The sequence below is a fragment of the Mycobacterium sp. IDUB_9 genome, assembly GCF_055419505.1.
Map to the genome: position 1 here is coordinate 57,672 of NZ_JBVAXU010000009.1, position 57,310 is coordinate 114,981.

A 57,310-nucleotide genomic window follows, 5' to 3' on the forward strand; every position below is an offset into this window, starting at 1 on the left:
ACACATCCGGCTTGGGCAGGTTGGCGACGGGTCCGTCCTCGTCGGGGTAGCCGAGGATGAACTCTCCGGGCTCAAGCGGGGCGCCGGAACCCGGGGTCGGTTCCTCCCCGGATCCCTTCATCACCGGCTGGGACAGCCGGTCCCGGTATCCGAAGTGATCATGGGCGAAGTTGAACGGCGGGGTCGCGTTCAGGTCCAGGTACGACAGGCTGCGCACGCCGGGGGTTCGGTCGAGCAGCTTGTCGTGCTCGGCGATGGAGCGACGGTACTGTTCGTCGGTGCGCGAGAACAGGATCGCTATCGCATGCAGATCCTCACCGGCCAGGCCGCCGGACCAATGCTCGGGTGCGGCCTCGCCGGTGTCACCCAGGATCGAGGCGCGCTGCGCCATGCCTTCCCGGAACGCCGCGGGGAAGGTCGCCAGCGACTCCTCGTCGACACCGAGTGCCCGCAGTCCGTTCCAGGTGAACGCCAACGTGACCCAGCGGTCGGACTCGTCCATGGTGGCCGTCGCGTCCGTGGCCGAGGACACCTTGTCCAGCAGGTCGGTCAACCAGGCGCGGCCGCCCTCGCGGGTGTCGAACGTCAGGAACTCGTAGCGCCCGGTGATGGCCGGGGTACGGGTCAGCAGGATGTGCTGGATCTCGTCGAACTCGAGCACAGTCGGCTACTGCATCTGATCGAGCATGTTGGAGAAGGCGGCCTTGAGTCGCAGCGCTTTCTTGATTTCGTCGGCGGTGACGTAGGGGTACTCGCCGTATTCCAGGAAGCTCGGCACCTGGTGCGCCCGGACGAACTCGATGAATGCCTGAGGGTTCTCCTTCCAGTCCTCCGGGAACCCCTCCAGATTGGTGAATACCGTGGTGATGCCGGTGGCGCTGAACAATTGCACCGCGTCCTCGGTGTACTTGTCGAAGTCGGTGTCGAAGATGCCCTGGTATTGGAAATGCAGACCCGAGCCAACGTCGAACAATTGCCAACGCAAATAGTGCAGCCGCAGGGGCGCAAGCACTTCGGGGCTGGCGGCCACGGCGGCCTCGATCTGCTTGCCGTAGGCGCGTACTGTCTCCTCGCGGCCTTCCTTCACCTTTGCGATGATGGAAAAGCCATGGCACGCAGGTGTTCTCGGGTAGGTAGGGCCGTATCGACCCTCCTTGAGTTCGAAATAGCCTTCCGGTGGGATGGCCATCGCGGCGGGCTTGGTCCAGTCAGGGTCGTTGGTAGTCATACGGAACCCCCAGGGTCGTCAGATAATGCCGAACGCTAGCACCGTGCTGCCGTGCGAAATGCGGATTCCATTGACGCACCGTTAAATTTGCCGAGGTATTTGGTGGAAAACCCGGAAAACGCCCGTGATCGGCGTAGTGTCCGATGTGTCGGGGCCGTTGAGGGGTTGGCCAAGGCAATCACTACTTCTCGGCGCCATCCAGAACTGCAGTGCGAGCGAAGGCACGAACCCGGTCCTTGGCGACCTTGCCGTTACCGGTCAGCGGTAGTGCCTCGGTGAACAACACAACCCGTGGTCGTTTGAAACCTGCGATCGTGCCACGCACGTGGCTGATCAACTCATCAGCGGTCGGCCGGCGCCCCGGCGACGGGACGACCACCGCGCAGACCGCCTCGCCCCAGTAGTCATCGGGAACCGCGACCACAGCGACCTGGTCCACGCCGGGATGACCGGACAGGGCGTCCTCGACCTCGCGGGAGGACACGTTCTCACCGCCGGTGACGATGATGTCCTTGAGCCGGTCGACGATGAACAGACGTCCATCGGTGTCGCTGCGGCCCATGTCACCCGTGCGTAGCCAACCGTCCTCGGTGCTGGCCTCGTCGGGCCAGTAGCCGGGCGTCACCTGTGCACCGCGTACCACGATCTCGCCCACCTGCCCGGGCTGCAGCAATGCGCCGTCTGTGTCGGTGATGCCGATCTCGACGCCCGGGTGCGGATAGCCGGCACTGGTGAGCAACTCGGGATGGCCCGCGGCGCCGGCGCGGTGGTCGTCGGGGCCGAGAAACGTGATGTTTCCGCCGGTTTCGGTCATCCCGTAGCCCTGGTGGAAGTCGACGCCGAGAGTGTCGATGGCCCGACGCAGCAGATCCAGTGGCATCGCGGCGGATCCGTAGGCGATCGCGTCGAGCGTGGGCAGATCGGTCCCGGTGCGCTCGAGATGGCCGAGAAGCGAGTGCAACATGGTGGGCGCCAGCGAACACGACGTCACCTCGTGGGTACGTACCAGGTGCGCGAAACCTTCGGGGCGGAACTGGGCGCACAGGACGACCGTCGCGGCGACCGCATGCTGCACCAGCATGTTGTAACCGGCGATGTGGCACATGGGAAACGGCAACAGGTACACCCCGCCGGGCTGCACCGAGCGGCCCGCCACCGAGCCCCATACTGCGGTGAGGATCGAACGGTGGCTGTGCACAACAGCTTTCGGGACGCCGGTGGACCCGCTGGTGAACAGCAGCCAGGCGGGATCATCGGGCTCGGGGTCGGCTTCGATGGGGAGTTCGGCCGCGGGTGCTGCCCGCCACTGGTCGGATTCGAATGCGACGGCGGGCGCTCCGGTGTGTGCGAGAGCCGACAGATACCGCTCGTCGCCGAGCAACAGGGTGGGCCCGGCGGTGGCCAACTGCGCGGCCTGTTCCGCCGGGCTGAGACGCTGATTGATCAGCGTCAGGACGCGCCCGCTTCGCGGCACCCCGTAATACAGCTGGGCATAGGCGACGCTGTTGTCGGCGACCACGGCCACTCGGTCACCCGGTGCGGTCCGGGCCGCCACCCACCCTGCGACGCCATGGATCTGGCGGTCGAACTCGGAAAAGGTCGAGGTGGTGCCGTCGTCGGTCACCACGGCCGGGCGCTGCGGCGCGCCGGCGGCAGACGCCGAAACCAGTTCGTGCAGAAGGCTCATGTCGGATCCCCCTGGGGCAGCTCGAATCGGTCCAGATAGCGCCGCACGAAATCCTGGGCCTCGGCGTGCCCACGGCTTATGCCGAGCCCCCGCTCGAGCACCAGGATCCGGGCCAGGCTCGCCACGATCATCGACATGACCACGGGCGGGAACTCGTCGGTGTCGACCCCGTGCGCCCGTAGCGCCGAGCACATCGCGGCCTCCTCGAGGTCGCGGAACCGGTCGGCATAGCCGGCGATCTCGCTGCGGATGGCCTTGCGGTGGTTGGCCAAAGCCATGAACTCCATCCACAGTGCCGCGCCCTGGGTGTTGTTGAGGTCCCACAGCGCGTGTAGAGGGGAGTCCTCGGCGAAGGCCTCCTGCTGGGTGCTCAGGTTGGTGTCGGCGCCGGCGGCCAGGACCGCGATGAACAGATCGTCCATGCTCGGGAAGTAGTAGTGCACGAGGGCGGGTTTGACGCCGGCCCGCGCGGCCACCCGCCGCGAGGTCGCCGCGGCGTAACCCTCCTCGAGCATGACCTGGGCGGTGGCCCGGATCAGGGCTCGGCGGGTGGTGCTCGGCGGGCTCACCGCACCCTTGACCACGCGCGGCGACGGCTGCTAAACATGGCCTGAGTGTAATTATTGGGCGATCGCCCAATGTTGGCGGAGGGTGGGGAATGACCGGACGGGTCGACGGCAGGGTCGCACTGATCACCGGAGCGGCCCGGGGGCAGGGCCGCAGCCACGCGGTGCGGTTGGCGGCCGAGGGTGCCGACATCATCGGGTTGGACATCTGCGCAACGTTCGATCGGTCACCGGCATCGGGAGCGACGGCAGAGGACCTGGCCGAAACGGCCGATCTGGTGAAGAGCCTCGGCCGGCGAATCGTCACAGCCGAGGTCGACGTACGTGATTTCGGCGCGCTCAAGACGGCCGTCGACAGCGGCGTCGAGCAACTGGGCCGGCTGGACATCATTGCCGCCAACGCCGGCATCGGCACCACCGGGGTGAAGCTGGACCGGATGGACGAGGACCTCTGGCAAGAGATGATCGACGTCAACCTCAGCGGTGTCTGGAAGACGGTGAAAGCCGGTGTGCCCCATATCCTCGCCGGTGGGCGGGGCGGGTCGATCATTCTGACCAGCTCGGTGGCGGGGTCGAAGGCCTACCCGTTCACCGGGCACTACGTAGCAGCCAAGCACGGTGTGGTCGGTTTGATGCGCAGTTTTGCCGTTGAACTGGGCCAACATTCGATCCGGGTGAACTCGGTGCACCCCACCCACGTGAACAGTCCGATGCTGATGAATGACACGACTTACCGGATGTTCCGGCCCGACCTGGAGAATCCGGGTCCCGACGACCTGGCTCCGATCTGCCAGACGTTCCACATGCTCCCGATCCCGTGGGTCACTCCCGAGGACATCAGCAATGCGGTCCTGTTCCTGGCATCGGACGAAGCCCGCTACATCACCGGGGTCACCCTTCCCGTCGACGCCGGCAGCTGCCTGAAATGACCGTCTACTACGACCCCTATGACGTCGGAATCGTCGCCGACCCGTATCCGGTGTACGCCCGCCTGCGCGATGAGGCGCCGATCTACCGCAACGAGCGCTACGACTTCTGGGCACTGTCCCGGCACGTCGATGTCGAAAGAGCTTTGTCGGACTGGGAAACGTTCTCCAACAGCCGAAGTGACATCCTCGAATTGGTCAAGTCCGATTTCGACATGCCGCCGGGCGTGATGATGTTCGAGGACCCGCCCATGCACACCCTGTTGCGCGGGCTGATGTCGCGGGTGTTCACCCCGCGGCGGATGGCCGAGATCGAGGATCAGATCCGCCAGTTCTGTGTGCGGTGCCTGGACCCGCTGGTCGGCTCGGGCGGATTCGACATCATCGCCGAACTCGCCTCGATGATGCCGATGCGGGTGATCGGAATGCTGCTCGGCATACCGGAATCGGAGCAGATCGGGGTTCGTGACGCCAACGACGCCAACCTGCGCACCAAACCGGGTGTGCCGATGAAGGTGGTGCGGGCCGACCGCATCGCCGACGGCCGGATTTACGCCGACTATGTCGAGTGGCGGGCCAACAACCCTTCCGACGATCTGATGACGGCACTGCTCAATGTTGAGTTCACCGACGAGTTCGGTGTCACCCGCAAGCTTGAGCGCAAGGAAGTGCTGCACTACACCCAGGTGGTGGCGGGCGCCGGAAACGAGACCACCGGCCGGCTCATCGGCTGGCTGGCGAAAGTGCTCGCCGAGCATCCAGACCAGCGTCGCGAAGTGGAACGGGACCGCTCACTGCTGACCCGCGCCGTCGACGAGACGCTTCGGTTCGAACCCACCGGCCCACACGTGGCACGTTGGGTGGCAAGAGATTTCGAGTACGACGGCACCACGGTGCCTGCCGGCAGTGCGATGCTGCTGCTGTTCGGGGCGGCCAACCGTGATCCGCGCCGCTACCGCAACCCCGACACCTTCGACATCCACCGCGACAACATCAGCCACCTGACCTTCGGCAAAGGTCTGCACTACTGCCTGGGTGCCAATCTGGCCCGGCTCGAAGGCCGGGTGGCCCTCGACGAACTGCTCAACCGTTTCCCCGAATGGGAGATCGACTACGACAGTGCGCAACTGGCACCGACCTCCACGGTGCGCGGCTGGGAGAAACTGCATCTCGTGGTTGGTTGACTGTGGTGAACTTGCTGCCGTGAGCATCTGGATCGGGCAGGCTCGGCGCACTGTCAGCGGTGAGGTGCCCGCACCACCGGAACAGGTGCGGGCGGTCTACGTCGACCTGGACCACATCTCGCAGGTACATCCACTGGTGCAGTGGGTGCGCAGCACCTCCCGGATGGAACTGGCCGACGGATACCGGCAGGACTATCAGGTGCGCGACCGAATCCCATTGGGGCCGCTGAATCTTCCGATCACCTACCGGGCCCGGCTGATCGTCCCCAGCGCCGGCGTGGTGACCGCACAGGCCAGACAGTTCCCACAGGTGCGGCTGGACAGCCGGGTGGACTTCGCTGCGACCGCGGCCGGAACCCGGATCACCGAAGAGCTGACCATCTCCGCGCCCAGGCCGTTGTTGGCGATCACCGTGGAGCAGGCGGTCGCCGCCCACGCCACGATGCTCGCCGAGATCGCTCGGGCTATGAGGCGCTGACAGCCTCGGCTTGTTCGGTCGCCACCGACTTGGCCCACCGGTAGTCGGCTTTACCGGCGGGGGAGCGCACGATCTGCGGTGACCGGACGAACGCCTTGGGGATCTTGTAACGCGCGATCGAGCTCTCGCACACCTTCACGAGTTCCTCGTCGGTGGCCGAAGCGCCCTCGGCGAACTGCACCACCGCGACGACCTCACTGCCCCAACGTTCCGAGGGACGGCCGACCACCACCACGTCGTAGACAGCCGGGTGGGCGGCGATGGCCCGCTCGACTTCCTCGACGAAGATCTTCTCGCCGCCGGAGTTGATGGTGACCGAGTCACGGCCCAGCAGCTGAATCCGTCCGTCTTCCAAGACGTTTGCGCGGTCGCCCGGAACCGACCAGCGCACCCCGTCGATGGTCGGGAAGGTACGTGCGGTCTTGGCTTCGTCGCCCAGGTAACCCAGCGGGATCAGGTCCCGCCGCGCCAGCCAACCGCCACCCTCACCGGGTCCGAGGACCCGGGACAGATCCTCGGCGACCACGCCGGTATCGGACTGGGCGTTGAACGTCGCGGCCTCGGATTCACTGCCCGCGGTGGAGAAGGTGCTCATCTGGGCGCCCGACTCCGATGCGCCGACAGCGTCGAGCAGAGTCAGATGCGGTAGTGCGGTCAGGATTCGCTCGCGCACGGTCGGCGACAGTGGCGCACCGCCGTTGGTGATCGTGAACAGGCCCGACAGGTCGTAGTCGCCCTTCTCGATCTCGTCGACCAGTGGCCGGGCGATCGCATCGCCGACCACCGGGATGCTCAGTACCCGTTCACGTGCGGCGAGCTGCAGCACGTTGTCGGGACGCATGCGCACCACATCGTCGGGAATGACGAGCTTGCCGCCCATGGTCACGGCGTTGTAGGCGGCCCACTGTGCGGCGCCGTGCATGAACGGCGGGATCATCAGCAGCGACAACCCGCCGCCGGCGTTGGCAGCCCGCTCGGCGAGTTCCTCGTACGAACCGATGAAGGTGTCGCTGCCGAACGGTCGGCCACCCATCGAGGACAGGAAGATGTCGTGCTGGCGCCACAGCACGCCTTTCGGCATGCCGGTGGTGCCACCGGTGTAGAGGATGTACAGGTCATCGCCGGACGGCGTCGGCATTCCCGCCTGCGGCGCAGGCGTTTTCAGGATGGTCTCGTAGTCCACGGCGCCCGGGAGAAGCTCGTTGCCGGACTCGTCGGCGACCTGGATAAGGACCTGGAGGTTCGGCAACTGGTCGCGGATCGCGGCCACCCTGGGCGCGAACTCGGCGTTGTAGATCACCGCGCGGGCGTTCGAATCGGTCAGCAGGTAGAGGAGTTCGTCTTCCACGTAGCGGTAGCTGACGTTGAACGGTGCCACCCGTGCGCGGTAGCTGCCGATCATCGACTCGAGGTACTCGTTGCCGTTGCGCAGGTAGATGCCGAGGTGGTCCTGACCCGATTCGTGCCCGGCCAGCGCGTCGCGCTCGGTGTGGGTGCCGAGGCCGGCCGAGACGAGGTAGTGGGCGAAGCCGTCGACGCGGGCGTCGAACTCGCTGTAGGTCAACCGGCGGTCGCGCCACACCAGGAAGGTCTGGTCGCCGATGGCTTTCGCCACCGTCGAGAACACTGTGGACAGGTCGAACTTCACGTCAGCGCTCATGGCACTCCTGGTGTGCACGGATTCGGGGCCCCACGACCATACACGGAGCATTCAGCTGTATGGCCGTCGGTGGGTGACCCGCGCCTCAGACCGGGAAGAACCCGTCTCCGGTCAATATGCCCGCCTGCCAGCCCTGCTCGCCGAGGCACAGCATCGGCCGGCCGTCGGGGGACTGCGCAGCCTCCTGCGGCCCGGGGCACGGCGAGCCGATCTCCTGCACACCGTTCAACGGATACGCGTAGGTCCAGAAGCCGGTGTAGACCGGCGGCCACTGGTTGGGAATCCACTTGCACTGCATCGCGGTGCCGCCCGGACCCCGTCCGAACACATTGCGCTCCCAGCTGAAGCACGGTGCGCCGTTCGAAGCCTCGTAGCTCATCCCGGGGACATCGGTGGGGTAGTGCCCGGGATTGTCCGGATACATGTTGCTGTTGTCGTCGGCGAGAGCACCCGGCGCGGCGGAAATCGCTGTCGCCAGTGCCGCCGCGGCGACCGCCGTCGTGGCGAAGAGTTCACGAATCATGTCCCACCCTCAGCATTGCCGGCCGCCGGTCGAATCAGGCCGGGCAGTTCGTTGACTTTGGGCCAGAATCCTAGCCGGTCCCGAAGGTCGACAGACGACATTCGGGCTGTTGTTACTCGCCGGTATCCGCGTCGAGCACGCCGACGGCGATGCCGTAGGGCAGGAACCGGACCCGGCGGCCGGGATCGGTATTGCCGGCATTGGCCCGCAAGGCCTCGAGCTCACTGGGATACACCTGCTCGATATGGGCGCCACCCGCCTCGTCGACGGAGTAGATGGCCCACACGCCATCGCCCTTCTCGCCAGTGGTTTCCGGCTCGGTCCTGGGCTGGGAGAAGCGGGCGAACTCATCGAGCAGCCCCGCCCAACCGCCGGCCTGGCCGGGCCTCGCGATGAACTTGCTCAACCCGTCGAGGGCGTCGCGCAACCCTTCGCCGGCCTCACGGGCGACGCGGTCGAAGTCCTCAGGGTCGAATCCGAACGGTCCACTGCCACTCATGGCGCTCTCCTCGGTGGATGTGGGCAATCTCAACGTGTCAAACACCAGTGTGCGCGCACGCGGCGGCGGGCGGGATGGTAAACGAACCATATGGCCTTCACACGGGACGACCTGCTAGCCACCGTCGAATTGTCACCGCAGGCAGCGGGTGCGCACGACCGTCGAGGATGGGTGGGACTGTTCGCTGCGGGCGGACAGGTCGAGGACCCGGTCGGCTCCCGGCCGCACCGCGGGCCCGCCGAGATAGAGCGGTTCTACGACACCTTCATCGCCCCGCGCGACATCACCTTCCACCGCGACGTCGACCTCGTCGCCGGCTCCACGGTGATCCGCGATCTCGAGCTCGAGGTCGTCATGAGCCCATCGGTCACCATGCGGATTCCGGCCTACCTGCGCTATGTCGTCACCGCCGGCCCGGCCGGCCCGAGGGTCGACCAACTCCAGGCGTACTGGGAGTTGCCCGCGATGATCGGACAGTTCGCCCGGGCCGGGCTCGGCGCTGTACCGGTCGGGCTGCGCCTGACCGGCGCGTTGCTGCGCAACCAGGGACCTACGGGCGCGGTGGGCTTCGCCAAGGGAATGGCCGGTGCCCGGCGGGCGGGCCGGCGGCTGGTCTCCGGGTTGCTCGACGACCTCTGCGCCGGCGACACGGTGGCGGTGCAACGGCGGTTGAACACCGAAACCGACGTCTACTCCGGCGACGACACCCCGCTGAGCACCTCCGGGTTGGTGGAACGCACCTCGGGTGCCTCCTGGCGCAAACTGATCGTGTCCGGGCACAGCCTGGTGGCCGGGCTGGACCGCGACGGTCGCCGGGCCGTACTGATCGCCGATCTCACCAGTGGGCCGCTCGCCGTCGCCCGGTTGCGATACTTCGCCGACGGGGCTTGAACGACGCGACGTGAACGCGCATTACGGCCCGGCTGCACCATCGCCACACACCGTCGTGAGACCGTAGACGGATCATGGCTGATCACGCTTTCATCACCTACGAGGAATTCGGACGCCGGTTCTTCGAAGTGGCGGTATCCGAAGACCGGGTCGGCGACGCCATCGGCTCGATCGCCGGCGACGCGTTCGAGATGGGGCCGATCGGCCAGGGGCCGGGCAAGATCGCCAAGGTCACCGCGCGGGTCAAGATCCAAAAGCCCCGGGTGAGCCGCATTGTGGGCGAAACCATCACGTTCTCCATCCGGATCCCGCTGGAGATCGACATGGTGATCGACCTACGCATCGACCGGCCCAAGTTCATGGTGTTCGGTGAGATCGCCCTGCGGGCCTCGGCGTTGGCGGCCGAGCCGCTCTTGTTGATCCTCGATGTGAAGAAACCGCGGCCGTCCGACATCTCGATCCACGTCACCTCCACGTCGCTGCGCGCCGAGCTGCTGCGCATCCTGGCGGGCGTCGACGCGGAGATCAAACGGTTCATCGCAGCGCACGTGGCCGGTGAGATCGACAGCCCGGCGTCGGAGCAGGCCAAGGTGATCGATGTCGCCAAGGAGCTCGACTCCGCGTGGGGCGGGGTCTGATCCTGGGCTTGAGTCAGGCGCTCAGACACATCAGGGCCGGCCGTCGGGCTGAGCGGCCCGAGCCGCCCGACCGGCCGCGAAGGTGACGCCACAGCCACGGCATCAGCATGTTCTGCGTCCACAGCACTTGTGAATAGGCGCGGGACCGAAACGACTGGATCCGGTCCGGGCCAGTTGTCAGGGCCCAATCATGGTTGCTGTCAGGCAGTCCGAGCGCTTCGGCGGCTGCTGCGGCGAACAGGCGGTGCCCCTGCGCCGACCCGTGGACCCGGTCGGGGCTCCAGGTCTCCGGTTCGCGCATCGACGGGGCCGAGTACAGATCGACGAGGTGGAACCCGTACCGATCGGCGGCATCGTTGATCGCGTCGTTGATCCGGACCACCCGCTTCCCGAGCAACCGGCCCACCGGCAGGATCTGGGTGATGTCAGGGAACGTGGTGGTGACGACGGTGGCCCCCGTTGCCGCGAGCCTGGCGTAGACGGTGTCGAGGTCGCCCAGAGCGCGGGCGAACGAGCGACCGGGCCGGGTCACGTCGTTCATGCCGATGCAGACGGTGACCAGGTCGGGTCGCATCGACAACGCGGTGGGGAGTTGGGTGTTCAGCACGTCGCCGATGCGATGACCGCGAACGGCGAGATTGGCATAACCCAACCCCGGATAGAGGCCGTCGAGGCGGACCGCGAGACGGTCCGCGAAGCCCATCAGGCCGATGCTGTCATCGCCATCCCACAGCCCTTCGGTCTGGCTGTCGCCGATGGCGACAAATCGGGTGAAACGTCGCACGTTGGCGACTCTAGCGGGGCCCGGCCCAGCCGCTTCGCGGGGACACCAAGGAGGGGCGCCCGAAAAGGGCGCCCCTCCTTGATGTTTCGCGATGTTTGGGCTTACTTCACATCTACGTAAACTGTCTTGTTGAGCACGGTCGTCTGCAAATCGCCGCCCGGGCTACTGGAATCCGTCCGGCTGTAGGTCTGTCCCGGTCGTACCGCAACCACGGTAGCCCGGTCCAACGGGGTGGAACCGACGTGGTTGACGATCACCTTGTAGCCCTGAGACTGCAATTGACTGATGGTCTGCTGGGCGTTGCCCGGGCCGGTCGGTGCCGCCTGGGCCGGTGCCGCCAGGCCGATCACCGCTGCGGCAGCTGCGCCTGCAAGTGCCGTGGCGAGTCCGATCCTCATCATCTTTGGTGCCTTCTTTCGCTCTTCTGTTGTTTCGCGCGTGATACCGACGTCGGCGGCCCGCCCCAGCGCCGACGTCAGTTCCGTTTGAGTGTTACTCAACAGTTAACCGGCAGTTCACAATTAAAATTCCGGCTGGCCGTAAATGTTGACGAGTCGTGCGTCACACTTGGGAACTCCGCGGCCGCGTAGCGTGCACGGAGTGGCCAAGCTGAGCGCAGGTGTCCTGTTGTACCGTCTCGCCGGGGCGGAGGTGGAGGTTCTGATCGCCCACCCGGGCGGGCCGTTCTGGGCGCGCAAGGATGCCGGGGCATGGTCGGTGCCCAAGGGGGAGTACGTCGCCGGCGAGGACCCATGGTCGGCGGCGCAACGCGAGTTCACCGAGGAACTCGGCTCGCCCCCGCCTGCGGGCCCGCGCATCGACCTGGCCCCGGTGCGGCAGGCGGGAGGCAAGGTGGTCACCGCGTTCGCGGTGCGCGGTGACTTCGATCCCGCGGCAGCGGTGAGCAACACGTTCAGCGTCGAGCTGCCGAAAGGGTCGGGGCGGCTCGTCGAGTTCCCCGAAATCGACCGCGTGGCTTGGGTTTCGGTGGCGACAGCCCGCATAAAGCTGCTCGACGGACAGCGTCCCCTGCTGGACCAGCTGATGGCTTCACCCGAGCTCGCCGGCTACGGCGAAGGTGCCTCGCAGGGCGGCTAGCGACTCAGAGGTCGAGCGTCAGCCGGTGTCCGGCCTCAGCCCGCGACACACAGGTCAGCAGATACCCCGCGTCGCGCTCCGGGTCCGTCAACAACGTATCGCGATGTTGCACAGTCCCGTCCGTTCCCGGCAGGGTCCGAATTCGGCAGGTGCCGCAGAAGCCCTGCTGACATGAGTACGGGGCATTCACCCCGGCCCGGCCCAGCGCGGCGAGCAGGGTCTCGTCGGCTCCCACCGTCACCGTGGCGCCCGTAGAGGCGACGGTCACCGAAAACTCCGCACCGTCGACAACCGGTGGCGCCGCGAACCTTTCGAAATGCAACTCCACGTCGTCGCGGCCGGCGAGCGCCGCCCGGATCCCGGTCAGCATCGGAGCCGGACCGCAGGCGTACACCGTGGTGCCGTCGGGGCAGTCGCCGAGTAGGTCGTCGGCTCCGGGCAGTCCGTCGACGTCGTCGGTGCGGATCTCGATGCGGTCGCCGAACCGGGCGAGCTCGTCCAGGAACGGCAGGGTGTCGCGACTACGTCCGGCGTACACCATCGACCAGTCGACACCCAATCGCGCCGCCAACCCGAGCATCGGCAGGATCGGGGTGATGCCGATTCCGCCCGCGATGAAGCGGAACCGCTGGGTGGGCGACCCGTAGCCGGGCACCGTCAAGGCGAACGCATTACGCGGGCCATGGGTGCTCACCTGGCTGCCGACCTGCAGGCTGTCATGTACCTCGACGGAACCACCGCCGCCATCAGGTATGCGCCGCACCGCAATTCGATAGTTGTCGCGGACGGCGGGATCACCGCACAGTGAGTACTGCCGGACCCGCCCGCTGGCCAGATGCACGTCGATGTGCGCACCCGGATACCACAGCGGAAGCGTGCCGCCGTCAGCCGCGGCCAAGGTGAGCGCGATGACATCCTGGTCATGGGCCACCACTTCCCGCCCGGTCACCGTCAACGTGATCGTGCGGTCCAGTTCGGGCGGCGGCGCCGACCGCCGTACGAGGCGGCCCACCGTCCAGATCGTGGCGATGGCGGCGCCGGCTGCACCGAGCATCGGATCATGCCGGAACCGGCCCGAGATGCTCGGCGGCAGCCGCCGGTATCTGGATATCAGTGACGGTGTCGGCATGGCTGAGTCCGTCACAGGTGCGCGGCCCGCGCCGCGGGTGAACTCGCCAGATACGCGACCGCCTGGGCCGTCGACCCCATCTCCTCCGGGGAAAACCCGGGCCGGCAGTAGGCCAGTGTGTTGGAGCCGAACATCCGGGAGAACTTGGGCAGCAGTCCGAGCTTGGAATCGCGTATACGCATCTTGTTCATCTGCCACCAGCCGATGTCGAGGGTCGGATCGCTCTTCACCATCGCCCAGCAGCCGCGCTGGAAGAACAGGTACACCGCCGTCGCCGCGATCGACATCGCCCGCACCCGGCTGAAGTAGCTGTCCTGGAAGTACACCGCCACGTCGTGGGCCACGCTGCGGTGCTCGACCTCTTCACTGCCGTGCCAGCGGAACAGGTCGGTCATCGTCGGGTCGGCGTCGTAGTCCTCCCAGGCGCAGTTCAGCACGAAGTCGCCCAACACCGCGGTGTAGTGCTCGATGGCCGCGATGAGCCACAGGCGGTCGCACAGGTGGGCCAGCCTGCGGCGCGGATCGGGTGAGTCCGACGGCGCCAGAGTCCTGGTGAACACGTGCTCCACCAGAGACAGCACCGGCTGGTAGTCCACCCCGTGACCGGTCAGGAACTCGTCGAGCACCTGATCGTGCGTCTCGGCGTGGGTGGCTTCCTGACCGATGAAGCCGCGCATGTCGTCGGCGAGCTTGGGATCGCGCACATACGGCAGCGCTTCGTTGAACGTCGCGACGAACCAGTGCTCGGCCACCGGCAGCACCACGTTGAACAGGTTCACCATCGACGAGGCCACAGGATGGCCGGGAATCCAGTGCAACGGGATGTCGTCGAGATCGAAGTGCACTTTGCGGGCCTGGATCTGTACCGGGCCCGGGTCGATCTCATTGTCGAACCGCAACGGACGCAACATCGAGAGCCTCCCTGGGATGAGTGGACTCTCAGCAGTGTACGGATTTAGGTGGGAACGGCGGTACCGGGTGGGGGTCAGGCGGGGGGTGGGGTGCCCGCGCCAGGCGCGCCGGCGATCGGAACCACCGGAGTCGGCGTCACTGTGGTCACGCCGTTGCTGCCGACCCTCGGACCCCCGGGCACGGCCGAATCGGCCGACTGGTCGGCGGCGGCCTCGCTGCAGTCCAGCATCAGGATCATCTTGCCGCCGGAGTTGACCTTCTGGGAATCGACCAGGCACTCGGCCTGCGGCAAGGCACTGCCGAAAGAGCCGCCGAAGGTGGCCTTGACGCCCTGGCTCTTCAGGATCGCCAGCGCCTTCATATACGGCTCGCCGACGACGTTGACCGAAGCCGAACTCGGCTGTGAGGTGGCGGTGCCCGCGGCCATGAGGGCCATCGAACCGGCGGCAAGCAGACCGCCGCCGAGCGCAACAAGCTTCTTCACGTGAACTCCGTCAGTCGGGTGCGTTTGCGAACATATCGCAGCAGAGACGTTTGTGAAACCGGAGCAGAAGCCAGAAGCGTTACATCCCGGACTGGACCGGGTGTCCGGTGATCCCCGCCATCACCTGGCTCAACGCGGCCGCGCGCGGATCGGTGAACACGTCTTCGAGCAACAGTCGCCGGCCGTCCGGACCCGCCAGCGGGATCCGCCAGTTCGGGTATTCGTCGGTGGTCCCCGGCTGATTCTGGGTACGCAACTCGCCGACTGCATCAGCAAGCGACAGTGCGAGCAACTTCGACGGGGTTCGGGCCAGATACCGGTACAGCGCCGTCACGATCTGATCGGTATCCGGATCGGGTCCGAGCAGACCGACCCGGCGCAGCTCGTCGAGCCAGGCCGCCTGAGCGGCGCGGTCCACGGCCAACTCCTGATCGGCAGGCCGGGTGAGCAGGCCGAGTTCCTCCCGCAACCGCACATGCTCGCCCGCCAGATATCCGTGTGTCGGCGGTAGGTCATGGGTGGTCACCGAGGACAGGCAGTACTCACGCCAGCGCTCGGCAGGTAGGGGCCTGCCGGACTCGTCCGCCTCGAACCACAGGATCGAGGTGCCGAACAAGGCCCGCTCACGCAGATAGTCACGTACCCACGGCTCAACCGTGCCGAGATCCTCGCCGACCACGATCGCCCCGGCCCGGTGCGCCTCGAGCGCGATGATGCCGATCATCGCGTCGTGGTCGTAGCGCACATAGGTGCCTTCGGTCGGCGCGGCGCCCTTCGGGATCCACCACAGCCGGAACATGCCGATGATGTGGTCGATGCGCACCCCGCCGGCGTGTCGGAACGCCATCTCGACCAACGCCCGGAACGGCTCATATGCCTGCTCGGCGAGCCGGTCCGGCCGCCATGGGGGCTGCGACCAATCCTGGCCGAGTTGGTTGAACTCATCCGGCGGGGCGCCGGCGGTAACCCCGAGGGCCAGCACATCCTGCAGGGCCCACGCGTCGGCACCGTCGGGATCGACGCCGACCGCGAGGTCACCCATGACGCCCAATGCCATCCCGGCCTGAACCGCCGCGGCCTGAGCTGCGGTGAGTTGGTCGTCGAGGACCCACTGCAGCCAGCGATGAAAATCGACGGCATCCGCATGGGCCGCGGCGAACGCGGCGACCTCCGGGTTCGCCGGGTGCTGCAGCGCGTGCGGCCAGGCATGCCAGTCGGCGCCGTACTGCTCGGCGAGCGCGCACCAGGTCGCGAACTCCTCCAGGCCGTGGCCTCGCCGGGCCCGGTATGCGGTGTAGGCCAGTTCCCGGCCTGCCGAGCGTTCAACTCGGTACACGTGTTCCAGTGCGGTGCGTTTGGCCTGCCAGGCCGCGTCGCGGTCGATGGTCGCATGGCGGTCGGCGTGCGTGTTGACCGTGGTGCGCAGCCTCTGGAGGCGACCGCGGTTACGGACCGCGGCGAATTCGGCAATGGCCTCCACGCGCAGGTAGAGCGGATTGCCGAAACGCCGGGAGGTGGGCAGATACGGCGAGGGCTCCATCGGCGCTGTGGGGGCGGCCGCGTGCAGTGGGTTGACCAGAATGAACCCGGCGCCGTGCGCGGCGGCCGACCACACGGCCAGGTCGGTGAGGTCAGTGAGATCGCCTGTACCCCAGGAGTGTTGCGAGCGGATGCTGTAGAGCTGGACGGCCAGACCCCAGGCGCGGCGCCGGCCCAGGCGGGTGGGCAGTCCCAGGGTGGCGGGGGAGACCACCACCGGCGCCTCGGTATGGAATTCCCCCTCTCGCAACTGCAGTCGGTGATAGCCCAGCGGCAGGTCCGCGGGCAATTCGAACGTGGCCTCACCGACCAATCGGTCGCCGAGATCGTATGGAGGCCGGTTGTTCTCGAGTTGCCTCAGGCCGCCGCGTTCGGTGCCGTCCTCGAGCAACAGGGTGAGGTGCACCGGATCCCCGTGGGTGACGTGGACCCAGAAGCTCGACGGCACTCCTGCCCGGCCCAGCACGATCGGCGGCAGGCGGCGCTGCCAGTACTGCCGGTCGTGCGCCGCCAAGGTGTCCGCGCGCTCCTGTTCGGTGCCGGCCTTCACACCCAGCGCGTCCAGTACGGCGACCAGGGTGGCCTCTGCGACAGCGGTACGGCGGCCGGTCCAGTCGTCGAACTCCGCGGCGACGCCGTAGCGGCGGGCCAACTCCAGCAGGGTCGACGACGGGGCCGATGACGAAGAGGTCATGGTGCCAATCTTGGTGCCTGGAACGCGATCGCGTCAGCCGACATCGCTGGGCCGGCAGGTCGCCCCTGGTGTCGCGGCGCACCTCCAGGTTGTCGCCATCCCGCCGTCCACCGCCACGTGGGTGCTCGCCCTTGCCCGCGAGCGCTGTTAGCCTGTCTGTAACGATCCTTACAGAGAGGTCGACATGACGTCTCCAGCCACCAGAAGACAACAGCAGGGCGCGGATTCGCGGGAGCAGATCCTCGAGGCCACCGAGCGACTGATCGCCACCCGCGGTTACGCCGCCACCTCGATCAGTGACATCCGCAAGGCCTGCGGCCTACCGGCCAGCTCCATCTACTGGCATTTCGGATCCAAGGACGGCGTCCTCGCCGCGGTGATGGCCCGCGGGGCCGAACGCTTCTTCGTGGCGATACCGAGCGAAGGCAGCATCGACGAACGACTGGCGGTTCTCGCCGAACTGCAATCGCAGCGCCCCGAATTCCTGCGGATCCTCTACCTGCTGTCCCTGGAACGCAGCGAGGATCCGACGGTGACGCAGGTGGTGCGCCGCGTGCGTGACACCGCGATCGCGCGATTTTCCGACGCCGTCCGCCGCTTGCTGCCCGACGGCCTGCCGCCACACCGCGCAGAGTGGGTGGTCGCCGAACTCACCGCCTTCGCCGTCGCGCAGTCCGACGGCGTGTTCTTCGCCAACCACCTCGAACCCGACACCACCGACGTCGTGCGCATGTACAGGAGGCTGTGGCAAGCCGTCACCGCCCTGGTCCCGATACTCCTGGAGGACGAACAGTGACCGACCGGACCGCGATCATCACCGGCGCGAACGCCGGGCTGGGATTCGAATGCGCGCGTGCCCTCCTGGAGTCCGATCCGGGCTGGCATGTGGTGCTGGCCGTGCGCGATGCCGCGCGTGGTGCCGACGCGGCGGCACGGCTCGGCCATCCCGGGCGCGCCACCGTCGGTGAACTCGATCTGGCATCGCTGGTGTCGGTGCGCGACTTTGCCGGCAGGTCGTCGAGATTGGATGTGCCGCCGGTGGCCGCGCTCGTGTGCAACGCCGGGCTGCAGATGGTTGCGGGTTCGCAGACGACGGCGGACGGCTACGAAATGACGTTCGGCGTCAACCATCTCGGTCATTTCGCGCTGGTACAGCATCTGCTCGAGCACTTGGACACACCGGCACGGATCGTGGTGGTCAGCAGCGGCACCCACGATCCGGAGAAGTTCACCGGTATGCCGGCGCCGCGGTACACGTCGGCCGAAGACCTGCTCAGCCCTCCGCCGGGCGGTCTCACCGGCGAAGAGGGCCGGCGCCGCTACACCACCTCCAAACTGTGCAACCTGTTGTTCAGCTATGAGTTGGACCGCCGGCTGGGCCACGGTGGCCGCGGAATCACGGTCAACGCGTTCGATCCGGGCCTGATGCCGGGCTCGGGGCTGGCCAGGGATTACTCGGGCGTTCAGCGAATGGCCTGGCGTCTGTTCATGCCTGCCCTGCGGATACTGCCCAATGTCAACAGCACTCGACGCTCCGGAGCCAATCTCGCCGCGCTGGTGGCGGATCCGAACCTCGACGGTGTCTCCGGGGCGTACTTCGAAGGGAGTCGCCGGATCCGGTCCTCGAGTGATTCCTACGACGGGACCAAGGCCGCCGACCTGTGGCAGGTCAGCGAACGGTTGGTGTCGGCGGTCGGCTGACCCGTCCGCCGCGCAGTAGTGTCGGCTCAGTGGTATCCGCCTTACGCCGGGCCCGCATCGCGGTGGGAGCGTTGTTTCTGACCAACGGCGCGATCTTCGCCAATCTGCTGCCGCGCTATCCGGAGATCAAGACCGATCTTCACCTGAGCAATGCGGTGTACGGGGCGGCTGTGGCCTCGTTCTCCGGCGGCGCGCTGGTCGCAGGATTGACTGCGGCAACGCTGATCCGACGGTTTCGCAGCGCCCGGGTGGCCGTCATCGGCACCGTGGCGCTGGCCGCCTTCGTCGTCCTGGCCGGCTTGGCGAGCACCCCGCTGCTGCTCGCCGCCGCGTTGTTTCTGGCCGGCGCCTGCGATTCGGTGGTCGACGTCGCACAGAACGCACACGGGCTGCGGCTGCAGCGCGAACACGGCCGGTCGATCATCAACTCACTGCACGCGGTATGGGCCGCCGGGGCCATCCTCGGCGGGCTCACCGGCGCCGGTGCAATTGCCCTGGGGATCCCGCGCGCCATCCATCTCTCGGTGATCGCCGTGCTGTTGAGCGCGGTGGCCCTGGCCGCCTACCGCTACCTGTTGCCCGGGCCCGACCATGACGATCATCCGGCAGCGCACGCTTCGCCCGGGTCCGGGGCGGGGCCACGGGTGTACCTGATCCTGCTGGCGCTGGTGCTGATCGCCATCGCAGGCGCCACGGTCGAGGACGCCGGCAGTTCCTGGGCCACCCTGTATCTGCGCGACAGCCTGCACACACCTCCGGCCTTGGCGGTCTTCGGGTACATCGCACTGGTCGGGTTCATGTTCGTCGGAAGGCTGATCGGCGACCGGCTGGTCGACAGGTTCGGAGAGGCCACCGTGGCGCGGGTGGGCGGACTCATCGCCGCCGCCGGGATGGGGACCGCGCTGGCCTTCCCGAACATCGTCACCACGATTGCCGGCTTCGCGCTGGCAGGCCTGGGGGTTGCCACCCTGGTGCCGGCCGCGATGCACGGCGCCGACCAGCTGCCGGGGCTGCGACCCGGGACCGGACTGACCGCGGTCACCTGGCTCATGCGGGTGGGGTTCTTCGGTGCGCCGTTGCTCGTCGGGCTCGTCGCCGACGCAGCCGGGCTGCGGGCCGGCCTCCTGGCCGTTCCCGTGGCCGGGATGGTCGCCGCCCTGCTGGCCGGAGTGCTGCCGGGACGGTCGTCAGTGCGTGCCCGGGCCGATGCCGGCCAGCTCGATCGTGAACACACCCGACACGATTAGCGCGATACCGAGCATCATCACCGGGGTCAGCGGTTCGCTGAACAGGAACTTGGCGATGATGGCGACCAGCGCGACCCCGCATGCCGTCCAGATGCCGTAGGCGATGCCCACGGGCACACCCAACGACAGGGCCAGCCACAGCAGATAGAACGACATCACGTACCCGGCGATCACCGGCGCCAGCCAGACCTTGCGGCGGAACCCGTCCGACGCGCGCAGCCCGAGCGTGGCGAACACCTCCACCAGGATCGCCCCGGTCAGTGCCAGCCACATCATGACTCGGCCCGATGTGGGTGCGACCCGAGTTCGACCAGCAGCACGCCGGCGATGATCAGACCGATACCGGCCATGATCGGCCAGGTAAACGGATCGCCGAACAACGCCGCGGCCAGCACGGCCGTCGCCGCGGTACCCAGCGCACCCCAGATGCCGTAGGCGACCCCAACGGGCATACCCGCCCGCAGCACCAGGGTCAGCAACACGAATGCCGCCAGGTAGCCGCACACCACCAGCACCAGCCACCCCGGATGGTCCTGGGACGCACGCAGCGACAGCGTGGCGGTGACCTCGGTGATGACGGCCGCGATCAACAACGCCCACTTCCGCACCGGACAAACTTATCCGAGCCCACTTCGGCGGGTGAGTACCGTGGGGGAGTTCGCCCCAGCTTCACCGAGGAGTCCGCATGACCGATCCGACACCCGTCCGGACCAGGGCTGAGCCGGTCGTCGAGACCGGGCACGGGCCGGTTCGCGGGACCGACGACGGGACGGTCAAGCAGTGGCTCGGTATTCGTTACGCCGCAGCGCCGGTCGGCGAGTTGAGGTGGCGGTCACCGCAGCCGCCCCTGCGCCGGCCGGAGATCGCCGACGCGACGGTGACGGCTCCGGTATGCCCGCAGATCACCGATCCGCGGCTCCCGCTGGACCTGGGCGGCCGCCAGGGTGAGGACAGTCTGGTGCTCAACGTCTGGGCGCCTGCAGGAACCGAGGCGGGGGATGCCAAGCCCGTAATGGTCTGGGTTCACGGCGGTGCTTACGTCCTCGGCTCGGGCAGTCAGCCGCTCTACAACGGCACGGTCCTGGCCTCCGAGGGCGACGTATTGGTGGTCACCGTCAACTACCGGCTCGGCCCGTTCGGTTTCCTGGACCTGTCCGAGTTCAGCGGGCAGCCGGGTGCCAAGGGGCTGCGTTTCGACACCAACCTCGGTCTGCGCGACGTGCTGCTCGCACTGCACTGGGTACGCGACAACATCGCCGCATTCGGTGGTGACCCGCAACGGGTGACCCTGTTCGGCGAGTCGGCCGGCGGCGGGATCGTCACCACACTGCTGGCCAGCCCGGCCGCCGAAGGCCTATTCAGTGCGGCGATCGCGCAGAGTTCGCCGGCGACATCGGTGTACGACGGCGAACGATCACGTGCCGTGGCCGCCCAGGTCCTGGAGCGCTTGGGCATCCAACGCAACGAGGTCGGGCGTTTGTCCGGTGCCCCGGTGCCCGCCATCCTGGCGGCGGCCAAGGACGTGTTCGACGCGGTCCCGACGCAGACGCCCGGCCTGCTGGCATTCGCACCGATCGTCGACGGAGATGTGGTTCCGGACTATCCGGTCGTGGCGGCCAGGGCGGGGCGCACCCATCGGGTTCCGCTGATCATCGGAACCAACGCGCATGAGGCCACGGTGTTCCGCTGGATGAGATCACCGTTGATGCCGATCACTCCCGGCGCACTGCGGTCGATGTTCGCCGCCATCGCAGCCGAGCAACCCGGCCTGCAACTGCCGACCGAAGCCCAGATCACGTCGGCCTATGCAGGCTTGCGGCCCAAGGCGATCGGGCTGGGTGTGGCACGCGACGTCGGATTCCGCATGCCGACACTGTGGTTCGCCGAAGGCCACAGCGCTGTCGCGCCGGTGCACCTGTACCGCTTCGACTACACCACGCCGATGTTGAGACTGCTGCGACTCGGTGCCGCCCACGCCACCGAGCTGCCCTATGTCTGGGGCAATCTCGTTGCCGGGCCGAAGGATCCGACCTTCAAGCTGGGTGGGCTCAAGCACGGACGTGCGGTGTCGGAGCGGCTGCGCCGCCGGTGGGTCAACTTCGCGGCGACCGCGCAACCGTCGGGGGCGCCGGGAGAACCGGTATGGCGGCCATATCGCCGCGACGACCGCGCCACGCTGCTCATCGACAAACAGGACAAGACCATTGCTGACCTGGACCGTGATCTGCACGCGGCCTGGGGCAGCCAAGTGCTCAACTTCCGCTGACCCGAAGATGCTGACATGGACATGATCCGGTCCGTCCTGGACTTTCTGCCCCCGCCGATGCGGGATCCGGTTTTCTTCGCGATCCCGTTCTTCCTGGTGCTGTTGACCGTGGAATGGGCTGCCGCGCGACGCCTGGAGCACTTCGAATCCCAGCGGGAACCCGAGGGCGCGTTCAACACCCGCGACGCGTGGGCGAGTATCTCGATGGGTTTGGTGTCCGTCCTCACCACGGCCGGATGGAAACTGCTGGCGCTATTGGGTTATGCCGCCATCTACGCATACCTGGCGCCGTGGCACCTGCCCGGGAACCGGTGGTACACCTGGGTGATCGCGATAGTCGGGGTGGATCTGCTGTTCTACATCTACCACCGGATCGCGCACCGGGTGCGGTTGATCTGGGCGACGCATCAGGCCCACCACTCAAGTGAGTACTACAACTTCGCCACCGCGCTGCGCCAGAAATGGAACAACAGCGGTGAGATTCTGGCCTGGATTCCGTTGCCACTTCTCGGCATCCCGCCCTGGCTGGTGTTCGCGAGCTTTTCGGTGAACTTGGTCTATCAATTCTGGGTTCACACCGAACGGGTCGGAAAACTATGGCGGCCAATCGAATTCATCTTCAACACGCCATCGCATCATCGGGTGCACCACGGGCATGACCAGCTGTATCTGGATCGCAACTACGGCGGCATCCTCATCGTCTGGGACCGGATGTTCGGCACCTTCCAGCCGGAGGTGTTCCGCCCGCACTACGGGCTGACCAAGCCCGTGAACACCTTCAACATCTGGAAGCTGCAGACCCACGAATACGTGGCGATCGCCCGCGACGTGCGGCGGGCCCACCGGCTGCGTGACCGACTGGGCTACGTGTTCGGCCCACCGGGCTGGCAGCCCGTCGAGTCTTCCGAATCTCAGCCGGTCGGATGACCGGGATGGCTCCGGTTGCCGGCGGTGCGGCCAGAACCATTGGCCGCCATAGGAATTGACGCGCGCTACGATTCCGGCTGAACCCGGCGGATCACATCGCTGCGCTTCGATACGCGACACGCCGTGCGCGGCCGATTCGCCCCGCGTGCTCTGGAGATTCCCAGCGTTTCCCAGTGTTTGTGTGACGTTTGAATTCGAGGCGAGCCGAATGGCACCAAAGCAAACTTGAAATCAGTAAGGTCGACAGAACCCGGGTGCGACAACCCGGATCACGGTCACGAAAGGGGCATTGCGTGGGAGACACACTGACCGAAGGACAGAAGCTGGAGAAGGGGGGGTCACTCACCTCCAACAACGGCGCGTACACGCTGACGTTGCAGGATGACGGCAACCTGGTGTTGGAGGCACGTGGCCAAGCGGTCTGGTCGACTTCCACCAACGGCCAGGATGTGCAGAGGGCGGAGGTGCAGACCGACGGTAACTTCGTGCTGTACACGTCGGAAAAGCCGGTGTGGCACACCGACACCAAGGGCAAGAAGGACGTCAAGCTGGTTCTCCAGGACGACCGCAACCTGGTGCTGTACGCCGCCGACGGCCCCGCGTGGAACTCTGAGACCGCCACCTCCGAGCCGCCGCCACCGGCACCCGAGGCCGCTGCGCCCGAGGTTGAGGTTGCCCCGGCCGCCGTGGAGGAGCCGGTCGCCGCTCCCGAGCCGGCTGCGCCGCCGCCACCCCCGCCGGCACCCGAGCCGCGCACCTACACGGTGGTCTCCGGCGACACCCTGTGGGCGATCGCCGAGCGTTTCTACGGCGATGGCAACCGCTACCAGCAGATCGCCGATGCCAGTGGCATCGCCAATCCCGACCTGATTCACCCCGGCCAGGTCTTGACGATTCCTTGACCTGAACAGACGTACGGCCCGGACCATCTGGTCCGGGCCGTCGTTGTTTCTGGCACTGGATCTCACGGGATGTGGGTACCCCCGGTAACAAAGTTGCCGCGTGACCGATATTGATGTCGGTAGGGTGATATTCACCACGTCCGTACAGCGAGGGAGGCCGGCCGTGAAGAGTTGGCTAGGTGGGGTGATGCGGGCGTTGGCCGGGGTTCCGGTGGCGGGGTTGTTGGTATGTCCGGCACCGGTGGCAGTCGCCGCGGGTTCGCTGGTGTACCCGGGTATGGAGGTCCGGCAGGGCACGAATGTCTGCACGCTGGGCTACGTGGATCCGGTCAGCCGTGTCGCCTTCACGGCGGGCCACTGCCGGGGAAGTGGGCCGGTGGACGACCGGGACGGCAACTTCATCGGGCACCTGGGTTCCTTCCTGGACAACACGCCCGACGGCGCCACCGTCGACACCAATCACATGATTTCCGATTGGGAGACCATCCAATTGGCCGGCGATGTCGCGGCGAACAACGTCCTGCCAGGTGGGCGGATGCTGGTGGAGGACGCTTCGGTGATACCGACACCGGGTGCGCCGGTCTGTCACTTCGGTGTGGTCACCGGGGAGAGCTGCGGCACCATCGAGGCCGTCAACAACGGGTGGTTCACCATGGCCAACGGCGTGGTCAGCCAAAAGGGCGATTCCGGCGGCCCCGTGTACGTGGTGATGCCTGATGGCCGTGCCGCGATAGTCGGGATGTTCAACAGCACGTGGGGTAACTATCCGGCTGCGGTGTCCTGGCAGAACGCGAGTGGGCAGGCCCGCGGCGGCGGGCTGCCAGCCGGTGAGGTCTCGAATCTGGTCGGGCAGCCCTGACCGGGAACGGCTAACTAGAACACGTTCTAGCCAACCCGGCGGGTGGGCGATATTCTCATGGCGATGCTTGATCAGACACCTGTCCAGATTGCCTGGGTTACCGCCGATCTGGATGCCACCGAACAGGCCCTCTCCACCCTGCTGGGGGCGCGACGGTGGGTGCGTATGCCTGAGGTGCATTTCAGCCCCGAGACCTGCCACCACCGCGGCCGACCCGCCGATTTCGTGGCCGACATCTCACTGAGCTACGCCGGCGACACCCAGCTCGAACTCATTGCGCCGGTACGCGGTGGCAGTGTCTACAGCGAGTTCCTGGAGCAACACGGGGCCGGCCTGCACCACATCTGCGTCGAGGCGGCCGACCCGGAGGCGTTCGAGGCGCGACTGCGCGACGCCGAAGGCGACGGGACACCGGTGGTGTGCCAGGGCGAGATGCACGGAGGCATGAGATTCGCTTACCTCTCGGCCGTCGGGGCCGGGGTGCCGTATCTCGAGATCGCTTACATCCCGCCCGAGATCCGGGCGTTCTTCGAGTATGTGAAACAGGAGCAGCAGTGAAGGAAATCGCCGATGTCCCCGAAGTCTTAGTGGCTGCGGACGTCGAATCCTGGTCCGACGAGTTCGATGTCGTGGTGATCGGGTTCGGTATCGCCGGAGGCTGTGCGGCGGTCAGCGCTGCCGCCAACGGTGCCCGGGTTCTGGTGTTGGAGAAGGCCGCGGCGGCCGGTGGCACCACCGCGATGGCCGGTGGGCACTTCTATCTCGGCGGCGGCACCGCGGTGCAGGAGGCCACCGGGCACCCTGACACCGCCGAGGAGATGTACAAGTACCTGGTCGCCGTCTCGCGGGAACCCGATCTGGACAAGATCCGCGCCTACAGCGACGGTAGCGTCGAACATTTCAATTGGCTTGAGGCACTGGGCTTTCAGTTCGAGCGCAGCTTCTACCCCGGCAAGGTGGTGGTTCCGCCGGGCACCGAGGGGCTGTCCTACACCGGCAACGAGAAGGTGTGGCCGTTCACCGAGCAGGCCAAGCCGGCGCCCCGCGGTCACTCGGTCCCTGTTCCCGGCGAGCTGGGCGGCGCGGCGATGGTGATCGATCTCCTGCTGAAACGCGCTGAGACGCTGGGTGTCACGATCCGCTACGAGGTCGGCGCCACCAACCTCATCGTCGAGGGCGGTGCGGATGAGCGCAGGGTGGTCGGGGCGAAGTGGAAACACTTCGGCGAAACTGGTTGCGTCAAAGCGAAATCGGTCATCATCACCGCCGGGGGATTCGCGATGAACCCCGAGATGGTCGCTGAATACACCCCGGCGCTCGGTAAGAAGCGCCGCACCAAACACCACGGCGAGGTGGAGCCCTACATCCTGGGCAATCCCAACGACGACGGCCTCGGCATCCGGATGGGCGTCGCGGCAGGCGGCGTCGCCAACGGTATGGACCAGTTGTTCATCACCGCCGCGGCCTACCCGCCGGAGATCCTGTTGACCGGTGTGATCGTCAACAACCAGGGCCAACGCTTCGTCGCCGAGGACTCCTACCATTCGCGTACCTCCGCGTTCGTGCTGCAGCAGCCCGATCAGCAGGCATACCTCATCGTCGACGAGGCCCACATGGAGATGCCCGCCATGCCGCTCATCCAGTTCATCGACGGCTACGAGACGATCTCCGAAGTCGAAGAGGCACTGAACATCCCGGCCGGGAACCTGGCCGCAACGCTGGACCGCTACAACAAGAACGCGGCCAACGGCGAGGATCCCGACTTCCACAAGCAACCCGACTACATCGCCGCGCAGGACAACGGCCCCTACGCGGCGTTCGACCTGTCGCTCGGCGTCGCCATGTACTCGGGATTCACCATGGGTGGGCTGACGGTCTCCATCGACGGCGAGGTGCTGCGTGAAGACGGCAGTGTGATCACGGGTCTCTACGCGGCGGGCGCCTGTGCGTCCAACATCGCCCAGGACGGCCAGGGCTACGCCAGCGGCGTGCAACTCGGCGAAGGATCGTTCTTCGGGCGCCGCGCCGGTACGCACGCGGCACGTTAGGCCGAGTCCCCGACCAGACCGAGCTCCCAGCGGCCGTCGCCGAGCAGTTCCAGGCGGCGGTCGTGGAGCCGGTTGACGCTGTCCCGATGGCTGATGCTGACCACGATGCAGTCGGGCAATTCGGTACGCAGGGTCGAGTACAACGCGTGCTGTTGACCGGCATCGAGCGCCGAGGTGGCCTCGTCGAGGAACACGGCCGACGGTTTGGCCAGCAGAATCCGGGCGAATGCGATCCGCTGCTGTTCGCCCGGGGACAGGACCTTTCCCCAATCGGCGTCCTCGTCCAGGCGGGAGGCCAGATTTCCCAGGGCGACCGTGTTGAGCGCTGCCCGGATCTCGTCGTCGTGGTAGGTACCCGTCGGTGCGGGATAACTGACCACCGTGCGCAGATCGCCCAGCGGGGCATAGGGGAGTTGGGACAGGAACATCACCTCACCCTGCTCGGGATAACGCACCGTCCCGGATCCGTACGGCCACAGCCGTGCCAGGCTGCGTAGCAGTGTCGTCTTCCCGGTGCCGGACGGCCCGGTGATGACCAGCGAATCACCCGGTGCCAGTTGCATGTCGAGGTCGTGCAGCAGCAGATCGCCCTCGGGCGACCGCACCTCGACGTCCTCGAGTTCGACTCCGCCGCCTGCGCTCACCCCGATCTCCAATCTCGGTAGTGCCCTTGCCTGTTCGTTGGCGGCGACGAGCCCGTCGAGGCGGATGATCGCGGCCCGGTAGCCGGCGAATGCGTCGTACACCGAGCGGAAGAAGCTCAACGAACTCTGCACCCGGTTGAATGCGCTCGCCGACTGCAGCACATCGCCGTAGGTGAGCTGACCCGCGAACAGTCGTGGCGCCTGAATGATCAACGGAAGCGGGTCGATGATCTGGTTGATGGATCGGTTCCAGCCGAGAAACGCCACGCCCCGCAACACAAGTCGCCGGTAATTGGCGATGACCTTGGCGAACCGATCTGCCAGCGTGCCACGTTCGGTGCGTTCGCCGTGATAGAAGCCGACCGCCTCGGCGCCGTCGCGGACGCGGACGAGTGCATACCGGAAAGCGGCGTTGGTCAGCGAGTTACGGAACGTCAGCCGGATGATGGGCCGGCCGATCCAGATCGCCACGACCGTGGTGATCGCCACCCACAGCAGCGCGATCCAGAACAACGCCTTCGGCACCGTCACGCCCAGAAACGTCAAGGGGCCGGCCAGATTCCACAGGATCGGCGTGAACGCCACGACAGAGACGATCGAGTAGACCGATCCGAACAACAGCGTCTGCGCGGTGGCGACAGTCGGTGTGTTGGTTTCTGGCCCGGTACCGGTGGTGAAGACGTCGATGTCCTGCTGGATGCGCTGATCCGGGTTGTCGATCGGAGTGCCGCCGAAGCCGCCGATGAACCGGCCGCGATAGTAGGCCCGTTGGTCCAGCCAGTCCCCGGTGAGCCGGTGGGTGAGCCAGACCCGCCAGCGAACGATGAAGTACTGCATGAGATACAGGTCGAGCAAGGTGCGGGTGATATCGGCGGTCACCAACAGTCCGAAGATCAGGATCGAATGCCAGAAGCCGTCGATTCCCGAGCGGCGCACCGATTCATTGCCCGAACCGGCGCCGGAGAACGCCACCTGCAGGGCCGTGGTCTGGTCGTTGAGGTAGTAGCTGAACAGCACGTCCATGCGCACCGAGAGCATCACCGAAAACAGCAAGACCCCGAGCAGACCCCACACCGGAAGGCTTTGGCGTCCAACGAAATAGCCGCTGGTGACCCGCCAGAATTGACGGCCCCACGTGGTGATGCGGGCCAGCACCGCCGCTACCGCGACCAGCGCCACCGCGCCGATCGCCCAGGCCTTGAGGACCCAGAACAGCGACGCAAGGATCTCGTTGCCCCAGTCCAGGGACTGGGTGAACATCTCCATACCCCGGCAAGTTACCGGGAACGGCCGCTCACGGTTGCTTGATCAGGTCAGCCTCGTCATCTTCGACGCGTCCCAGCCGCCATTCGCCTTCACCGAGGAGCTCCAGTTCGTGCGTGTGGTGCTGCTCGACGGTGGTGCGGTGACTGACGCTTACCAGGATGGTGTCGGGTAGATCGGTGCGCACCCGTTGGTAAAGCATGAATTCGAGACCTTCGTCGAGCGCGGAGGTCGACTCGTCGAGGAACACCACCTTGGGCTTGACGAGCAGGATGCGGGCGAACGCAATCCGTTGCTGCTCACCGGGAGACAGCACCTTGGCCCAGTCCTGCACCTCGTCCAGTCGGCTGACCAGATGAGGTAGCGCCACCTCGTCGAGAGTCCGCCTGAGTGCCTCGTCGTCGACGGAACCCTCCTCGCCCGGGTAGGTCACCACCGCGCGCAGGTCACCGAGAGGGACGTACGGCAACTGCGAGAGGAACATGGTTTCGTTGGGCCCGCACGGACGGGTCAGAGTGCCCGAGGTGAACGGCCACAGTTCGGCGAGGCTGCGCAGCAGGGTCGTCTTGCCGCTGCCAGAGGGCCCGGTGATGACCAACGTGTCGCCCACCTGCAGGTGCAGGTCGAGGGGATTGATGAGCTGCCTGCCGTCGGGTGTGCGGACCTCGACGTCGGTGAGCTTCACCGTGCCGTCCACACACGGCAGGGTGGTTACCTCAGGCAGTGCCCTGCCCTCTTCGTTGGCCACGACCAGCCCGTGGAGACGCATGATCGCGGCCCGGTATCCGGCGAATTGGTCGTAGGCAGTACGGAAGAAGGACAACCCGTCGAGCAGGCTGCGGAAGGCGCTGGCGGTCTGGTTCAGCGCGCCCAGGGTGATCTCGCCGCTGTAAAACCGCGGGAATTGCACGATGTAGGGGATGAGCTCTTGGGCCTGGTCGATCGAGTTGTTCCAGCCCTGGAACTTGATCATCCGGTTGATGTAGTTCCGGTAGTTCGACACGACCGGTGCGAACAGCTTCCGCAGCCCGGTGCGTTCGGCGATCTCTCCGCGGTAGAACGCCACCGCTTCGGAGGCATCGCGCAGCCGCACCAGCGCATAGCGGAACGCCGCGTTGTACTTCTCGTTGTTGAAGGCCAGCTGGATGATCGGCCGGCCGATCCAGAACGCCACGACCGTGGCGACCAAGACGTAGACGATGCCGATCCAGAAGATCGCCCGGGGCAGGTCGATGCCGACCAGCGGCAGGGTGACGCGACCGGACAGGTTCCACAGAATCGCGGTGAACGAAATCATCGAGGCCACCGAATAGACGGAGCCGAACAGCAGGGTGTTCGTGGAGCCGGCACTGGGACGGTTCGGCAGCGAGTCGATGCCCGCGGTGAACGTGTCGATGTCGGCCTGGATGCGCTGGTCCGGGTTGTCGATGGTGTCGTCGATGAAGCGCGTGCGGTAGTAGGCCTTGCCGTCCAGCCAGTCACCGGTGAGCTGGCTGGTCAGCCAGGCCCGCCAGCGCAGCATGAACCGTTGGGCCATATAGATGTCGAGCATGATCCGGGCGATATGGATCGCTGCCAGCAGCGCGAAGACGGCCAGCGACAGCCAGAACCCGTCTTTGCCGGACACTTTGACGGCCTCGTTGCCGCTGGAGATGCCGCCGGCGATCACCTGGAAGCTGGTCATCATGTCGTTGCCCTGGTAGCTGAAGAGCACCGACAGGCGCACTCCTGCGGTCACCGAGAGCAGCAGCGTCGCCAGCCACAGCCACACGATCACGCTGTCGCGGCCGACGAAGTATCCGCGCGTAATCCGCCAGAACTGCCTGCCCCACGGGGTGAGCTTGGCGAGCAGAACCAGGATCACCATCGTGGACACCGCCGCGATCAGCCACCCTTTGGCGATCCACACCAGCGACGTCGCGACCTCATTGCCCCAGTCCAGGGTCGGAGTGAACATCTCCATGCGGGCAAGGTACCCCGCGCGATCGCGACGAGCCTGTGAGACACCATCCCGGTGTGCTGCGCCGATCCTGTTCGGGGTCACGCTCCGGCGTACTCTGCGCGTCCGCGTACCGTGAACATGTGCCGAAGACGTCCAGCGCCAAACCGGGCCGCTTGAGCAGCAAGTTCTGGAAGCTACTGGGGGCCAGTACCGAGCGGAACGAGGCCCGGTCGCTCTCAGAGGTCAAGGGTGCAGCCGAGTTCGAGGACAAGGCTGCCAAACTCGACGACGAGCAGCTCACCAAGGCTGCCAAGTTGCTTCAGCTGGAGGACCTCGCCGCATCTGCCGACATGCCGCAGTTCCTGGCGCTCGCCCGGGAGGCCGCCGACCGGACGACCGGCCTCCGTCCCTTTGACGTACAGCTGCTCGGTGCGCTGCGCATGCTCGCCGGCGACATCGTCGAGATGGCCACCGGTGAGGGCAAGACCCTGTCCGGGGCGATCGCCGCCGCCGGCTACGCCATCGGCGGCCGGCACGTGCACGTCATCACCATCAACGACTATCTGGCCAAGCGCGACGCGGAATGGATGGGCCCGCTGCTGGAGGCGCTCGGCCTGACCGTCGGCTGGATCACCGAGGACTCGACGGCCGAAGAACGCCGCACCGCCTACGAGTGCGACGTCACCTACGCATCGGTCAACGAGATCGGCTTCGACGTCCTGCGTGACCAGCTGGTCACCGACGTCGCCGACCTCGTGTCGCCGAATCCCGACGTGGCGCTCATCGACGAGGCCGACTCGGTCCTGGTCGACGAGGCGTTGGTGCCGCTGGTGCTCGCCGGCACCAGCCATCGCGAGCAGCCGCGCGTCGAGGTCATCCGGATGGTCGGGGAACTGATCAGCGGGCCGGATTCCGCCGAGAATTTTGCGACCGACGACGACAACCGCAACGTCCATCTCACCGAGACGGGTGCCCGCAAGCTCGAGGCTCGGCTGGGCAATATCGACCTCTACTCGGAGGAGCACGTCGCCACCACCCTCACCGAGGTCAACGTCGCACTGCACGCGCACGTGCTGCTGCAGCGCGATGTGCACTACATCGTCCGGGACGGCGCGGTCCACCTGATCAACGCGTCCCGTGGACGTATCGCGTCGCTGCAGCGCTGGCCGGACGGCCTGCAGGCCGCCGTCGAGGCCAAGGAAGGCATCGAGACCACCGAGACCGGCGAGGTCCTCGACACCATCACGGTGCAGGCGCTGATCAACCGTTATCCGACCGTGTGCGGCATGACCGGTACCGCGCTGGCCGCCGGCGAACAGCTGCGCCAGTTCTACAAGCTCGGGGTGTCACCGATTCCGCCGAACAAGCCCAACGTCCGCGAGGACGAGACCGACCGGGTATACCTCACCGAGGCCGCCAAGAACTTTGCCATCGTCGAGCACATCGCCGAGGTGCACGAAACCGGGCAGCCGGTACTCGTCGGCACCCACGACGTGGCCGAGTCCGAAGACCTGCACCGCAGACTGGTCAAGGCGGGCGTCCCCGCCGTCGTGCTCAACGCCAAGAACGATGCCGAAGAAGCCTCGGTGATCGCCGAGGCGGGCAAGCTGGGCTCCGTCACGGTCTCGACGCAGATGGCCGGTCGCGGCACCGACATCCGGCTGGGCGGGTCCGAGGCGGGCGACGACTCGGCAGACAAGGAGAAGGTGGCCGACCTCGGCGGGCTGCACGTGGTCGGCACGGGCCGGCACCACACCGAACGTCTGGACAACCAGTTGCGCGGGCGGGCCGGGCGCCAGGGCGACCCGGGCTCTACGGTGTTCTTCTCCAGCTGGGAGGACGAGGTGGTGGCCGCCCACCTCGACGAAACCAAGCTGCCAGGAGAAACCGACGAGGACGGCCGGGTCACGGCATCCAACGCGGCCGGATTGCTCGACCACGCGCAGCGGGTCGCCGAGGGAAGGCTGCTCGATGTGCACGCCAACACCTGGCGCTACAACCAGCTCATCGCTCAGCAGCGCGCGATCATCGTGGAGCGCCGCGAAACCCTGCTGCGCACCGATACCGCACGCAAGGAGCTCGAGGCGCGGTCACCGGAGCGGTATGCGAAGTTGGCCGAGGGGTTTGGTGAGGATGCCGAGGAGAAGCTGACCAAGATCTGCCGGTTGATCATGCTCTACCACCTCGACCGTGGTTGGTGCGACCACCTGGCGTTCCTCGCCGACATCCGCGAGAGCATCCACCTGCGCGCGTTGGGCCGGCAGAACCCGCTCGACGAGTTCCACCGGATGGCCGTCGACGCGTTCGCCTCGCTGGCCGCCGACGCCATCGAGGCCGCCCAGCAGACCTTCGACACTGCGGAGGACATCGAGGACGAGCCCGGTGTCGACCTGTCCAAGCTGGCACGGCCGACGTCGACGTGGACGTACATGGTCCACGACAACCCGCTCAACGACGACACCATGTCGGCGCTGAGCCTGCCGGGCGTGTTCCGCTAGGTTCTAGACATGGACACCGCGCCTGCTTCGGAGGGCAGGAGCGCAGCGAGTCGGGCCGCACCGTCTTCGTCGGATCGGGTGCTGACCGTGCCCAACGCGCTCAGTGCGCTGCGCCTCGTATTGGTGCCGGTTTTCCTGTGGCTGCTGTTCGGTGCGCACGCCAACGGGTGGGCCGTCGCGATCCTGATGTTCAGCGGCTTCTCCGACTGGGCTGACGGCAAGATCGCGCGCCTGGTCGACAACCAGTCGTCGCGGCTCGGCGAACTGCTCGACCCACTCGTCGACCGGATCTACATGGTCACCGTTCCGGTCGCCCTGGCGCTGTACGACGTCGTGCCGTGGTGGTTGGTGCTGACCCTGCTGGGCCGCGATGTCCTGCTCGCCGCCACGCTGCCGCTATTGCGACGCCGCGGACTGACCGCGCTGCCGGTGACGTATCTGGGCAAGGCTGCCACCTTCGCGCTGATGTCGGCCTTCCCGTGGGTGCTGCTCGGCCAGTGGGACGCGACGTGGAGTCGGGTCGCGCTGGCCTGCGGATGGGCCTTCCTGCTGTGGGGTGTGGCGCTCTATCTGTGGTCGGCGGTGCTGTATCTGGTTCAGGTGGGCATGGTGGTGCGACAACTCCCCGTAAAACGGGCATGAGCACCCTGGGTGGTTACGAGTCGGGGGCCGGGCTCAACGACCATGAGGCCCACGCGCCCAAGCGGATCCCGCTGCCCTCACTGCTGCGGTCGCTCCTGTCGGAGCATCTCGACCCCGGCTACGCCGCGGCCGCCGCGGCCCGTGAGGCCGGTGACAAGCCGCGCCGAAAAGTCTGGGATTTCGGGTGGTTGGTGGTCGGTGCGGGGGCGATCGCGACGGTGTTCGCGGTGGCTGCCGGCCAGGCCCAGACGGCGGCGCCGGCGGCCCGCGAAGCCCAACACACCCTGGCCGGGAGGGTACGCGCGGCTCAGATCGGTGCCGACGAGGCCAGCTCCCAACGCGATGCACTGGTCGATCAGGTGGACGCCGAGCGGCGTAGCCGGCTCGGTATGGATGAGAACGGCCAGCATTTGCTCGGCAGCCTGGACACCGCCAACGTCGAAGCCGCCGCCATCCCGATGATCGGTCCCGGGCTGACCGTGACGGTCACCGACCCCGGCCTGTCCAAGGACCTGAGTGACGTGTCCAAACAGCGAGTTGCCGGCGGTCAGCAGATCATTCTCGACCGGGACCTCCAGTTGGTGGTGAATTCACTGTGGGCGAGTGGCGCGGAGGCGGTCTCGGTAGGTGGCGTGCGGGTCGGCGCCGGCGTCACGATCAGACAGGCCGGTGGTGGAATTCTGGTCGACAATCAGCCGATCACCAGTCCGTATGCCATTGTGGCCATCGGACCACCGAAGGGGATGGCCGACACCTTCGACCGCACTCCGGGTTTGCAACGGTTGCGGCTGTTGGAGACTTCCTACGGGGTAGGGGTGAATGTGAGTGCCGGTGACGGCCTGACCGTGCCCGCGGTGTCGGTGCGAGATGTCAACTTCGCCAAACAGATTGGATAGGCCTGACGTGCACAGGATGGACCGTTAGATGATCGGGATCGTCGCACTGGTGGTCGGGATCGTGCTGGGGTTGGTGTTCCACCCCAGCGTTCCCGACTTCGTCGAGCCGTACCTGCCGATCGCCGTGGTGGCGGCGTTGGATGCGGTGTTCGGTGGGTTGCGTGCCTACCTGGAGCGCATCTTCGACGCCAAGGTGTTCGTGGTCTCGTTCGTGTTCAACGTGTTGGTGGCGGCGTTGATCGTGTACGTCGGTGACCAGCTGGGGGTCGGTACCCAGCTGTCGACGGCGATCATCGTCGTCCTCGGCATCCGGATATTCGGCAACGCGGCCGCACTGCGGCGGAGGTTGTTCGGTGCCTGACATGACCGGACCGGAGCCTCCGCCCCCGGAAGAGCAGGAAGAGAAGGACGATCCGGCTGAGCCGGATCAGCCCGACACCGAGCCCGATGCCCACACCGAGCCCGAGCATCACGGCCGCCATGAGATGCCGGCCGATGTCTCGCCGCGCCGGTTCCGGAATCTGCGGATCGTGCGCCGTGGCCGTTCGCAGTTGATGTTCGGCGCCCTGGGGGTGTTGTTGTGCATCCTGCTCGGCATGGCGATCGTCACGCAGGTTCGCCAGAACGAGTCGGGGGATTCGCTGGAGACCGCGCGTCCGGCGGATCTGCTGGTGCTCCTGGACTCTCTGCAGCAACGCGAGGGCTCGCTCAATACCGAGGTGGCCGACTTGCAGCGGACGCTGCAGCAGCTGCAGGCCTCGGGCAGCAGCGATCAGGCCGCGATCGAGAATGCCCAGGCCCGGCTGGAGGCCCTGTCCATCCAGATCGGGACGGTGGCCGCCACGGGTCCGGGAGTGACGCTCACCATAGAAGACAATGCGCCCGGGGTACCCGCCGAGACCATGCTCGATGTGATCAACGAGCTGCGCGCGGCGGGCGCCGAGGCCATCGAGATCCGCAGCGGAGACCAGCAGTCCGCGGTGCGGGTCGGCATCGACACCTGGATCATGGGCGCCCCCGGGGCGCTGACCGTGGACGAGGCGACCCTGCGGCCACCGTATTCGGTTCTGGCCATAGGGGACCCGCCGACACTGGCGGCGGCGATGAACATTCCCGGCGGGGCAATGGACAGTGTCAAGCGTGTCGGCGGCACGATGGTGATACAACAAGCCGAGCGCGTCGACGTCACCGCCTTGCGACAACCGAAACCGCGCCAATACGCTCAGCCCGTCAAGTGAGCATCAAATGAGCACAGCAACCAACTCCCCGAATTGTTTAGGAGCGCCGTGAGCGAGATTCCTGCCGACCTGTACTACACCTCGGAGCACGAGTGGGTGTTGCGCACCGGTGACAACACGGTGCGCGTCGGCATCACCGACTATGCGCAGTCCGCCCTCGGCGATGTGGTGTTCGTCCAGCTGCCTGACGTCGGCGCCGAGCTGGCGTCCGGCGACGCGTTCGGCGAGGTCGAGTCCACCAAGTCGGTGTCGGATCTCTACGCTCCCGTCGCGGCGAAAGTCGTTGCGGTCAACGGTGATCTGGACGGCAGCCCTCAGCTGGTCAACTCCGACCCGTACGGCGAAGGTTGGCTGGTCGATCTGCGGCTCGAGGACGGCGCGCTCGAGGGCGCTCTGGCTGGTTTGCTCGACGCGGACGGCTACCGCGCGGCTGTGACCGAGTGAGAGATTGTTAGGGTTTCGAAGGCCGGTCGCCGAGACCGGTTCGGCTGTACCCGGCGCGCAGATATCTTCCCCATCGGATCCGGCGGTGGTGGACACAATGATGCCTGAGGCGCGGTACGGTCGACGTGAGACCGACGATGGGCTGGGGCCGCGCCGGCCAACGCCACAGCAGCCAGTGAGGAGCAGCGGGTGACGGAAAAGGACAGCAATTTGGGGGCCGACCAGTCGGAAGACGTGACGGTGGAAACCACATCGGTTTTTCGCGCGGACTTTTTGAACGAACTGGATGCGCCCGCAACGGCTGGCACCGAAGGCGCCGTTTCCGGCGTCGAGGGCCTGCCCGCGGGTTCGGCATTGCTCGTCGTCAAGCGTGGACCGAACGCCGGATCGCGTTTCCTGCTCGATCAGCCGACCACGTCGGCGGGACGTCACCCGGACAGCGACATCTTTCTCGATGACGTGACGGTGAGCCGTCGACACGCCGAGTTCCGGTTGGAGAGCGGCGAGTTCCAGGTTGTCGATGTCGGCAGCCTCAACGGCACGTACGTCAACCGCGAGCCGGTCGATTCGGCGGTGCTCGCCAACGGCGACGAGGTGCAGATCGGGAAGTTCCGCCTGGTGTTCCTCACCGGCCCTCGATCTGACGACGACAGCGGCCCGACCAGCTAGCCGATGACTGCCCCCGACAGACCTGCGCTGGCCGGGATGTCGATCGGCGCAGTGCTGGACCTGCTGCGGGGCGACTTTCCGGATGTCAGCATCTCCAAGATCCGGTTCCTCGAGGCCGAGGGACTGGTCGCACCGCAGCGCACCGCGTCGGGGTACCGGCGGTTCACGGCGTACGACTGCGCACGGTTGCGGTTCATCCTCACCGCCCAGCGCGACCAGTACCTGCCGTTGAAAGTGATCAAGGCTCAGCTGGACGCCCTGCCGGACGGTGAGTTGCCGCAGGCCGAATCGGCCTACACGGTGCCCCGCCTGGTCGGGGTGTCCGACGGTGGAGACCGCGGAGGCGACGGGGTGAACGGCACCGCCGGGATATCTGGGGTGGCGCCGACGCAGGTCCGGCTGTCGCGTGAAGATCTGCTGGCCCGGTCGGGCATCGACGAGGAGATGCTCGGGGCGTTGGTCCGCAACGGCATCATCACGGCCGGGACCGCCGGATTTTTCGACGAACATTCCGTGGTGATCGCCCAGTGTGCGCGAGCCCTGGGCGACTATGGCGTCGAGCCAAGGCATCTGCGGGCATTTCGGTCCGCCGCAGACCGGCAGTCCGACCTGATTGCCCAGATTGCCGGCCCGGTGGGCAAGGCGGGCAAGGCCGGTGCCCGCGATCGGGCCGACGATCTGGCCCGTGAAGTGGCCGCACTGGCGATCACCCTCCACACGTCACTGATCAAGTCCGCCGTACGCGACGTTCTGGATCGCTGAGGACTAGACTCGTTTTGACGGCCAGCTCGTCTAAGTCGGGACCCCTGAAGCGAACTGGCGAAGGACGAAGATTCGACGAAACGGCACGGCGGTGCGGAGGGCAGGCGCAGATGGCTGAGGTTCGTGTGGTCGGCATTCGGGTTGAGCAGCCGCAGAACCAGCCCGTGTTGCTGTTGCGGGAATCCAACGGTGACCGGTACCTACCGATCTGGATCGGGCAGTCGGAGGCCGCCGCGATCGCCCTGGAACAGCAGGGCGTCGAGCCCACCCGGCCGCTCACTCACGACCTGATCCGAGATGTCATTGCTGCCCTGGGGCATTCGCTCAAAGAGGTGCGGATCGTCGATCTTCAGGAAGGCACGTTCTACGCCGACCTGATCTTCGACCGCGACATCACGGTGTCGGCCCGGCCTTCGGACTCGGTGGCGATCGCTCTGCGTGTCGGCGTGCCGATCTATGTCGAGGAAGCGGTGCTCGCCGAGGCCGGCCTGCTGATTCCCGACGAGAACGATCAAGATGGCGGCACCGGCGGTGTGCCTGAGGACGAGGTCGAGAAGTTCAAGGAGTTCCTGGACAGCGTTTCGCCGGACGACTTCAAGGCGACATGACCGTCGCCCGCGCCTTGCAGGTCACGGATACGTCTCAACTGGGCATATCGGTGTCGACACGCGGCGCGGGAGTCAATCGGGCGGGAAATCGGGCGCCATACTTTCATCGCAGCCAGCAATCAGGGCTCGGCGGGAAGCGTATGCTCGACACATTCGAGCGCGCAGCAAACCGCCGCAGAAGAGATGGCTACGGTGCGGGACATGGCACTACGGTGCGGGCGAGTTCGATCGGCGAGAGGATTCACAGTGGGTGACACGCCACGGCAGGAAGAGCTGGATCTGGCTACCGGGAGCGGCGCGGAGCCGCCTGTCAGGCCGGCTGGCGAACCCGTGCAGGGTGGTCTGTTCCCCGATGATTCGGTGCCTGACGAGCTCGTCGGTTACCGCGGTCCGAGTGCCTGCCAGATCGCCGGCATCACCTACCGGCAGCTCGATTATTGGGCGCGCACCTCCCTGGTGGTCCCATCCATCCGGGGTGCGGCCGGTTCGGGCAGCCAACGTCTCTACTCGTTCAAGGACGTCCTGGTCCTCAAGATCGTCAAGCGGTTGCTGGACACCGGAATCTCGTTGCACAACATCCGGGTTGCCGTCGACCACCTGCGCCAGCGCGGCGTGCAGGATCTGGCCAACATCACCCTGTTCTCCGATGGCACCACGGTCTACGAATGCACCTCGGCCGAAGAGGTCGTGGATCTGCTGCAGGGCGGTCAGGGCGTGTTCGGGATCGCGGTGTCCGGCGCCATGCGTGAGTTGACCGGCACCATCGCCGACTTCCCGGGCGAGCGCGCCGACGGTGGCGAGTCCATCGCGTCACCCGAGGACGAGCTGGCGTCGCGGCGCAAAAGCCGCGATCGCAAAATCGGCTGAGTTCCCGCCGCAAGCAGACACCTAGTACCCCGGGGCCGACGGTTCCGGGGTACCTGTGCGTCCGTTCGCGAATACCGGTGCGCGGCCGGTAGAATTGCCGACGCATCGCCCTCGCGCGGGAGAGTTTCGTGACAGCCAGCCACGGACGCCGAAGGAGCAATACCTCTCCGTCAACCTCTCAGGCACCCAGGACCGCGCCAGGCCCCGATGCCTCTGGAAAGTGGTGCCCCTGTGGGCACCCGCCCATGGGGAAAGGTCCTGTACCGGGGCTGAATCTCTCAGGCGCCCGGACCGGGTCGACGACAGAGGGAGAGGGACGCCTACGACGTCTCAACACGTCTGCGCCTCAGGAGAGTGTCGTGTCCGACCAGCATCAATCGCGTTTCGCCGATCGTCACATCGGTCCCGACGCCTCCGCCGTTGCCACCATGCTCGAAGTGATCGGCGTGGCATCCCTCGACGAGCTCGCCGCGAAGGCGCTGCCGGCAGGCATTCTCGACGCGCTGGCCTCCGACGGGGTCGCCCCGGGCCTGGAGGGTCTGCCGGCGCCTGCCACCGAAGAGCAGTCACTTGCCGAGCTGCGTGCGTTGGCCGATTCCAACACGACCGCGGTCTCGATGATCGGCCAGGGCTACTTCGACACCTTCACGCCCGCCGTGTTGCGGCGCAACATTCTTGAGAACCCCGCCTGGTACACCGCCTACACCCCATATCAGCCCGAGATCAGCCAGGGCAGGCTCGAGGTGTTGCTCAACTTCCAGACCATGGTGTCCGACCTGACCGGACTTGAGGTGGCGAACGCCTCGATGCTGGACGAAGGCACCGCCGCGGCCGAGGCGATGACCCTGATGCACCGCGCGACCAAATCCAAGACGAACCGACTGCTGGTCGACACCGATGTGTACGCGCAGACCGCGGCCGTGCTGGCGACCCGCGCACAGCCGCTCGGCATCGAGATCGTCACCACGGACCTCAGCCAGGGCCTTCCCGAGGGCGAGTTCTTCGGCGTCATCGTGCAGCTGCCCGGTGCGAGTGGCCGCGTCGTGGATTGGACGCGCCTGATCGCCGATTCTCATGAGCGTGGCGCACTGGTTGCGGTGGGTGCCGACCTGCTGGCGCTGACGTTGATCAAGCCGCCGGGCAACGTCGGCGCCGACGTCGCCTTCGGGACCAGCCAACGGTTCGGTGTACCAATGGGATTCGGCGGTCCGCACGCCGGCTATCTGGCAGTGCACGCCAAGCATGCCCGGCAGCTGCCGGGCCGGTTGGTCGGTGTCTCCGTCGACGCGGACGGGTCGCCGGCCTACCGCCTGGCGCTGCAGACCCGCGAGCAGCACATCCGCCGGGACAAGGCGACCAGCAACATCTGTACTGCGCAGGTGCTGTTGGCCGTGATGGCGGCGACGTACGCCAGCTACCACGGCGCCGAGGGGCTGACCGCGATCGCCCGCCGCGTGCACGGCCACGCCGCCGCGATCGCGGGTGCACTCGGTGACGCGGTGGTGCACGACGAGTACTTCGACACCGTGCTGGCCCGGGTCCCCGGACGCGCCGACGCTGTGATCGCGGCCGCCAAGATCAAGGGAATCAACCTGTGGCGTGTCGACGCCGACCACGTGTCGGTGTCCTGCGACGAGGTCACCACCGAAGCCCATGTGGCCGCGGTCCTGGAGGCATTCGGGGTGTCGCCGGCCGAGCCGGTGGCCACCGGCATTGTTACGCGTACCTCGGAGTTCCTGACGCATCCGGCATTCAACTCCTATCGCACCGAGACCGAGATGATGCGCTACCTCCGGATGCTGGCGGACAAGGATATTGCCTTGGACCGCAGCATGATTCCGCTGGGCTCCTGCACGATGAAGCTGAATGCGGCCGCCGAGATGGAGCCGATCACCTGGCCGGAGTTCGGCCGTCAGCACCCGTTCGCGCCGGCATCGGACAATCCGGGCCTGCGCAAGCTGATCGCCGACCTGCAGGACTGGCTGACCGGGATCACCGGCTACGACCAGATCTCATTGCAGCCCAACGCCGGTTCCCAGGGGGAGTACGCCGGCCTGCTGGCGATCAAGGCCTATCACGACTCGCGTGGCGAGACCGAACGCGACCTCTGCCTGATCCCGTCGAGCGCGCACGGCACCAACGCCGCCTCGGCCGCACTGGCCGGCATGCGCGTCGTGGTGGTGGCCTGCCGCGAGAACGGCGACGTCGACCTCGACGACCTGCGCGCGAAGATCGCCGAACACGCGGATCGGGTTGCGGCGCTGATGATCACCTACCCGTCGACGCACGGCGTCTACGAGCACGACGTCGCCGACATCTGTGCGGCGGTCCATGACGTGGGCGGACAGGTCTACGTGGACGGCGCAAACCTCAACGCGCTGGTCGGGTTGGCTCGTCCGGGTCGCTTCGGCGGTGACGTCAGCCATCTGAACCTGCACAAGACGTTCTGCATCCCGCACGGTGGCGGCGGCCCCGGCGTCGGACCGGTTGCGGTCCGCGCTCATCTGGCACCGTTCCTGCCCGGCCATCCGCTGGCCGACGAGCTACCCGACGAGCACACCGTCTCGGCGGCGCCATACGGGTCCGCGTCGATCCTGCCGATCACCTGGGCCTACATCCGGATGATGGGTGCCCCGGGCCTGCGTGCGGCGACGCTGACCGCGATCGCGTCGGCCAACTATGTGGCCCGCCGCCTCGACGAGTACTACCCGGTGCTCTACACGGGGGAGAACGGCATGGTCGCCCACGAGTGCATCCTGGATCTGCGCGGGATCACCAAGGACACCGGCGTGACCGTGGATGATGTGGCAAAGCGGCTCGCGGACTACGGTTTCCATGCACCGACCATGAGCTTCCCGGTTGCCGGCACGTTGATGGTCGAGCCGACCGAGAGCGAGAGCCTGACCGAGGTCGACGCGTTCTGTGACGCGATGATCGCCATCCGGGGCGAGATCGACCGGGTCGGCTCGGGGGAGTGGCCGGTTGACGACAACCCGTTGCGTGGTGCCCCGCACACCGCCGAGTGCCTGCTGGTAGCCGACTGGGATCACCCTTACACCCGCGAACAGGCCGCTTACCCGTTGGGCAAGGGGTTCCGTCCCAAGGTGTGGCCGCCCGTCCGTCGGATCGACGGCGCGTACGGCGACCGGAACCTGGTGTGCTCCTGCCCGCCGGTCGAAGCGTTCGCCTGAGCCGTTTCTCGCGTCGGTTTCTACCCCGGGGCTGTGCACGATCGCTCCGAACGACCCTGGGGTAGAAAGCGGCGCGCGCCGTGGAACACGCGGCGAATCACCCGCGCCGGATCAACCCAGCATCGAGTTGACAGCGCCGGCCAGTTCGGGTGAGGCCGAGCTGGAGAGATGTTGGTAAGTGCCGCTGCTGGCCTGCGCGACGGCCTCCCACGTGGCCCGGTCCGAGCCACTGCCGAAGTCGATCACGTTGACTGCGACTGGACGCGCGGGGTCGAATGCGCCGCGGATGAAATCCTGCAGCCCGGCCCCGTCCAGACTCTGATCGGTGTGGGGTCCCGTGGTGATCAGCAGGATCGAATTGCTCTGGCCCTCACGATATTTCGACAGCGTTTCGTTGTAGAGCATTCGTAGCGTGGTGAACGACACCGCGCCGCCGCCCGAGGCGGACTGCTCGTCGAGCGTCGAGGTCAGCGCATCGGAGCGCCGCTGCCCGTTGACCGGCTCGGCCAACGGCCCGGTCGAGACCTCCGAGCGGCCCTCGGTGCCGTCAAAGGTCCACAGGCCGACTGCTGCGGTATCGGGCAATGCCTTGAGCCGGCTGTCGAGCGCTGCCACGACGTTGGCCAGCCGTGACTTGCCGCCCTCCTCGGTCGGCATCGACTGGTCGAGCATGATCGTGACCGCAGGGTTTCCCGACGGTGTGGCCGTGGCGTTGGCCAGCGTCACCCGCATGGCGTTGTCACCGACCGACAACGGTGCGGCGAGCTGGCTGAAAGTCGTGACATCGCTGGACGGCGGCGACGTTCCCTCGGCACGGAATCCCACCTTGGCGAGCTCGGCGAGTTGCTCGGGCTTGCGCAGATAGCGGGCGAACTCGCTGGCCGCGGTGATCTGTTCCTTCTCCAGCCAGTCCCCGGCCAGCAGCACCGTCGGATAGTCGGCGGTGGCGGTGGGACCCGGCGGCAGCCAGCCGGCCAGCGAGGATTTGACGTTGTCGACCGACGTGGCCCGCAGGAACAGTTGCTGCTCGGTGGTGGCCACGGCGTGTACCGGCGCGGTCGCCGCGTCGGAGGCGTTGAGCAACGCGTCCAGGGCGCCTCCCAGCTCGGAGTCGTCGAGTTTGGGCTGGCCGTGGAAGAGCGTGTTCACGCCGCTCATGCCGGAGGTCGCCGGCGCGCCCGACGGAGCCGTTGCCGCGGCGACGGCCTCGGCGACGAGCGGGGCGGCATCGCCGTTGCTGTGGGTCGGCAGTGCCAGTTTCAGCGTGCCCCACCCGGGCAGCTTGAGCGCATTCATCGCGGCCGGGCTGCTCTGAAGTTGCGGCAGCGTAGCCCAGGTCTGTTGTGCCAGTGCGTCCTTGAGCTGCGGGCGGACCGCCAGCAGGACCGGTGAGGTGACCAGCGATCGGCTGTCGCTGACAGTCTTGGCTCCCGCAGTCGCCTCCAGTCGCGCCTCGGCGATGCCGCTCGCCGGAATCCACAGCGCCGGACGGTCGCCGAGTTCGCTGGGCCATGTGTTGGCGAAACCGCCGACCACACGGTCGGATTCGGCGGACTGCACGCGCACCTTGACGCAGCGATCACCGACCGGACTGACCGACTCGTTGTACGCGTTGGCCAGTCCTTCGATGTGTGTCGAGATCGTCGGGTCGGCGATGACGGCGACGCCGAGTTCGCCGTCGACGCAGCGTGCGGCCGCAGCATCGCTGCGGCCGGCGAGGACATCGCCGAAGAACTTCCACAGGATCACCGCGCCGACCACGCCCACCACCGTGACCAGTGCGACGATCACACTGACGCTGACACCGCGTCGGCCGGATTCCACTGCGCGATGGCTGCCCGTCCACTCACCGCCGTCCCAGTCCCCGCCGTGCTGGCGGCCGGACGGGCCGGACGGCGGCGGCGGTTCGCCCACCGCGCCGAACTGGGCGGTCGGCTGATCGTCGGCGAACCCCGCGTCGTAGTCGTCGGAGTAGTTGTCGCGGTATCCGTCGACGTAATCGTCGTCGTACGCGTCTTCCTCGACGTAATCCGTTTCGTCATAGTCGGCGTACTCGGAATCGTGATAGTCCGATTCGTAGTCGTCGTCCCCGTCGGCGTACTGGGGTGCGCGGTAGTCGGGCTCGGCCCGGTACCCGGGTGCATCCCGGTAGCCACGATCGGGCTGACGCCCGGGCAGGTCGAATTCGTCTCCGGCGTACGGTGACTGCTCGTCACGGGGACGTTCGTAATCGTCCCGGTAACCGGAGTCCCCGACGTGCCCGTGCTCGGGCTCGTCGGGCGCATCCTCAGGGTCGGGAATGCTGTGCCTGCCCATTCCTAACCCCTGTACGTCTCGCGCCGACTAGTCATCCGGACCCGCCGAAGTCTAATCACTTCCCGGCGATGCTCGCTTTGAACTCGCGGCGGCGCCGGTGCAGGATCGGCTCGGTGTAGCCGTTGGGCTGCTGGGCTCCGGACAGGATCAGCTCCTGGGCTGCGCCGAACGCGATGCTGGCATCCGGGTTGGGCGCCATCGGCAGGTAGTCGGGGTCCCCGGCGTTCTGCTCGTCGACGACGGCGGCCATCCGGCGCAGGCTGGCCTTGACGTCCTCTTCGGTGATGACGCCGTGACGCAGCCAGTTGGCCAGCAGCTGGCTGGAGATCCGCAGGGTGGCGCGGTCTTCCATCAGCGCGATGTTGTGGATGTCGGGCACCTTCGAGCAGCCGACGCCGGCGTCGATCCAGCGGACCACGTAGCCCAGGATCGACTGGCAGTTGTTGTCCACCTCTTCGTGGATCTCCTCCGGTGACCAGGTCAACGAGGAGTCCGCGAGCGGGATCGTCAGCAGTTCCTCGATCGTGGCGCGCTTCTTGCCGGTCAGCTCCTTCTGCACCGCCTCGACGTCCACCTGGTGGTAGTGCATCGCGTGCAGGGTGGCCGCGGTCGGTGAGGGCACCCACGCGGTGGTGGCGCCGGCCTTCGGCTGGCCGATCTTCTGCTCGACCATGTCGGCCATCAGATCGGTCATGGCCCACATGCCCTTGCCGATCTGCGCCTTACCGGCCAGACCGGTCGCCAGACCGACGTCGACGTTGTTGTCCTCGTAGGCCTTGATCCACGGCTGGGCCTTCATGGCGCCCTTGCGGATCATCGGGCCGGCCTCCATCGAGGTGTGGATCTCGTCGCCGGTGCGGTCCAGGAAGCCGGTGTTGATGAACACCACGCGGTCGGCGGCGGCCGAGATGGCGGCCTTCAGGTTGACCGTGGTGCGACGTTCCTCGTCCATGATGCCGACCTTGAGGGTGCCACCCGGCAGGCCGAGCACGTCTTCGACGCGGCCGAACAACTCGCAGGTGAAGGCGACCTCTTCGGGTCCGTGCATCTTGGGCTTGACGATGTAGACAGAGCCGGTGCGGCTGTTCTTCAGCGGACCGTTGGCTCCGTCGTTGTCGGCGGCATCCTTCAATCCGTGCATGGCGATCAGGCCGGTGAACAGCGCGTCCTGAATGCCCTCGGGAACTTCGGCGCCGTCCACCCCATCATTGTCGAAGACGATGGCGTCGTTGGTCATCAGGTGTCCGACGTTGCGGACGAACAGCAGGCTGCGGCCGGGCAGGGTCAGCTCGCCCTCGCCGTCCGGGGTGGTGAAGGTGCGGTCGGGGTTGAGGACACGGGTGAAGGACTTGCCGCCCTTGCTGACCTCTTCGGCCAGGTCGCCGCGGTTCAGGCCCAGCCAGTTGCGGTAGCCGAGCACCTTGTCGTCGGCGTCGACGGCGGCCACGGAGTCCTCGAAGTCCATGATCGTGGTGATCGCGGATTCCAGCACGACATCCTTGATGCCTGCGGCGTCGGTCGAACCGATGGGGGAGTCGGGGTCGATCAGGATCTCGATGTGCAGGCCGTGGTTGGCCAGCAGCACCGACCACTGGGGCTCGCCCAGCTCACCGGTGTAGCCGACGAACTGCTCGGGGGTGGCCAGACCGGTACTGAGGTCATCGCCGTACTCGACCAGCAACTGGCCGGCCCCGTCTTCTTGGACGATCTTGAGTCCCGTGGCGTCGCTCCAGGAGCCTGCGGCCAGCGGCGCGGCCTCGTCCAGGAAGTTGCGCGCGTAGGCGATCACCTTGTCACCGCGGATCCGGTTGTAGCCGGATCCCTTCTCGGCGCCGTCTTCCTCGCTGATGACGTCCGTGCCGTACAGCGCGTCATAGAGCGAGCCCCACCGGGCGTTGGCGGCATTGAGCGCGAAGCGGGCGTTGAGGATCGGCACCACGAGCTGCGGGCCGGCGGTCGAGGTGATCTCGTCGTCGACGCCGGAAGTGGTGACGGTGAAGTCGGCGGGCTCGGGCAGCAGGTAGCCGATATCGGTGAGGAACTGCTTGTAGGCCTCGGGGTCGACCGGCTCGAGCACATGCGCGCGGTGCCACTTGTCGATCTGCGCCTGCAGATCGTCGCGACGGGCCAGCAGGTCCTGGTTCTTCGGGGTGAGGTCAGCGACGACCTTGTCCACGCCGGACCAGAAGCTGTCCGGGTCGACGCCGGTGCCCGGCAGTGCCTCGTTCGTGATGAAGTCGTGCAGCACCTGCGCGACGCGCAGGTTTCCGACAGTCACGCGATTGGTCATGCGCGTTTCCTCCCTCGGCTCCAGGCACCGTGCGATGCCTGCCGTTTATCCAGCTTACCCATTGGTAACGTCGGCCTTTCAGCCGTCCAGCTTGGTGAGCAACAGCTCACACCGGTTTGCCAGAGTGACCCGCAGTGGAGCCGCCCGCTCGGCGATGCGCTGTTGGGCCCTGACGTATTCGGCACGCCCGGCCGGTGTTTCGATGGCGATCGGCTCGAAACCATAGCGCCTCAAGTCGTATGGGCTGGCACACATGTCGAGTGCCCGCGCGTCGGCGGCCAGATCGAGTGCGTCCATCACCAACTCCGACGGCACCAGCGGGCCCAGTTTGTACGCCCACTTGTAGGTGTCCATGGCGGCGTGGATGCAGCCGGGCTGCTCGGCGTCGAGCTGCTGCTCCCGGCTCAGTTGCCGGTCGTTGCGGCCCACCGCGGCGTCGGTGAAAAAGCGAAACGCATCGAAGTGGGTGCACCGCAACGGCATTGACTCGACAACGGCATCGGTGCCGGCGCCGCCCAGCCGCAGCGGAACCTGGTCGTGGCGCAGCTGAGGGGCCCGATAGACCATGGCCCACTCGTGCAGTCCGAAGCAGTTCATCCGGGGTGCCCGCGTCGCGGTCGCACGCATCAACCGGGCCACGAATCGGACGGTCTCGATACGGGAGCGCAGGTAGTCGTCCCGCACCGTCACGCCGTGCGCGTGCGGGCCGTAACCGGTGCGGCGCAGATACGCGCCGGACCCGTCGCCGGCGAGCACCACCCCGAAGCCTGGATGCCATTGACGTAGCTGGCGGGGGCGAAGGCTGTAGTAGGTGAACAGGAAATCCCATACCGGGTGCGGCTCACCGGCGTGTCGCCGGCGCACGTGCGGTGTGAGGAAGTCGTCGGTCCGGCGCCGGTGTGATTCTGCCCGTGCAGCCCACTCCGGGGCGGCCAGAACCTGCTCGGCGTCGGCGATCCCCGGAAGGGTCAGCCGGGCCGCGTCAGATCCAGCGTGTCCTTCCATGTCTCCTCCACCAGGTGGCCCGTCGCCGGTGTGCGGCTCGAGCCTACCGATCAAACCGGGCGACAGTCCGACAGGTCAGATGCGGTGCGTGCCGTCGCGCACCGTTCCGACCAGGTCTTCGACCAGGTCCTCCAGGGCGACCATCGCGGTGACGGTCCCGGACACCTCTCGGTCATGCTCGTCCACACCGTCAGCGCGCTCAGGTTCCTCGCCGTGCTCATCCTCTTCCTCGACCACCAGCGCGAGGTGACTGTTGCTGCGTCGCATCCGGGACAGTGCGTCGGGCAGCGGCAACGAGGCGGGGACCCGGGGCAGCGGCCGCACCATCGACACGTCCAGCACCGCGTCGGGGTCGCTGATCTTCGGCAGCACATCCTTGATGTGCAGGTATCCGATGACTGTCCCCGACGTATCGGTCACCGGGAAGCGGGAGTAGCCGGTCTCGGTGAGGGCCTGCTCGACCGCCCCCACGGTCGGCCCGCTGCCTTCGGCGGCAACGGGTATCGCATGAATTTCGTTCAACGGCATCGCAACGTCGTTGACCGTGCGGCTGCGGGTTTGCAGGGCCCGTGTCAAGCGGCCGTGCTCCTCGGTGTCGAGCAGGCCTTCGGACACCGATTCGGCGATCATCTCCGACAACTCGACCGTCGACACGGCTGAGGCCAGTTCGTCAACCGGTTCGACCCGGAACGCGCGCAGGGTGGTGTTGGCGCACCAGTTGTAGAAGGCGATGAACGGCTTGGCGGCACGGATGTACACCAGATACGGCGGGACCAACAGCATCGCGGCAGTCTCGGGGCCCGCGATGGCGATGTTCTTCGGCACCATCTCGCCGAGCAGCACGTGCAGGGTGACCACGATGGCCAGGGCGATGAAGAACGAGACCGTGTGCAGGACGGCGTCGGACACGCCGATCAGCGCGAATGGTTTCTCCAGCAGATGGGCGACGGCGGGTTCGCCCACCCGGCCCAGCAGGATCGAGCAGATCGTGATGCCCAGCTGGGAGCCGGCCAGCATCAGCGACAGGTGTTCGCCGGCCCGGATGACCGTCACAGCGCTGCGCTTGCCCTGCTCGGCGAGCGCCTGTAGCCGGTCCCGGCGGGCCGAGATCAACGCGAACTCCGCCGCCACGAAGAACGCGTTGGCGGCCAGCAGCAGCACCGTCAGCAGCACACCGAGGATGTCACCCATGGCCGTCCTCCCGGTTGCCGAGGTTGGTCAACTCGAGCAGATCGATCCGGCGCCCGTCCATCCGCACCACCGTGGCCAGCCATCTGGTCGGTTTGTCCGGATCACCGTCCGGGTCGAACGCGGTGAGCTCCACGGATTCACCGGTCTCCGGTATGTGGCCGAGCTCCTGCAGGACCAGTCCGCCGATCGTCTCGTATTCGCCCTCGGGGGCACGGAACCCGGTGCCGGTCGCCACCTCGTCGATACGCAGGAGCCCGGATACCTGCCAGCCGGCCCCGGCCGGCACCACGTCGGGGGTCGCATCGTCATGCTCGTCACGCACGTCGCCGACGATCTCCTCGATCAGGTCCTCGACCGTCACGATGCCCGCGGTGCCGCCGTACTCGTCGACCACGAGTGCGGTCTGCAACCCGTTGGCCCGGATCTGGGTCATCACGGCATCGCCGTCGAGAGTGGACGGCACGGTGGCCACCGGCAGCGCCAGCGCGGCCAGCCGGGTCCGGTCCCGGTCCTCGCGCGGTACCGAGAACACCTGCTTGACGTGGACGACGCCGATCGTCTCGTCGAGGTCGCCCTCGACGATGGGGAACCGCGAGTACCCGGTGCGGATCGCAGCGGACATCAGGTCGGTCACCGAATCGCCGGCGTCGAGCACCTCGATCTTGGAGCGCGGAGTCATCAGTTCCTCGGCGGTGCGCTCACCGAACTGCAGCGAGCGGTGCACCAGCAGCGCGGTGGTGGGATCGAGTGACCCGCTGCGGGCCGAATTCCGGACCAGCGATGCCAGCTCCTGGGCCGAGCGTGCCGAGCGCAGTTCCTCGGCGGGCTCGACGCCGAGGCGGCGGACGATCCAGTTGGCCGAGCCGTTGGTCAGCCGGATGACCGGGGTGAACAGCATCGAGAACAGCAGCTGGAACGGGGCAGCCGCACGCGCTGTCGGGACCGGGCGGGCCACCGCCAGGTTCTTGGGCACGAGCTCGCCGAACACCATCGACAGCGATGTCGCGATGAGGATCGCGAGGAACAGGGACAGACCGCCGGCGAATCTGGCCGGTATGCCGATGGCATCCAGGCCGGGGCGGATCAGTTCTCCGACCACGGGTTCGGCGAGGTAACCGGTGGCCAGAGTGGTGATCGAGATGCCCACCTGGGCGCCCGAGAGCTGGAACGACAGGGTGCGGTGGGCGCGGCGGACCAGTTGGTCGCGGCGGTCGCCGGTGCGGGCATTGGCCTCGACCGTGCTGCGCTCCAGTGCGGTCAGCGAGAACTCGGCGGCCACGAACACCGCGGTGCCGAAGGTGAGTAGGACGATCGCCAGGACCGACAGCAACGACAAAACCAGGTCGGTTGAGCTGCCCATCACATCCTCACCAGTGCTACGCCGGGCCCGGGGCCCGGCCGACTAGGAGAGGGGTCGTCAGCTTCGGCGCTCAGAAGTGACTGCTGTTCCACCCCGAAGGCCGGTTCAGAACCGGAGGCCTCGGTGGGTGCCTGCGGCACGTGAACCCTTTCGTTCGATCTGACAAAGCGGACGACCGGGCAATGTCCGACCGTCCACTCTGATACTCAGAACCCCAATAGTAACGCGGTCACCAACCGGTCGGCAGCGGATGGCCCTCGGCGAAACCGGCGGCCGATTGCACGCCCAGCACTACTTTCTCGTGCAGTTCGGTGATGTTGGTGGCCCCGACGTAGGTGCAGGTGCTGCGCACCCCCGAGGTGATGTGGTCGAGTAGATCCTCGACCCCGCCGCGGCCCGGGTCGAGGCTCATCCGCGAGGACGAGATGCCCTCCTCGAACAGGGCCTTGCGGGCGCGGTCGAACGGGCTGTCCCCGGCGGTACGGGCGGCCACCGCACGTTTGGAGGCCATGCCGTAGCTCTCCTTGTACGGCCGTTCCTCCCGGTCGTGCAGCAGGTCGCCGGGGGATTCATAGGTTCCGGCGAACCAGGAGCCGATCATCACGTTGGCGGCGCCGGCGGCCAGCGCCAGTGCCACGTCCCGCGGGTGCCGGACCCCGCCGTCCGCCCACACGTGTGCACCGAGTTCCTTTGCCGCAGCAGCACATTCGACTACAGCGGAGAACTGGGGGCGTCCCACGCCGGTCATCATCCGGGTGGTGCACATCGCGCCGGGGCCCACCCCGACCTTGACGATCGAGGCGCCGGCTTCGATGAGGTCGCGGGTGCCCTCGGCCGAGACCACGTTGCCCGCTGCCAGCGGCAGGCCGAGGTCCAGCGATGCCACCTGCTTGATTGCGTCGAGCATCTTGAGTTGATGACCGTGTGCGGTGTCGATGACCAGCAGGTCCGCCCCGGCCTCCGCCAGTGCCCGGGCCTTGGACCCGACGTCGCCGTTGATCCCGACGGCCGCGGCGACGCGGAGTCGTCCGGCGGCGTCGACGGCCGGGGTGTAGATGCCGGCCCGCACCGCTGCGGTGCGGGTCAGAACCCCGGCCAGGGAGCCGTCTGTCGCCGTGAGCACCGCGAGATCGTGCGGTGCGTGCTCGAGGAGGTCGAACACCTGTTTCGGGTCGGTGCCGACCGGCGCGGTGACGAAGTCGGACACCGCGACGTCGCGGATCCGGGCGAACCGGTCCACACCGGCGCAGCTGGCCTCGGTCACCAGTCCGATCGGGCGTCCCTCGAACACCACCACCGCGGCGCCGTGGGCACGCTTGTGCAGCAACGCCGCGGCGTCGGACACCGAGTCGTCGGGGCTCAGCGTCACCGGTGTGTCCACCACGAGGTCGCGGCTCTTGACGAACTGAACGGTGTCGGCCACCACGGTGCTCGGCAGGTCCTGCGGCAGCACCACGATGCCGCCGCGACGCGCGATGGTCTCGGCCATGCGCCGGCCTGCCACCGCCGTCATATTGGCCACCACCACCGGGATGGTGGTGCCGGATCCGTCGTTGGTGGACAGATCCACGTCGAACCGCGATGCCACATCCGACCGGCCGGGGACGACGAAGACGTCGTTGTAGGTCAGGTCGTACGGCGGGATGTGCCCGTTCAGGAATCTCACGCCCACGAGTCTAGTGGCGCGGTTCCTCCGCCGAGCAGACACAAAACTGCCTCATCTCGGGACGAAATGGGCAGTTTTGTGTCTGCTCGCGGTCGAGAATCAGGCAGGGACTTCGCTGCGGTCCCCGCTCCAGAGGGTGTGGAACTTCTGGCCCGGCTCGGCGTCGGTACGCCCGTAGGTGTGCGCGCCGAAGAAATCGCGCAGCCCCTGGGTCAGTGCGGCGGGCAGCCGTTCGGTACGCAATGCGTCGTAGTACGACAGTGCCGACGCGAAGCCGGGGACCGGGATACCCAGCGCCGTCGCTGTGATCACCACACGGCGCCAGCTGTCGATCCCGTCCTCGACCGCACTGCGGAAGTACGGTGCGGCGATCAGGGTGGCCAGTTCCGGGTTCTCGTCGTAGGCCTCCTTGATCCGGTTGAGGAACTTGGCCCGGATGATGCAGCCGCCGCGCCAGATGGTGGCCATGTCGCCGAGCGTGATGCCCCAGCCGTACTCCGCGCTGCCGGCCTGAATCTGGTTGAAGCCCTGGGCATACGCGATGATCTTCGAGGCGTACAAGGCCTTGCTGACGTCATCGATGAATTGCTTTGCGTCGCTGGGTTTTGCGCCGAGGTCGCCGGAGGCCAGGCCGGTGGTGGCCTTCCGCTGGGCGACCGAACCCGACAGTGCGCGGGCGAACACGGCCTCGGCGATGCCGGTGACCGGAACCCCGAGGTCCAGGGCGGACTTCACGGTCCAGCGCCCGGTGCCCTTCTGCTCGGCCTCGTCGACGATCACGTCCACCAGCGGCTTGCCGGTCTTGGCATCCACCTGGCTCAGCACCTCTGCGGTGATCTCGACGAGGTAGCTGTCGAGGTCGCCCTTGTTCCACTCCCTGAACACGTCGGCGATCTGTGCCGCCTCGAGGTCGAGGCCGTCGCGCAGTAACTGGTAGGCCTCGCCGATGAGCTGCATGTCGGAATACTCGATGCCGTTGTGCACCATCTTCACGAAGTGTCCGGCGCCGTCCGGGCCGATGTGGGTGCAGCAGGGCACACCGTCGACGTGTGCGGAGATCTCCTCCAGCAGGGGGCCGAGTGACTTGTAGGACTCGGCGGGGCCGCCGGGCATGATCGACGGGCCGTTGAGCGCGCCTTCCTCGCCGCCGGAGATGCCCGCGCCGACGAAGTGCAGGCCGCGCTCGCGGATCGCCTTCTCTCGGCGGATGGTGTCGGTGTAGAGGGCGTTGCCGCCGTCGATGATGATGTCACCGGGTTCCATGGCGTCGGCCAGCTCGTTGATGACGGCATCGGTCGGATCGCCGGCCTTGACCATGATGATCACCCGGCGCGGTTTTTCCAGGGCTTCAAGAAATTCCGCGATCGTCTCGCTGCGCACGAACTTGCCCTCGGAACCGTGCTCGGCCAGCAACGCATCGGTCTTGGCGATCGACCGATTGTGCAGTGCGACGGTGTAGCCGTGGTGGGCGAAGTTACGAGCGAGGTTGGAGCCCATCACGGCCAGGCCGGTGACTCCGATCTGCGCCGTGCCGGAAGTGCCGGTCTTGCTCATGCAGCAGCCTTTCGTTGTTTTGTTGTGTCAGAACGCCTGTTGGACAGGGGTTTATCCCAGTCCGGCGAACAGGCGGTGAAGCTCGGTGAGCCAGGGGACGGCAACGGCGACGGTGGGTACCACCAGCACGGCCGCGGCGGCCAGATAGGCAGTGGCCGCCATGGCAACACTGTTGGGCCTGCCGCCGAGACGTCGCACGCGGATCACGGTGGTCGGCCCGCCGGCGGCCAGTGCGCCCGAGGGGGTGCGGCCGCTCGCGCAAGCGACCAGTGCGCGGGCCAGGGGAGTGGGGCCTGCCGTTCGGACCGCTGCGTCGTCGGCCAGCAGCTCGATCAGCAGCCGGACGGCATCCAGCGCGTTGCCGCTGCGGACGAACCGCGGGAAGGCGGCGTGGACGGCGGTGAACATCTCCAGGACCAGGTCATGGCGGGCCCGCAGGTGGGCCCGTTCATGGGTGAGGATTGCGGCGATCTCGTTGTCGGACAACGTGGTCAACGTTCCCTCGCTCACCACGACACGACTGCGGACCCCGGGTAGGCAGTAGGCGAGCGGCTGCGCGACATCGAGGATGCGCAACCCGTCACCGGCGAGCGGGCGGTGCGCTGTACAGAGGTGGGCCGGTACCGCGTCGCGGGACTTGCTGAGCAGGTCGACCATCATGCGGTGATGGGCGCGCCGGCGCCGGGTGGCCACCGCCACCTGGATCACGGCCAGACAGAGTCGCCCCCCGATGAACAGGGTCAAGGTGAATACGACGACAAGCAGCAGCCACAGTGGCCAACCGAGGGCCTCGATCTCGCTGGTGATTGTCGCGGTCGGCCGGCCGTCCGGCCCCGGGACGAACAGCCGGCTCGCGATGGCGATACCGGCCGAGAAAGCCGAGAGCACGGCGGCCAGTGCGATCGACTGCCACAACACGATTGCGGCACGCGGGGCACGCAGGGGCCAGGTCGCGCGTGCCAGCACTGCCGGTACTGGCCCCACCAGGGCCAGCGCGACGAGGGTGAAGGCCAGCGCGGACACGCCGTAAGTCTCTCTCAGTCGGTGCCCGAATTGCCAGCCGGTGGGGGCAGCTGGTGTTTGTTCTCCAGTTCAGCGAGTGCCCGGCGCAGCGCCCGGGCCTCGTCGACGCCGACTCTCTCGACAAAATGGACCAGCGCGGCCTGCCGGCTGCCGGAGTCCGAGGCCTGGTCGAGGGCGTCGACCATCAAGCCGGCGACCAGCTCGTCGCGACCGTGTGTGGGCGCGTAGCGGTGTGCCCGGTCATCGCGGTGCTGTACGACGAGGTTCTTCTTCGCGAGCCGTTGCAGCACGGTCATGATCGTGGTGTAGGCCAAGTCGCGGTGGGCGGCCAGCGCCTCATGGACTTGGCGCACTGTTTGGGGTTCGGGTGCGGACCACAAGTGGTCCATCACCGCGCGCTCAAGCTCCCCGAGACGCGTCAATTTGGCCATGTTCCGTTCACTCTCCTGAGCAGTAAAGCCAGCGTACTACGGGTTTACTACCGCGCGTCGTATGTATTTCTGACGGGCCTCCGGACAGCTGTCCGCATCGGTTTAGGGCAAGGTCAGCGCCCTTTGCGGGGCTTGTTGTGAATCCAGTCACAGGGGGTAGCTCTCGTGCTTCACGTGACTATAGTAAGGCTAACCTAAGTCAAACTGGAGCCTACGGAGGTGACATGACGGTCTTGATCGAAGATCCGCTGATCGCGGGTATGGCTATCGAGCGGACGCTGCCGCTGCATGAGTCGAGTCGGCGTCTACGTGAGCTGTACGCGGAGTGTCCGCGGGTCTACGGCGTGGCCGTGGTGGGCGATCTGTCGCGCCGGCGGTGGTGGCCCCTGGCCGAGGCACTGTCCGCCGATCGGTTGCAGGGCATGTTCGACGCCGCGATGGCCGAGACGGGCAACCGGGCCGCGGTGGCCCAGCAGTTGGCCGCCACGTTCACCCATGTGGTGATCGGTCGGGTGGTGCCGCTGCTGGTGCTCGAGGGACGCGCCTGGGATACCGGCCTGGAGAACCTGTGGGTCCATGTCGACTCCGAGGGTGCGATCGACTGGGTCGGCGTCGTGGATCCGACCCTGCGCGGCCTGCCCGGGGATCCGTGCTTTTCCGGTCGGGGCGCACGGTTCGCCCGTGCGTCTCGCGACGGGATCGTCGCGTTGCCGAGTGAGGCGGCGCTGACGACGTGGGTCGCTCATCGCAGCCATCGTGCGCTTGAGCCGCTGTTCGCCCGCTTGGTCGAGATCAGTGACGGCGCGATGTCGGTCGCCGCCATGTGGCACATGGTGGGCGCGGCCGTGGTCGGTGCGGCCACCCAGGTCCCGCTGCTGGCGGGGTGCAGTGAAGTCGTGAGCATGCGGCGGGGCCAGGCGGTGCTCGATGCCCTGGTGGGTTTCGGCTTGCCGGTCCGCGGCTGTGGCCGGGCGGGGAAGGTCTTGCTTAATTAGGATAGCCTTGCCTAGTATGTAGATACGAGGCTAACGGACCGAGCCGGAGTCCTGAGGGCTGCAGAGACCCCCGGTCCGCTCGAGGGCGGGTTCCGCGTTTGATACGCGGGACCCGCCCGCATCTTTGTGGCGATACGGCGTGTAGACACGAGGGCTGTGACCACTGAAACCCCCGAAGGTTTGGGCAAGGGCTTCGACACCGAACTCGGCCTGACCTATCTCGAGCTCACCCCCGACGGCGGCCGCGCGCAGCTCACGATTCACGACAAGCTGCTGCAGCCCTGGGGCATCGTGCACGGCGGCGTGTACTGCTCGATCGTCGAGAGCCTGGCCAGCGTGTCCGGCCACATCTGGCTGTCGGAGAACGGCGGCGGCACCGTGGTCGGGGTCAACAACAACACCGATTTCCTGCGCGCCATCGGATCCGGCACTGTCACAGCGGTTTCCACACCGATCCACCGCGGCCGCCGCCAGCAGCTGTGGCTGATCACCATCACCGATGAGAACGACAAGCTCGTGGCCCGCGGACAGGTGCGGCTGCAGAACGTTCCGGAGTAGCGCTTCCGGCGCCTGTCGAGGGACGAGCGCTGCCGAACACCGTTCCTCGTGGCAGGATCGCCCACTATGCGTTTGACCCCGCATGAGCAGGACCGGCTGCTCATCTCGTATGCCGCCGACCTGGCCCGGCGCAGACAGGCTCGCGGCTTGTTGCTCAACCATCCCGAGGCTGTCGCCGTCATCACCGATCATCTGCTCGAAGGTGCCCGCGACGGTCGGACGGTAGCCGAGCTGATGGTGAGCGGACGCGATGTGCTGACCCGCGGGGAGGTCATGGAGGGGGTGCCCGAGATGCTGCACGACGTACAGGTCGAGGCCACTTTTCCCGACGGCACCAAGCTGGTCACCGTCCATAACCCGATCGCCTGACCCATGGTGCCCGGAGAG

General features: G+C 66.9%; 56 protein-coding genes and 1 riboswitch (2 of these 57 only partly in view). Of the genes, 30 read left to right on the plus strand and 26 right to left on the minus strand.

From position 1 onward, the window contains the following. The 4 genes from ACZY08_RS27405 to ACZY08_RS27420 form a co-directional block, all read right to left on the minus strand. Window positions 1-661, minus strand: the 5' portion of a protein-coding gene (locus ACZY08_RS27405; RefSeq protein WP_463747757.1) for a Dyp-type peroxidase. 656 nt of this gene lie to the left of the window's left edge; the window shows 661 of its 1,317 coding nt (coding positions 1-661); it begins with the start codon at window positions 659-661; its stop codon lies beyond the left edge, outside the window. Between the two features lie 6 nt (window positions 662-667). Beyond that, complete coding sequence (locus ACZY08_RS27410; RefSeq protein WP_463747758.1) at window positions 668-1,228, minus strand: hypothetical protein; 561 nt, start codon at window positions 1,226-1,228, stop codon at window positions 668-670. A gap of 181 nt (window positions 1,229-1,409) precedes the next feature. Continuing rightward, on the minus strand, window positions 1,410-2,915 hold the full coding sequence (locus ACZY08_RS27415; RefSeq protein ID WP_463747759.1) for an AMP-binding protein: 1,506 nt from the start codon (window positions 2,913-2,915) through the stop codon (window positions 1,410-1,412). Then, window positions 2,912-3,484, minus strand: a complete 573-nt coding sequence (locus ACZY08_RS27420) for a TetR/AcrR family transcriptional regulator (protein ID WP_463747760.1) — start codon at window positions 3,482-3,484, stop codon at window positions 2,912-2,914. The genes ACZY08_RS27415 and ACZY08_RS27420 overlap by 4 nt, the downstream gene beginning before the upstream one ends. A gap of 89 nt (window positions 3,485-3,573) precedes the next feature. Between ACZY08_RS27420 and ACZY08_RS27425 the strand changes: the two genes are divergently transcribed. The 3 genes from ACZY08_RS27425 to ACZY08_RS27435 are packed head-to-tail and all read left to right on the plus strand — an operon-like array spanning window position 3,574 to window position 6,069. After that, on the plus strand, window positions 3,574-4,410 hold the full coding sequence (locus tag ACZY08_RS27425) for a mycofactocin-coupled SDR family oxidoreductase (protein WP_463747761.1): 837 nt from the start codon (window positions 3,574-3,576) through the stop codon (window positions 4,408-4,410). Continuing rightward, on the plus strand, window positions 4,407-5,591 hold the full coding sequence (locus ACZY08_RS27430) for a cytochrome P450 (protein ID WP_463747762.1): 1,185 nt from the start codon (window positions 4,407-4,409) through the stop codon (window positions 5,589-5,591). Before ACZY08_RS27425 ends, ACZY08_RS27430 begins: the two co-directional genes overlap by 4 nt. Before the next feature lie 19 nt (window positions 5,592-5,610). Beyond that, complete coding sequence (locus tag ACZY08_RS27435) at window positions 5,611-6,069, plus strand: SRPBCC family protein (RefSeq protein WP_463747763.1); 459 nt, start codon at window positions 5,611-5,613, stop codon at window positions 6,067-6,069. Here ACZY08_RS27435 and ACZY08_RS27440 read toward each other — a convergent pair. The 3 genes from ACZY08_RS27440 to ACZY08_RS27450 all read right to left on the minus strand — a co-directional run bounded on the left by ACZY08_RS27440 (window position 6,056) and on the right by ACZY08_RS27450 (window position 8,751). Continuing rightward, window positions 6,056-7,729, minus strand: coding sequence for an acyl-CoA synthetase (locus tag ACZY08_RS27440; protein WP_463747764.1), 1,674 nt, complete (start codon window positions 7,727-7,729; stop codon window positions 6,056-6,058). The genes ACZY08_RS27435 and ACZY08_RS27440 overlap by 14 nt on opposite strands. 85 nt (window positions 7,730-7,814) lie before the next feature. Further along, window positions 7,815-8,252, minus strand: a complete 438-nt coding sequence (locus ACZY08_RS27445; RefSeq protein WP_463747765.1) for a hypothetical protein — start codon at window positions 8,250-8,252, stop codon at window positions 7,815-7,817. A gap of 112 nt (window positions 8,253-8,364) precedes the next feature. Then, a complete protein-coding gene (locus tag ACZY08_RS27450) occupies window positions 8,365-8,751 on the minus strand; it encodes a hypothetical protein (RefSeq protein WP_463747766.1) in 387 nt (128 codons plus the stop codon). 90 nt (window positions 8,752-8,841) lie between these two features. Between ACZY08_RS27450 and ACZY08_RS27455 the strand changes: the two genes are divergently transcribed. Together ACZY08_RS27455 and ACZY08_RS27460 are read left to right on the plus strand one after the other, a co-directional pair. Then, on the plus strand, window positions 8,842-9,642 hold the full coding sequence (locus ACZY08_RS27455) for a ketosteroid isomerase family protein (RefSeq protein ID WP_463747767.1): 801 nt from the start codon (window positions 8,842-8,844) through the stop codon (window positions 9,640-9,642). A 74-nt stretch (window positions 9,643-9,716) separates the two neighbouring features. After that, window positions 9,717-10,280 (plus strand): hypothetical protein, encoded by a 564-nt coding sequence (locus ACZY08_RS27460; RefSeq protein WP_463747768.1) that lies wholly within the window; start codon window positions 9,717-9,719, stop codon window positions 10,278-10,280. A 13-nt stretch (window positions 10,281-10,293) separates the two neighbouring features. On the opposite strand, the gene ACZY08_RS27465 is transcribed toward ACZY08_RS27460, so the two are convergent. Both ACZY08_RS27465 and ACZY08_RS27470 read right to left on the minus strand, forming a co-directional pair. Beyond that, complete coding sequence (locus ACZY08_RS27465; protein ID WP_463747769.1) at window positions 10,294-11,064, minus strand: SGNH/GDSL hydrolase family protein; 771 nt, start codon at window positions 11,062-11,064, stop codon at window positions 10,294-10,296. Between the two features lie 101 nt (window positions 11,065-11,165). Next, complete coding sequence (locus ACZY08_RS27470; protein ID WP_463747770.1) at window positions 11,166-11,465, minus strand: hypothetical protein; 300 nt, start codon at window positions 11,463-11,465, stop codon at window positions 11,166-11,168. Between the two features lie 199 nt (window positions 11,466-11,664). On the opposite strand from ACZY08_RS27470, the gene ACZY08_RS27475 reads away from it, so the two are divergent. Then, window positions 11,665-12,162, plus strand: coding sequence for an NUDIX hydrolase (locus ACZY08_RS27475; RefSeq protein WP_463747771.1), 498 nt, complete (start codon window positions 11,665-11,667; stop codon window positions 12,160-12,162). A 4-nt stretch (window positions 12,163-12,166) separates the two neighbouring features. Here the strand turns inward: ACZY08_RS27475 and ACZY08_RS27480 are convergent, their stop codons facing one another. The 4 genes from ACZY08_RS27480 to malQ all read right to left on the minus strand — a co-directional run bounded on the left by ACZY08_RS27480 (window position 12,167) and on the right by malQ (window position 16,920). Next, entirely contained in the window at window positions 12,167-13,291 is a 1,125-nt protein-coding gene (locus tag ACZY08_RS27480; RefSeq protein ID WP_463747772.1) for a PDR/VanB family oxidoreductase, read from the minus strand. A gap of 11 nt (window positions 13,292-13,302) precedes the next feature. Next, a complete protein-coding gene (locus ACZY08_RS27485; RefSeq protein ID WP_463747773.1) occupies window positions 13,303-14,202 on the minus strand; it encodes a metal-dependent hydrolase in 900 nt (299 codons plus the stop codon). Window positions 14,203-14,276: 74 nt separating this feature from the next. Then, a complete protein-coding gene (locus ACZY08_RS27490) occupies window positions 14,277-14,687 on the minus strand; it encodes a hypothetical protein (RefSeq protein ID WP_463747774.1) in 411 nt (136 codons plus the stop codon). Between the two features lie 79 nt (window positions 14,688-14,766). After that, window positions 14,767-16,920, minus strand: a complete 2,154-nt coding sequence (malQ, locus tag ACZY08_RS27495) for a 4-alpha-glucanotransferase (RefSeq protein WP_463747775.1) — start codon at window positions 16,918-16,920, stop codon at window positions 14,767-14,769. A gap of 184 nt (window positions 16,921-17,104) precedes the next feature. On the opposite strand from malQ, the gene ACZY08_RS27500 reads away from it, so the two are divergent. From ACZY08_RS27500 to ACZY08_RS27510, 3 genes are read left to right on the plus strand one after another with little or no spacing between them, the layout of a single operon-like run. Further along, on the plus strand, window positions 17,105-17,716 hold the full coding sequence (locus tag ACZY08_RS27500; RefSeq protein ID WP_463747776.1) for a TetR/AcrR family transcriptional regulator: 612 nt from the start codon (window positions 17,105-17,107) through the stop codon (window positions 17,714-17,716). After that, entirely contained in the window at window positions 17,713-18,621 is a 909-nt protein-coding gene (locus tag ACZY08_RS27505; RefSeq protein ID WP_463747777.1) for an SDR family NAD(P)-dependent oxidoreductase, read from the plus strand. The genes ACZY08_RS27500 and ACZY08_RS27505 overlap by 4 nt, the downstream gene beginning before the upstream one ends. A 29-nt stretch (window positions 18,622-18,650) precedes the next feature. Next, entirely contained in the window at window positions 18,651-19,868 is a 1,218-nt protein-coding gene (locus ACZY08_RS27510) for an MFS transporter (RefSeq protein ID WP_463747778.1), read from the plus strand. Here the strand turns inward: ACZY08_RS27510 and ACZY08_RS27515 are convergent. Further along, window positions 19,809-20,141 carry a DMT family transporter gene (locus ACZY08_RS27515; RefSeq protein WP_463747905.1) on the minus strand — a complete coding sequence of 111 codons (333 nt, stop codon included), beginning with the start codon at window positions 20,139-20,141 and terminating at the stop codon, window positions 19,809-19,811. The genes ACZY08_RS27510 and ACZY08_RS27515 overlap by 60 nt on opposite strands. After that, entirely contained in the window at window positions 20,141-20,476 is a 336-nt protein-coding gene (locus tag ACZY08_RS27520; protein WP_463747779.1) for a DMT family transporter, read from the minus strand. The genes ACZY08_RS27515 and ACZY08_RS27520 overlap by 1 nt, the downstream gene beginning before the upstream one ends. Window positions 20,477-20,553: 77 nt before the next feature. Between ACZY08_RS27520 and ACZY08_RS27525 the strand changes: the two genes are divergently transcribed. From ACZY08_RS27525 to ACZY08_RS27550, 6 genes are all read left to right on the plus strand, one after another. Beyond that, entirely contained in the window at window positions 20,554-22,134 is a 1,581-nt protein-coding gene (locus ACZY08_RS27525; RefSeq protein WP_463747780.1) for a carboxylesterase/lipase family protein, read from the plus strand. A gap of 15 nt (window positions 22,135-22,149) precedes the next feature. Further along, on the plus strand, window positions 22,150-23,061 hold the full coding sequence (locus tag ACZY08_RS27530; protein WP_463747781.1) for a sterol desaturase family protein: 912 nt from the start codon (window positions 22,150-22,152) through the stop codon (window positions 23,059-23,061). 293 nt (window positions 23,062-23,354) lie between these two features. Next, the gene (locus ACZY08_RS27535) at window positions 23,355-23,963 is read left to right on the plus strand and encodes a LysM peptidoglycan-binding domain-containing protein (protein WP_166905038.1); all 609 of its coding nucleotides are present in this window, start codon (window positions 23,355-23,357) and stop codon (window positions 23,961-23,963) included. Between the two features lie 163 nt (window positions 23,964-24,126). Beyond that, the gene (locus ACZY08_RS27540; RefSeq protein WP_463747782.1) at window positions 24,127-24,822 is read left to right on the plus strand and encodes an Rv1815 family serine proteinase; all 696 of its coding nucleotides are present in this window, start codon (window positions 24,127-24,129) and stop codon (window positions 24,820-24,822) included. 63 nt (window positions 24,823-24,885) lie between these two features. After that, window positions 24,886-25,380 (plus strand): VOC family protein, encoded by a 495-nt coding sequence (locus tag ACZY08_RS27545; protein ID WP_463747783.1) that lies wholly within the window; start codon window positions 24,886-24,888, stop codon window positions 25,378-25,380. 5 nt (window positions 25,381-25,385) lie between these two features. Continuing rightward, window positions 25,386-26,870, plus strand: coding sequence for an FAD-binding protein (locus ACZY08_RS27550; RefSeq protein WP_463747906.1), 1,485 nt, complete (start codon window positions 25,386-25,388; stop codon window positions 26,868-26,870). Here the strand turns inward: ACZY08_RS27550 and ACZY08_RS27555 are convergent. Then, window positions 26,867-28,780, minus strand: coding sequence for an ABC transporter ATP-binding protein/permease (locus ACZY08_RS27555; RefSeq protein ID WP_463747784.1), 1,914 nt, complete (start codon window positions 28,778-28,780; stop codon window positions 26,867-26,869). The genes ACZY08_RS27550 and ACZY08_RS27555 overlap by 4 nt on opposite strands. A 28-nt stretch (window positions 28,781-28,808) precedes the next feature. Next, the gene (locus ACZY08_RS27560; protein ID WP_463747785.1) at window positions 28,809-30,740 is read right to left on the minus strand and encodes an ABC transporter ATP-binding protein/permease; all 1,932 of its coding nucleotides are present in this window, start codon (window positions 30,738-30,740) and stop codon (window positions 28,809-28,811) included. A gap of 119 nt (window positions 30,741-30,859) precedes the next feature. Between ACZY08_RS27560 and secA2 the strand changes: the two genes are divergently transcribed. The 11 genes from secA2 (at window position 30,860) to gcvP (ending at window position 42,534) form a co-directional block, all read left to right on the plus strand. Next, window positions 30,860-33,217 carry an accessory Sec system translocase SecA2 gene (gene secA2, locus ACZY08_RS27565; RefSeq protein WP_463747786.1) on the plus strand — a complete coding sequence of 786 codons (2,358 nt, stop codon included), beginning with the start codon at window positions 30,860-30,862 and terminating at the stop codon, window positions 33,215-33,217. Between the two features lie 9 nt (window positions 33,218-33,226). Next, complete coding sequence (locus ACZY08_RS27570) at window positions 33,227-33,859, plus strand: CDP-alcohol phosphatidyltransferase family protein (RefSeq protein ID WP_463747787.1); 633 nt, start codon at window positions 33,227-33,229, stop codon at window positions 33,857-33,859. Then, window positions 33,856-34,755, plus strand: coding sequence for a DUF881 domain-containing protein (locus tag ACZY08_RS27575; protein ID WP_463747788.1), 900 nt, complete (start codon window positions 33,856-33,858; stop codon window positions 34,753-34,755). Before ACZY08_RS27570 ends, ACZY08_RS27575 begins: the two co-directional genes overlap by 4 nt. Window positions 34,756-34,783: 28 nt before the next feature. Then, complete coding sequence (locus ACZY08_RS27580) at window positions 34,784-35,116, plus strand: small basic family protein (RefSeq protein WP_036449743.1); 333 nt, start codon at window positions 34,784-34,786, stop codon at window positions 35,114-35,116. Window positions 35,117-35,240: 124 nt separating this feature from the next. Then, window positions 35,241-35,993: a DUF881 domain-containing protein gene (locus ACZY08_RS27585; RefSeq protein WP_463747907.1), complete on the plus strand. Its 753-nt coding sequence runs from the start codon at window positions 35,241-35,243 to the stop codon at window positions 35,991-35,993. Between the two features lie 48 nt (window positions 35,994-36,041). Then, a complete protein-coding gene (gcvH, locus tag ACZY08_RS27590; protein WP_463747789.1) occupies window positions 36,042-36,437 on the plus strand; it encodes a glycine cleavage system protein GcvH in 396 nt (131 codons plus the stop codon). Between the two features lie 189 nt (window positions 36,438-36,626). Beyond that, complete coding sequence (gene garA / locus ACZY08_RS27595; protein WP_166905047.1) at window positions 36,627-37,106, plus strand: glycogen accumulation regulator GarA; 480 nt, start codon at window positions 36,627-36,629, stop codon at window positions 37,104-37,106. A 3-nt stretch (window positions 37,107-37,109) separates the two neighbouring features. Next, entirely contained in the window at window positions 37,110-37,868 is a 759-nt protein-coding gene (ftsR, locus tag ACZY08_RS27600) for a transcriptional regulator FtsR (RefSeq protein ID WP_463747790.1), read from the plus strand. A 110-nt stretch (window positions 37,869-37,978) separates the two neighbouring features. After that, window positions 37,979-38,476 carry a bifunctional nuclease family protein gene (locus ACZY08_RS27605; protein WP_463747791.1) on the plus strand — a complete coding sequence of 166 codons (498 nt, stop codon included), beginning with the start codon at window positions 37,979-37,981 and terminating at the stop codon, window positions 38,474-38,476. A gap of 246 nt (window positions 38,477-38,722) precedes the next feature. Beyond that, window positions 38,723-39,343: a MerR family transcriptional regulator gene (locus ACZY08_RS27610; protein WP_166905050.1), complete on the plus strand. Its 621-nt coding sequence runs from the start codon at window positions 38,723-38,725 to the stop codon at window positions 39,341-39,343. 106 nt (window positions 39,344-39,449) lie between these two features. Beyond that, window positions 39,450-39,548, plus strand: a riboswitch (glycine riboswitch). Between the two features lie 154 nt (window positions 39,549-39,702). Continuing rightward, a complete protein-coding gene (gcvP, locus tag ACZY08_RS27615) occupies window positions 39,703-42,534 on the plus strand; it encodes an aminomethyl-transferring glycine dehydrogenase (protein WP_463747792.1) in 2,832 nt (943 codons plus the stop codon). A 111-nt stretch (window positions 42,535-42,645) separates the two neighbouring features. Here the strand turns inward: gcvP and ACZY08_RS27620 are convergent, their stop codons facing one another. The 9 genes from ACZY08_RS27620 to ACZY08_RS27660 all read right to left on the minus strand — a co-directional run bounded on the left by ACZY08_RS27620 (window position 42,646) and on the right by ACZY08_RS27660 (window position 55,370). After that, the gene (locus ACZY08_RS27620) at window positions 42,646-44,850 is read right to left on the minus strand and encodes a substrate-binding domain-containing protein (protein WP_463747793.1); all 2,205 of its coding nucleotides are present in this window, start codon (window positions 44,848-44,850) and stop codon (window positions 42,646-42,648) included. 55 nt (window positions 44,851-44,905) lie between these two features. Next, window positions 44,906-47,140: a malate synthase G gene (locus tag ACZY08_RS27625; protein ID WP_463747794.1), complete on the minus strand. Its 2,235-nt coding sequence runs from the start codon at window positions 47,138-47,140 to the stop codon at window positions 44,906-44,908. A gap of 78 nt (window positions 47,141-47,218) precedes the next feature. Beyond that, window positions 47,219-48,145, minus strand: coding sequence for a 3-methyladenine DNA glycosylase (locus ACZY08_RS27630; protein ID WP_463747795.1), 927 nt, complete (start codon window positions 48,143-48,145; stop codon window positions 47,219-47,221). 75 nt (window positions 48,146-48,220) lie between these two features. After that, window positions 48,221-49,336 (minus strand): hemolysin family protein, encoded by a 1,116-nt coding sequence (locus ACZY08_RS27635; protein WP_463747796.1) that lies wholly within the window; start codon window positions 49,334-49,336, stop codon window positions 48,221-48,223. Then, window positions 49,329-50,696, minus strand: a complete 1,368-nt coding sequence (locus tag ACZY08_RS27640; protein WP_463747797.1) for a hemolysin family protein — start codon at window positions 50,694-50,696, stop codon at window positions 49,329-49,331. Before ACZY08_RS27640 ends, ACZY08_RS27635 begins: the two co-directional genes overlap by 8 nt. Window positions 50,697-50,925: 229 nt before the next feature. Next, window positions 50,926-52,362, minus strand: coding sequence for a GuaB1 family IMP dehydrogenase-related protein (locus tag ACZY08_RS27645; RefSeq protein WP_463747798.1), 1,437 nt, complete (start codon window positions 52,360-52,362; stop codon window positions 50,926-50,928). Between the two features lie 99 nt (window positions 52,363-52,461). Then, the gene (gene gndA / locus ACZY08_RS27650; RefSeq protein ID WP_463747799.1) at window positions 52,462-53,916 is read right to left on the minus strand and encodes an NADP-dependent phosphogluconate dehydrogenase; all 1,455 of its coding nucleotides are present in this window, start codon (window positions 53,914-53,916) and stop codon (window positions 52,462-52,464) included. Between the two features lie 51 nt (window positions 53,917-53,967). Next, window positions 53,968-54,939, minus strand: a complete 972-nt coding sequence (locus ACZY08_RS27655; RefSeq protein WP_463747800.1) for a M56 family metallopeptidase — start codon at window positions 54,937-54,939, stop codon at window positions 53,968-53,970. A 14-nt stretch (window positions 54,940-54,953) separates the two neighbouring features. Beyond that, complete coding sequence (locus tag ACZY08_RS27660; protein WP_463747801.1) at window positions 54,954-55,370, minus strand: BlaI/MecI/CopY family transcriptional regulator; 417 nt, start codon at window positions 55,368-55,370, stop codon at window positions 54,954-54,956. A 224-nt stretch (window positions 55,371-55,594) separates the two neighbouring features. Between ACZY08_RS27660 and ACZY08_RS27665 the strand changes: the two genes are divergently transcribed. The 4 genes from ACZY08_RS27665 to ACZY08_RS27680 all read left to right on the plus strand — a co-directional run. After that, window positions 55,595-56,365 carry an iron reductase gene (locus ACZY08_RS27665; RefSeq protein WP_463747802.1) on the plus strand — a complete coding sequence of 257 codons (771 nt, stop codon included), beginning with the start codon at window positions 55,595-55,597 and terminating at the stop codon, window positions 56,363-56,365. A 156-nt stretch (window positions 56,366-56,521) separates the two neighbouring features. After that, on the plus strand, window positions 56,522-56,923 hold the full coding sequence (locus tag ACZY08_RS27670; RefSeq protein ID WP_463747803.1) for a PaaI family thioesterase: 402 nt from the start codon (window positions 56,522-56,524) through the stop codon (window positions 56,921-56,923). A gap of 66 nt (window positions 56,924-56,989) precedes the next feature. After that, on the plus strand, window positions 56,990-57,292 hold the full coding sequence (locus ACZY08_RS27675) for an urease subunit gamma (protein WP_463747804.1): 303 nt from the start codon (window positions 56,990-56,992) through the stop codon (window positions 57,290-57,292). Between the two features lie 3 nt (window positions 57,293-57,295). Beyond that, window positions 57,296-57,310, plus strand: the 5' portion of a protein-coding gene (locus tag ACZY08_RS27680) for an urease subunit beta (protein WP_463747805.1). It continues 300 nt past the right edge of the window; only the first 15 of its 315 coding nucleotides appear in the window; its start codon is at window positions 57,296-57,298; the stop codon falls past the right edge of the window.

Coding starts and splice junctions, on each gene's coding strand:
- ACZY08_RS27410 (WP_463747758.1), bottom strand. CDS start 1,228: ATGACTACCAACGACCCTGACTGGACCAAGCCCGCCGCGATGGCCATC.
- ACZY08_RS27415 (WP_463747759.1), bottom strand. CDS start 2,915: ATGAGCCTTCTGCACGAACTGGTTTCGGCGTCTGCCGCCGGCGCGCCG.
- ACZY08_RS27425 (WP_463747761.1), top strand. CDS start 3,574: ATGACCGGACGGGTCGACGGCAGGGTCGCACTGATCACCGGAGCGGCC.
- ACZY08_RS27430 (WP_463747762.1), top strand. CDS start 4,407: ATGACCGTCTACTACGACCCCTATGACGTCGGAATCGTCGCCGACCCG.
- ACZY08_RS27440 (WP_463747764.1), bottom strand. CDS start 7,729: ATGAGCGCTGACGTGAAGTTCGACCTGTCCACAGTGTTCTCGACGGTG.
- ACZY08_RS27445 (WP_463747765.1), bottom strand. CDS start 8,252: ATGATTCGTGAACTCTTCGCCACGACGGCGGTCGCCGCGGCGGCACTG.
- ACZY08_RS27450 (WP_463747766.1), bottom strand. CDS start 8,751: ATGAGTGGCAGTGGACCGTTCGGATTCGACCCTGAGGACTTCGACCGC.
- ACZY08_RS27455 (WP_463747767.1), top strand. CDS start 8,842: ATGGCCTTCACACGGGACGACCTGCTAGCCACCGTCGAATTGTCACCG.
- ACZY08_RS27460 (WP_463747768.1), top strand. CDS start 9,717: ATGGCTGATCACGCTTTCATCACCTACGAGGAATTCGGACGCCGGTTC.
- ACZY08_RS27470 (WP_463747770.1), bottom strand. CDS start 11,465: ATGATGAGGATCGGACTCGCCACGGCACTTGCAGGCGCAGCTGCCGCA.
- ACZY08_RS27480 (WP_463747772.1), bottom strand. CDS start 13,291: ATGCCGACACCGTCACTGATATCCAGATACCGGCGGCTGCCGCCGAGC.
- ACZY08_RS27485 (WP_463747773.1), bottom strand. CDS start 14,202: ATGTTGCGTCCGTTGCGGTTCGACAATGAGATCGACCCGGGCCCGGTA.
- malQ (WP_463747775.1), bottom strand. CDS start 16,920: ATGACCTCTTCGTCATCGGCCCCGTCGTCGACCCTGCTGGAGTTGGCC.
- ACZY08_RS27500 (WP_463747776.1), top strand. CDS start 17,105: ATGACGTCTCCAGCCACCAGAAGACAACAGCAGGGCGCGGATTCGCGG.
- ACZY08_RS27515 (WP_463747905.1), bottom strand. CDS start 20,141: ATGTGGCTGGCACTGACCGGGGCGATCCTGGTGGAGGTGTTCGCCACG.
- ACZY08_RS27525 (WP_463747780.1), top strand. CDS start 20,554: ATGACCGATCCGACACCCGTCCGGACCAGGGCTGAGCCGGTCGTCGAG.
- ACZY08_RS27530 (WP_463747781.1), top strand. CDS start 22,150: ATGGACATGATCCGGTCCGTCCTGGACTTTCTGCCCCCGCCGATGCGG.
- ACZY08_RS27545 (WP_463747783.1), top strand. CDS start 24,886: ATGCTTGATCAGACACCTGTCCAGATTGCCTGGGTTACCGCCGATCTG.
- ACZY08_RS27555 (WP_463747784.1), bottom strand. CDS start 28,780: ATGGAGATGTTCACCCAGTCCCTGGACTGGGGCAACGAGATCCTTGCG.
- ACZY08_RS27560 (WP_463747785.1), bottom strand. CDS start 30,740: ATGGAGATGTTCACTCCGACCCTGGACTGGGGCAATGAGGTCGCGACG.
- ACZY08_RS27570 (WP_463747787.1), top strand. CDS start 33,227: ATGGACACCGCGCCTGCTTCGGAGGGCAGGAGCGCAGCGAGTCGGGCC.
- ACZY08_RS27575 (WP_463747788.1), top strand. CDS start 33,856: ATGAGCACCCTGGGTGGTTACGAGTCGGGGGCCGGGCTCAACGACCAT.
- ACZY08_RS27580 (WP_036449743.1), top strand. CDS start 34,784: ATGATCGGGATCGTCGCACTGGTGGTCGGGATCGTGCTGGGGTTGGTG.
- ACZY08_RS27585 (WP_463747907.1), top strand. CDS start 35,241: ATGCCGGCCGATGTCTCGCCGCGCCGGTTCCGGAATCTGCGGATCGTG.
- ftsR (WP_463747790.1), top strand. CDS start 37,110: ATGACTGCCCCCGACAGACCTGCGCTGGCCGGGATGTCGATCGGCGCA.
- ACZY08_RS27605 (WP_463747791.1), top strand. CDS start 37,979: ATGGCTGAGGTTCGTGTGGTCGGCATTCGGGTTGAGCAGCCGCAGAAC.
- ACZY08_RS27620 (WP_463747793.1), bottom strand. CDS start 44,850: ATGGGCAGGCACAGCATTCCCGACCCTGAGGATGCGCCCGACGAGCCC.
- ACZY08_RS27625 (WP_463747794.1), bottom strand. CDS start 47,140: ATGACCAATCGCGTGACTGTCGGAAACCTGCGCGTCGCGCAGGTGCTG.
- ACZY08_RS27630 (WP_463747795.1), bottom strand. CDS start 48,145: ATGGAAGGACACGCTGGATCTGACGCGGCCCGGCTGACCCTTCCGGGG.
- ACZY08_RS27635 (WP_463747796.1), bottom strand. CDS start 49,336: ATGGGTGACATCCTCGGTGTGCTGCTGACGGTGCTGCTGCTGGCCGCC.
- ACZY08_RS27640 (WP_463747797.1), bottom strand. CDS start 50,696: ATGGGCAGCTCAACCGACCTGGTTTTGTCGTTGCTGTCGGTCCTGGCG.
- gndA (WP_463747799.1), bottom strand. CDS start 53,916: ATGAGCAAGACCGGCACTTCCGGCACGGCGCAGATCGGAGTCACCGGC.
- ACZY08_RS27660 (WP_463747801.1), bottom strand. CDS start 55,370: ATGGCCAAATTGACGCGTCTCGGGGAGCTTGAGCGCGCGGTGATGGAC.
- ACZY08_RS27665 (WP_463747802.1), top strand. CDS start 55,595: ATGACGGTCTTGATCGAAGATCCGCTGATCGCGGGTATGGCTATCGAG.
- ACZY08_RS27675 (WP_463747804.1), top strand. CDS start 56,990: ATGCGTTTGACCCCGCATGAGCAGGACCGGCTGCTCATCTCGTATGCC.